This is a genomic window from Candidatus Pelagibacter sp. (assembly GCF_052049815.1).
GTDB lineage: Bacteria > Pseudomonadota > Alphaproteobacteria > Pelagibacterales > Pelagibacteraceae > Pelagibacter.
The window spans coordinates 1-53,017 of the sequence record NZ_JBNGZG010000014.1 but is presented as its reverse complement, the minus strand read 5'-3'; the positions used below and the strand labels follow the sequence as shown (position 1 = coordinate 53,017).

Below are 53,017 nucleotides of genomic sequence, written 5' to 3'. Positions count from 1 at the left end.
CCACTATTCATAGCAATTCAAAAAAATATCCTAATAATAGCTAAATTAAAAGTTAATGATTTATATATTTTTAATTAAGAGTGTATTGCTCTTTTGTCTACAGACAACGCAGCTTCTTTCACAGCTTCTGAAAAAGTTGGATGTGCATGACAAGTTCTGGCTATATCTTCAGAGCTAGCACCAAATTCCATTGCTATACCTATTTCTGCAATTAACTCACCAGCGTGTGGTCCAATTATATGAGCACCCAAAACTCTATCTGATTTTTCATCAGCTAAAATTTTTACAAAACCTTCTGCATCGTCAATGGCTTTTGCTCTAGAGTTCGCCATAAATGAAAACTTACCTATTTTATAACCAATATTATTTTCTTTTAATTGCTCTTCTGTTTTTCCAATAGAAGCGACTTCTGGTGTCGTATAAACTACTCCTGGAATTGTATCATAGTTAACATGGCCGGATTGACCTGCAATAATCTCTGCAACAGCTATACCTTCGTCTTCAGCTTTGTGAGCTAACATTGGTCCTTGTATTACGTCACCTATAGCATAAATATTGTTCATATTTGTTCGAAAGTTTTTATCAGTTTTTACTCTGTTTCTTTCATCAAGTTCTACACCTGTAACATCTAAGTTTAATCCATTAGTGTTTGCTTTTCTGCCCACAGAAATTAGAACAACATCACAATCAAAATCTTTTTTATTACCATCTTTATCTGTAGTAGAAACAACAGCGCCGCTATTATTTTTATTAATTTTTTCTACTTTATGTTGCATATGAAAAGTAATTCCTTGTTTCTTTAATATTTTCATAAATTCTTTTGAAATTTCATTATCCATCCCGGGCGTAATGTGATCTAAAAATTCTACAACATGAACTTCTGATCCAAGTCTTGACCAGACTGATCCCATCTCTAAACCAATATAACCACCACCGACTACAACCATTTTTTTTGGAACTTTATTTAATTTTAATGCACCTGTAGATGAAACAATTATACCCTCATCAAATTCTATTCCTGGAAGCGATACAGGCACAGAACCTGTAGCTATGACAGTTTTTTCAGCCTCAATTAAAGTTTCATCTCCTTTTTCGTCTTTAATTAAAATTTCATTTTGTGACTTAAAACTTCCATGACCTTTAAAGTAAGAAACTTTATTTTTTTTTAATAAGAACTCTACGCCTTTTGTAAGAACAGTTACTGCTTTATCCTTACTCTTCATCATTTTCTCTAAATTCAATTTAACTTCACCAACTTCTATACCTTTGTTTGATAAAGATTTAACTTTATGAAATTCTTCAGATAAATTTAATAAACTCTTTGAAGGAATGCATCCAACGTTAAGACATGTTCCGCCTAAAGATCCTCTAGATTCTATACATGCAGTTTTTAAACCTAATTGAGCCAATCTAATTGCACAAACATATCCACCAGGACCACCACCTATAACAACTGCTTGAAATTTTTCTGCCATTTAAATATCTAAAAATAACCTTCTTGGATCTTCTAAGTTCTCTTTTACCATTTTTAAAAAAGAGACTGATTCTTTTCCATCAATAATTCTGTGATCATAAGATAATGCTAGATACATAATTGGTCTTATTTTAATTTCTCCATCAACAACTACAGGTCTTTCTACAATATTGTGCATTCCTAGAACTCCAGATTGAGGCAAATTTAATATTGGTGTTGATAACATTGATCCATATACACCTCCATTACTGATTGTAAATGTACCGCCTTGTAAATCCTCAATCGTTAATTTTCCATCTCTAGCTTTTTCAGAAATTACTTTAATATTTTTCTCGATATCTGCAAAAGATAGTTCGTCTGCATTTCTTAAAACTGGCACTACAAGTCCTTTGTCTGTTCCAACAGCAAAACTAATATTGTAATAGTTCTTGTAAATGATTTCTTCTCCATCAATTTCTGCATTTACTGCTGGGAATGTTTTTAAAGCTGCAACACAAGCTTTTACAAAAAATGACATAAATCCTAATTTAATTCCATATCTGCTTTGAAAATCTTCTTGATTCTCTTTTCTCATTTCCATTATGCCTGTCATATCAACTTCATTAAATGTAGTTAACAATGCTGCATTTTCTTGAGCCTGCTTTAATCTCTTCGCTATAGTTAATCTTAGTCTGCTCATTTTGATTCTTTCTTCTTCACCAAATTGAGCTTTTCTTTCAGAAGGTGGCGGGTTTGCACCCATCAAGCTAATAAGGTCTCCTTTTAAAACTCTTCCATCTTTTCCAGAGCCTCTAACTCTACTTAGATCAATATTTTTTTCTTCAACCATTTTTCTCACTGCTGGAGATAAAACTTGGTTAGAATTATTTAAATTTGTTGGAGATTTTGGTTCTTTAACTTCTTTTGTTAATCTTAAAGGAGCATCTTCTTCTTTTTGTTTTTCTACCTTAACTTCTTTTTTCTTTGGTGTTTCTAAATTTACAACATTATTTTCTTTTTTAACTTCTGGTTCTTTTTTTACTTGGGGTTGTTTTGGAGATGGAGCAGATCCATTTTGACTAATAGACCCTAATAGAGCCCCAACCTCAACTGTTGATCCATCTTTTGAAACTATTTCACTTAAAACACCATCTATTGGTGAAGGCACTTCTAAATTTACTTTATCAGTTTCTAATTCTACGATAGGTTCGTCTGCTTCAACATGATCACCCTCTTTTTTTAACCATTTAGCAACAGTGGCTTCAGTAATACTTTCGCCTAAAACAGGAACGACAATTTTTTCACTCATTTAATTTTATTCAAATACTTTTTTAATAATTTCTTGTTGTTGTGCAATATGCCTTTTTGCATATCCAGTTGCAGGAGATGCATCTGGGCTTCTTCCAATATAAGAAATTTGGTTATTATTAGCCTTAATGTTGTCTAATGTCCATTGAATATAATCTCTAACTGAAAACCATGCACCCATATTTTTTGGTTCCTCTTGACACCAGTAAAATTTAGCAGAATTTGCATATGGCTTTAATTCATTTACCAATGTTTTTGCTGGGAAAGGATATAATTGTTCAATTCTGTAAATTACAACATCGTTTACTTTTAATTTTTCTCTCGCCTCTAAAAGATCAAAATAAACTTTTCCTGAACACATTATAACTTTACGCATTTTTGAAGCTTCTTTTAGTTTTATGAATCCAGTAGTTTCAGGATCTATTGCATGATCCCATAAAACTCTGTGAAAGGAATTTTTTCTAGTAAAGTCTACTAAATTCGATACACAATATTTATTTCTTAATAAAGATTTTGGCGTCATTATTATGAGCGGTTTTCTGAAATCTCTATTTATTTGTCTTCTTAATGCATGAAAATAATTTGCTGGTGTTGTGCAATTTAAAACTTGCATATTATCATTTGAACAAAGTTGTAAGTACCTTTCTAATCTTGCAGAAGAATGTTCGGGTCCTTGACCTTCATAACCGTGAGGTAATAACATTACAATACCTGATGCTCGAGACCATTTTCTCTCTCCTGACGCAATAAATTGATCAACGATTACTTGTGCTCCATTTGCAAAATCTCCAAATTGAGCCTCCCATAAAGTTAATGTATTTGGTTCTACTAATGAGTATCCATATTCAAAGCCCAAAACTGCCAATTCAGATAAAAAACTATCTACAACTTCATATTGTTTCTGATCTTTTGAAATATTATTTAGAGGTATATATCTTGAATTATCAACTTGATTTCTAAGTACAGAATGTCTTTGACTAAATGTTCCTCTTCCAGAATCTTGACCAACTAATCTGACTGGAAAACCTTCTTGCAGTAGAGAGCCAAATGCAAGGGACTCTGCGGTTGCCCAATCAATACCTATCCCTTCATCAATTGATTTTTTTCTTAGTTCAAAAATTTTTGAAATAGTTTTATGAGGATTTACTTCACTTGGTATGTCATTAATTCTATCTGAGATAGCTTTTAATTGTTCGATATGTACACCACTTATTCCACGTTTGTCTTTTCCTGGCGCAGGTTTGTATCTAGACCAGGTACCTTCAAACCAAGTTATTTTTGGATTGTAGTCTTTTGCACTTTTAAACTGATCGTCTAATAAATTTTTAAATGTATCAATTTTTTCTTTTAATTCTTGTTCTGAATACATTCCTTCACTAATTAACTGATCTCCATAAACTCTGTCACTTGATGGATGAGATCTAATTTTTTTATACATTAAAGGCTGTGTAAAAGATGGTTCATCTCCTTCGTTATGACCAAATCTTCTATAACACCAAAGATCAATAACAACATCTCGATTAAATTTTAATCTAAACTCTGTTGCAATTCGTGTTGCATAAACTACTGCCTCAGGATTATCTCCATTAACATGCAGTATTGGTGCCTCCACCATTTTGGCCACATCAGATGAATATGGTGATGAACGTGCAAACCTTGGGCTTGTAGTAAATCCAATTTGATTATTTACTATAATGTGTATTGTGCCCCCAGTGTTATGACCTGGAAGTCCTGACATCGCAAAGCACTCTGCCACAATTCCTTGACCAGCAAAAGCTGCATCCCCATGAAGTAATATTGGAATTACTTTATTTCTTTTTTTATCACCATGAAAAAATTGTTTTGCTCTAGTTTGTCCTAAAACAACTGGATTTACTGCCTCTAAGTGTGAAGGATTATCAGTCAAACTTACGTGAACTGAATTACCATCAAACTCTCTATCAGATGATGCACCTAAATGATATTTAACATCACCTGCTGACTCTTTAGATGATAAAATATCACCGGCAAATTCATTAAAAATTCTTTTATAAGATTTTTGAAGCACATTTGCCAAAACATTAAGTCTACCTCTATGAGGCATTCCAATTTTAACTTCTTTTACTCCTGATTGACCACCAATTTTAATTATTTGTTCTAGAGCTGGAATTAAACTTTCTGCTCCATCTAATCCAAATCTTTTTGTTCCAACATATTTTTTTGCTAAAAATTTTTCAAACCCTTCGGCTTGGATTAATTTATTTAGAATTGCTTCTTTACCATTTTTTGTAAAGCTTATTGGGTTTTTTTCACCCTCAATTCTTTTTCTTAACCAGATACGTTCCTCTGGATTGGAAATATGCATGTACTCATACCCTATCGGTCCACAATAAGTTTTATTAACAAATTGAAGTATTTCAGAAATATTTGAATTTTTTTTATTTGTAACACCATTTAAAAAGATGTTTCTTTTATAATCACTCTTTTTAAATCCATAAAATTCTGGATGTAATTCTTCCAAATATTCTGTTTGCTTTAATCCTAAGGGATCAAGTTTTGCTAATAAATGACCTCTTAATCTATAAGCTCTAATTAATTCAACAGCTTTAATTGAATCAATATTACTTTGTGTTTGATTTTCCGATGTAGAAGTTTTTTCTTCAGTTTGCTCATTTTTTTTTATTTGGGTATCTTGAAAATCAATTTGAATTTCTTTTCGAATAGGTGACCAAGTAGGTCCTTTAAGTTCATTTGCAACAATATTGAGTTCTTCACCTAAATCATCAAAATAGTTTTTCCAACTATCAGGTAGCTCAGGGTCATTATTTATGAATCTTAAATACATCTGCTCAATGAAAGCACTATTAGTTTTTGTTAAAAAGGATGTTTTTTCAAATTCAAGATTTTTTGTAAGTGACATTTTTTAAATTAGTATAATCCTGTTAAACTAATTTTCAATTAGACAATTTATTAAACAGTGTTTCTCCAATTTTAGATGGGGAGTTAGACATTGTAATTCCACATTCTTCCATCTTTTTAATTTTATCTTCAGCGCCACCTTTGCCACCAGAAATAATTGCACCTGCATGTCCCATTCTTCTACCAGGAGGAGCTGTTATTCCAGCTATAAATCCAACTATAGGTTTCTTAATTTTATGGTTTTTGATGAATTCTGCAGCTTCCTCTTCTGCTGTCCCACCAATCTCACCAATCATTAAAATCGATTGCGTCTCTGGGTCATTTAAAAATAAATCCAAACAGTCTATAAAGTTTGTTCCATTAATTGGGTCACCACCAATACCAATACATGTTGACTGACCTAATCCATTAACTGTCGTTTGTGCAACTGCTTCATAAGTTAAAGTACCTGATCTTGATACAATACCAACAGATCCTTTTTTATGAATATTACCTGGCATTATTCCAATTTTACATTCATCAGGGGTAATAATTCCTGGGCAGTTAGGACCTATCAGTCTACTTTTTGATTTATCTAAAATTTGTCTTACCTTTAGCATATCTTGAATTGGTATACCTTCCGTAATACAAACTATTAATTCAACTTCAGCTTCTATTGCCTCAATAATCGCTGCAGCAGCAAATTTTGCTGGAACATATATCATCGTAGCATCAGCACCTACAGAGCTTTTTGCTTCTGCAACAGAATTAAATACTGGTCTATCTAAATGTTTTTGTCCCCCTTTTTTGGGAGTAACTCCACCAACTAAATTAGTTCCATATTTAATTGCTTGCTCAGAGTGGAAAGTGCCATGTGAGCCTGTAAAACCTTGACAAATTACTTTTGTATTTTTGTTTACTAAAACTGACATTACCTAATTGCCTCTACAATTTTTTTTGCAGCATCATCAAGATCGTTTGCAGAAATAATTTTTAAGCCAGAGCTATCAAGTATTTCTTTACCTTCTTTGAAATTGGTTCCTGCTAATCTTACAACTAATGGAACAGAGATGTTTATTTCTTTTGCTGCATCTACGACTCCTTGAGCAAGAACATCACATCTCATTATTCCACCAAAAATATTTATCAAAATACCTTTAACATTTTTATCAGATAAGATTATTTTAAATGCTGCTGCCACTTTTTCTTTTGAAGCTCCACCACCCACATCTAAAAAATTTGCAGGTTCCTTACCATATAATTTAATTATATCCATTGTAGCCATCGCTAAGCCTGCGCCATTAACCATACATCCAATACTTCCATCTAATTTTATATAAGCTAGTTCGTGTTTACTTGCCTCTATTTCAGTAGGATCTTCTTCATTTAAATCTCTTAGTTCTAAAATCTCAGGATGTCTAAATAAAGCATTATCGTCAAAATTTACCTTTGCATCTAAACAAATAATTTTATTGTCTTTTGTTAAGATGAGAGGATTTATTTCAACCATGTTTGCATCTGTGTTAACAAACATTTTGTAGATAGCTTTTATTAAACTTATTCCTTGATTTTGTGCACTATCTTTTAAATTAAAGATTTTTATAATTTCTTCACAATCTTTATCTGAAATATCATCGTTAAAATCGACTTTTGTTGTAATTATTTTTTCAGGAGTTTTGCTTGCTACTTCTTCAATATCCATTCCACCTTGATCACTTGAAATAAAAGCAATTTTGGAACTTGCTCTATCTACTAAGCATGAAAGATAAAATTCTTTATCTATTTCAGAAGATTCTTCTATATATAATCTTTTTACTTCTCTTCCTTCTGGACCAGTTTGATGTGTAACCAATGTTTTTCCAAATAATTCATTGGCAGCTTTTTCAAGCTCTTGTAGGTTATCTAATATTTTAACACCGCCTGCTTTACCTCTACCACCAGCATGAATTTGTGCTTTTAATACGTATTTTTTTGTTTCAAGATTTTTTGCTTTCTCTACAGCTTCATTAACACTTAAACCAAAAACACCTTTTGGAACTGGTGCTCCATATTTTTCCAAGATTTGTTTTGCTTGATGCTCGTGAATATTCATTATTTCGCTAGATCACCATCAATTGCTGAAGCAGCTTCCCATAATTTTTTCACAGCATCTACAGAATGCATAAATTCTTTTTTTTCTTTTTCGTCTAAATCAATTTCTTCTATTTTTTCTACCCCATTTTTTCCAATAATAACTGGTACACCTGCATAAACATTACTCACTCCGTATTCACCATTCAGATGTACTGCGCACGGCAAAAGTTTCTTTTGATCGTTCAAATAGGCTTCGGCCATCTGAACTCCAGATGCAGCAGGAGCATAAAAAGCAGATCCTTTTTCTAAAAATTTCACTATTTCAGCGCCACCATCTCTAGTTCTTTGATTAATACTTTCAACTCTCTCTTCAGAAATTTTTCCTTCTTTGACTAAATCCAATAATGGTTTTCCTGAAATTTTTGTAAATCTAGGAAGAGGCACCATTGTGTCTCCATGGCCACCCATTACCATTGCTTCTATCTCTCTTACTGGAACATTAAATTCTAATGAAAGAAATAATTTAAATCTTGAGCTATCTAAAATTCCAGCCATACCAACTACTTTATTTGCTGGAAGACCTGAAAATTTTTGAAATGCCATTACCATCACGTCTAATGGATTTGTAATACAAATAACAAATGCATTTGGAGCATTATTCTTAACTCCCTCAGCTACTTGTTTTATTATTTTTAAATTAATTCCTAATAAATCATCTCTGCTCATTCCTGGTTTTCTTGGAACACCAGCAGTTATAATTACTACATCAGAGTCTTTAATATCTTTATAGTCATCTGTTCCTGACAATTTCACATTGAAACCGTCTACAGCTGATGATTGTGCAATGTCTAGAGCTTTGCCTTTGGCTATACCACTTGCAACATCAAATAAAACAACTTCATCAACTAATTCTTTTATTCCAATTAAGTGTGCTAGAGTTCCACCAATTTGTCCTGCTCCTATTAAAGATATTTTTTTCATTATTTCTACTTCCTTTTATTTCATTGTTGGCATTATAAATTCTGCATTTGACCTAATTCCTGATGGCCATCTTGATGTGACTGTCTTTAATTTTGTATAAAATTTTACACCTTCCATTCCATGCATCGCACTATCACCGAATAAAGATCTTTTCCATCCACCAAAACTATGAAATGCCATTGGTACAGGAATTGGAACATTGATACCAACCATTCCTACTTGAATCTTACTTGCAAATGTTCTTCCTGCATCTCCATCTCTTGTGTAAATACTAACGCCATTTCCATATTCATGATCATTTATCAATTGAGTTGCTTCCTCAAAAGTTTTAACTCTCACCACTGATAATACTGGACCAAATATTTCCTCTTTATAAATTCTCATATTTTTATCAACGTGATCAAATAAACAACCACCTATAAAGAACCCATTTTCATAGCCTTGAAGTTTTAAATCTCTACCATCTACAACAAGTTTTGCACCTTCTTCAACTCCAAGATCAACATAACTTTTTACTTTTGCTAAATGTTCTTTTGTAACTAAAGGTCCCATTTCAGATGTTTTATCCATTCCAGGACCAACTTTTAAAGCTTCTGCTTTTTTTGAAAGTCTTGATACAAGTTCATCTCCAATATCTCCAACTGCTACAGCAACAGATTGGGCCATACATCTTTCACCAGCTGAACCATATGCAGCTCCCATTAATCCATTAACAGCTCCATCAAGATCACAATCTGGCATCACTACTAAATGATTTTTTGCACCTCCAAGTGCTTGAACTCTTTTTTCATTTTTAGCAGAATTTTCATAGATATATTTTGCAATTGGCGTAGATCCAACAAAACTCACAGCCTTAATATCTGGGTTAGTTAAAATTGCATCTACAGACTCTTTATCACCATGTACAACATTTAAAACTCCATCAGGCAATCCAGCTTCTTTAAATAATTCTGCTAACCTTATTGAACAAGATGGATCTTTTTCTGATGGTTTTAATATAAAGGTATTTCCACATGCTATAGCTATTGGAAACATCCACATTGGGACCATTGCTGGAAAATTAAAGGGAGTGATACCAGCAACTACGCCAAGAGGTTGGCGCATTGAGTAACTGTCTACATTAGTTCCAACATTTTCTGAAAATTCACCCTTGAGTAAATGAGGTATTCCACATGCAAATTCAACTACCTCTAATCCTCTTGTTAGAGATCCCTTTGCATCCTCATAAACTTTTCCATGTTCAGCAACAATTAGTTCAGCAAGTTCATCTGAATTTTTTTCAATTAATTCTTTAAATTTAAAAATTATTCTTGCTCTTTGAAGTGCTGGTTTTAATGACCAAGATTCAAATGCTTTTTGAGCAATATTAACTGCATCATCTAGATCTGCTTTTGATGCTAATACTACTTCTTTTTCTTGTTCACCAGTTGCAGGATTAAAAACTTTCCCTTTTCTATCTGATTTACCAGAGGTCAGCTTACCGCCAACGAAATGTTCAATAATTTTCATGAATACGATCTTTTAGAGCAAAAAACTTTATTAGTCTATTACTTATATGTTAGCCGTAGCTAGCATTTTCTTAATTTCAGCAATAGCCTTAGCTGGATTTAAACCTTTTGGACAAGCGTTGGTACAGTTTAATATTGTGTGGCATCTATATAATTTTAATTCATCTGCAACTTTTTTAAGTCTTTTCTCTCTTTCTTCATCTCTACTATCAACTATCCACCTGTATGCCTGAAGTAATACTGCGGGTCCTAAGTATTTATCTCCATTCCACCAATAACTAGGGCATGAGGTAGAACAACATGCACACATAATACATTCATAAGCACCATCGAGTTTTTCTCTATCTTTTTGAGATTGAAAAATTTCTTTTGTCTCAGATTTTGAATTAGATTGTAACCACGGTTCTATAGACTGATATTGTTTATAAAGATCATCTAAATCACCAATTAAGTCTCTCTTAACTTTAAGGTGTGGCAAAGGATAAATATCAATATCACCATCAATTTCTGCATGAGGTGTTGTGCATGCTAAACCATTTTTTCCACCCATATTCATTGCACAAGAACCACAAACGCCATGAGCACATGATCTTCTGTAAGCCAATGTTGGATCAATTTCATTTTTAATCTTATTTAAAACATCTAAAACCTTTGAAGGACAGTTATCCATATCGACCTCATAAGTGTCTACTCTAGGATTCTCTCCAGTTGAGGGATCCCATCTATAAACATTTACTTTCCTTAGATTTTTAGAACCGGTTTTATCTTTAAAATATTTACCTTTTTTTACCTTTGAGTTTTCTGGTAAATTAATCTGGACCATTAATATACTCTTTCATGTGGTGGAAAATATTGTACTTCATTTGTTAAAGTTGTTTTATGAACTGGTCTATATGTAATTTTTGTATCTTTACCATCACACCAAATCAGTGTGTGCTGCATAAATTTTTCGTCATCTCTTTTAGGGTAATCTTCTCTTGCATGAGCACCTCTGCTCTCTTTTCTATTATAGGCTGAGTCAACTGTTGTGACCGCTTGTCTAATTAAATTATCAAACTCAAGTGTTTCAACTGAATCTGTATTAAATACTAATGATTTATCTTTTACTGAGATGGATCCCAAGCCATCATAAGTTTTTCTTATTTCATCAACACCCTCTTTTAAATTCTTTTCAGTTCTAAATACTGCACATTTAGACTGCATTGTTTTTTGCATTGCCAATCTTAGTTCTGCAGTACCTGTATCTCCATCTGCATTTCTTAATTTATCAAATCTATCCAAACACTTTTGTGTTTCTGACTCTGGAATTTCTTCATGAGGTGCGCCTGGCTTAACTATTTCAGCTGCTCTCTTTGCTGCTGCTCTTCCAAAAACAACCAAATCAATTAAAGAGTTTGACCCTAATCTGTTAGCACCGTGAACTGAAACACATGCCGCTTCACCAATTGCCATCAAACCTGGAACTGTTTTCTCTGAGCCATTAACAGTTAGTACTTCGCCCTTATAGTTTGTTGGTATTCCACCCATATTATAATGAACTGTTGGTACCACTGGGATTGGTTCCTTAGTTACATCAACATCTGCAAATAGTCTTGCAGCATCAGTAATTCCTGGCAGTCTACTTTCTATAATATCTTTATCTAAATGACTTAAATTTAAGTGAACATGATCTTGATCTTTACCAACACCTCTTCCCTCGTTAATTTCGATAGACATCGATCTACTTACAACATCTCTTGAAGCAAGATCTTTTGCTTTAGGAGCATATCGCTCCATAAATCTTTCACCTTTAGAATTTGTAAGGTAACCTCCTTCACCTCTTGCACCTTCTGTTATTAACGTTCCATGCCCATAAATACCTGTTGGATGAAATTGTACAAACTCCATATCTTGAAGTGGTAGACCTGCTCTTAACACCATTGCATTTCCATCTCCTGTACATGTGTGAGCTGATGTTGCAGAATAATAAACTTTTCCATATCCACCTGTTGCAATAATTACTGTATGAGCTCTAAATCTATGAATAGTTCCGTCATTTAAGTTCCATGCAATAAGTCCTTTGCATTGTCCATCTTTCATCAATAGGTCTAATGCAAAATATTCAATAAAAAATTCAGTTTTATGTTTAAGTGCTTGTCCATATAGTGTGTGCAAAATTGCGTGTCCTGTTCTATCAGCAGCCGCACATGTTCTTTGAACAATTCCATTACCATAATTTTTTGTCATTCCACCAAATGGTCTTTGATAGATTTTGCCGTCCTCTGTTCTACTAAATGGCACTCCATACTTTTCTAACTCAATCACAGCTTTTGGAGCCTCCTTACATAAGTATTCAATACTATCTTGATCACCTAACCAATCAGCGCCTTTTACAGTATCATACATATGCCATCTCCAGTCATCTTCACCCATATTTCCTAGTGCAGCAGAAATACCCCCTTGCGCTGCTGAAGTATGACTTCTTGTTGGAAACACTTTTGAAATACATGCAGTTTTAAGGCCTGCCTCGCTTAGGCCTACTGCAGCTCTTAGGCCTGAACCTCCAGCTCCTAAAACAACTACATCATATTGATGATCTTTAATTTCGTATGAACTCATATGTTATTTATTAATATAATTGTAATTAAAGGAATTACCACAGCTGACAAATATAAAAGCTTGTTTGCGACATTTTTTATTTTTTCATCTCCAATATAGTCTTCAAAAACCTCACTAATACTTATAGCTGAGAAGAAAAAAGCTATAATTATGAAAATACTAAAAATAAAACCTGAAATTCCTTTTGAAAAAAAATTAACTAATTCAAAATAACCTTGATTATAAATTGCTACAAAATTTAAAATAAACCAAATCATTAATGGAACTAAAAGTGCTCCACTGATTTTTAAAAATAACCATCTTTTTGTAGCACTAATCATTAAAAAAAATTCTTTCCAATTAAATAAAATAAAATTGTTAAAATTACTGAACCAACAATCACCACAAGACCTGTGATTTTCGTAGTTTTAAGCTCAAAACCATAACCTAAATCCATAACAAGATGTCTTATCTCACTTAATATTTGAAAACTGAATGACCAAGTAATTCCTAAGATAATAAATTTTCCAAAAAAAGAATTAAAAAATATTTCAATAATTTTGAAACTTTCTTCACCTAACATTAAAACACATGCTAAAAAACAAATTAATGTTATTGCTATGATATTTATGATGCCAGTTATTCTATGTGAAATAGAAACCAATGAAGATATATGCCATCTATAAATTTGAATATGGGGAGATAGAGGTCTTTTATTTTCCATAAAAATTATTTTTAATTAATGTCTCAGCAATTTCCACTGCATTTAAGGCCGCTCCTCTTAATAAATTGTCTGACACAACCCACATATTTAAGCAATTCTTTTTTGTTTTATCTTCACGAATTCTAGAAATAAAAGTTTCGTCTTTTCCTGCTGCTTCAAGAGGTGTTGAATATCCTCCATCTTTTCTTTCATCTATAACTTTGCAACCTTCCATATTTTCTAAACATTCTTTAATTTGATCAATAGTAAAATCTTTTTCCAATTCTAAATTTACTGCTTCAGAATGTGAAACTAATACTGGCACTCTCACACATGTTGCAGATAATTCAATATTAGGACTGTCTATTTTTTTAGTTTCATTAGTCATCTTTAGTTCTTCTTTTGTGTAGCCATCATCAGAAAATACATCAATATGAGGAATAAGATTAAATGAAATTTGTTTTGTGAAATTTTTAGAATTAATTTCTTTATTTTCTAAAGATAGTTTTGTTTGTTCAATTAATTCATCCATCGGTCCTTTGCCACCGCCAGATACAGATTGGTAAGTTGCAACAACTATTCTTTTTATCTTAAATAAGTCATGAATTGGTTTTAAAGGTAAAACCAATTGTGCTGTAGAGCAATTTGGATTAGCTATAATATTTTTTTTTATATTTTTTAAATCATCTGCATTTACTTGGGGCACTATTAAAGGAACGTCTGGATCCATTCTAAAATAGCTTGAGTTATCAATTACAAAACTATGTTCAGCAGCTTTTGGTGCATAAGTTTCTGAGATTTTACCACCGGCAGCAAAAAAAGTTATTTTAGCTTTTGAGAAATCAAAAGTTTCTAAATTTTCAACAACTATATCTTTACCTTTGAAGTTAATTTTTGAACCAGCACTTCTAGGAGAAGCAACTAAATAGATTTCTGAAAAAGGTAAGTTTTTTCTCTCAAGCACCTCAAGTACTTTTCTTCCAACATTACCCGTAGCTCCTACAATTGCAATATTCATAATAATTGAGGTTTATACTAGATGAATGGCAAATCACAAACTTTTCCAGAAACTTTTTTACCATCAATATTAAGGTAAACAGTTTGTGATGCCTTGCAAAAGGGTTCGCTAATCATAGCTATACCTATTACTTTTTTGAAATAAGGTGAAAAACATGCAGACCTTAAATCTCCAATTTTTTTTTCTTTCTCATAAATATCAAGTGATTTAGTTATTGAAAGTTTTTCTAAATCTAAGATTACACCCATTAATTTTCTTTCAATTCCTTTTGATTTAATATCCTTTAATTTTTCTTTTCCTAAGAACTCAATATTGTTATCTAGATTTACGTACTTTTCAAAACCACACTCATAAGGGTAGTCATTGTTATCAAAGTCATTTCCATAGGATAATAATCCACTTTCAATTCTTTCAATTAAATTTGGACAACCAGCTTTTACATTTAAATCTTTTCCCTGCTCAAATAGTTTGTCATACAGTTGAACTCCAGAAGAAGTGTTTTCTACATATATTTCAAAACCACCTTGTTTTGACCAGCCTGATCTTGCTATTAAATGTTTCGTTCCTTGAAAATCATAAAAATCAAATCCAAAAAATTTTAAATCTAAAATTTTCTTCCCAAAAATCTTTTCCATTAAAGCAAAAGATTTTGGACCTTGTACTGCAATAATATCTACATTGGGTTCAAAAATGTTGACATCAAATTTATGTCCATGAGCAAGACCTTTTGCAAAAAATATTACATCGGAGTCTGCTATTGATATCCAAAACCTATTTTCATCAAGTTTTAGTATTACGGGATCATTAACCATTTTCCCATTTTCATCGATTATAGGACAATAATAACAACGACCAATTTTAGATTTAGACAAATCTCTACAAGTCATTAGCTGAACTAGTTTTGCTGCATCTTTTCCAACTATTTCAACTTGTCTTTCAGCTGCAACATCCCAAACTTGAACATCTTTTTTTAAATGATCACATGATTCTTCCAATGAACCAAAAGCTGCAGGTAATAGCATATGATTATAAACTGTATAAGCTGTAACTCCTTGTTTTTCTATTCTAGAAGTATAAGGAGTGCTTCTAAGTCTTCTTGATTTTGCAATTAGGTAATTTTTCATTAATTTAAAAATTCTAGGATCTTGTCTCTCATTTCAAAGGCTTTTTCAATCATAATCATATGACCACAATTTTTCTCCACATGTGTAGAGCTATTTTTAATATGGTCAGCAAACTTATGTCCATTTTCTAGATTTACCATTTTATCTAATTTACCAAAAATCAACAAAGTTGGGTTTTGAATTTTTTTTGCAGCATTCAATCCATTTGAATAATTATTGCAGGCATTTAAATCTACAGCCAATATTTCACTTATATCTCTTGGAGATTGAATTATTCTTTCTACTGGGTTTCCACCAATAAATTTTTTTGAGCCTTCATATCCCCATTTCATCATTAACTTAACAGCATCAGAGTCTCCACTTTCTGCAAGATTGATTAAGTCAGGATGAACAGGCATTTTGTAAGAACCACCAACAAAAATAATTTTATTTAATCTCTCAGAATATTTTGAAGCATATTCTAAAATATCTAGGCATCCTTGAGAGTGTCCAATAAGATTAATTTTTTCTAATTTCAATGTTGAAAAAAAAGTTTCTAACCATTCAGCAATTTCTTCTATTGTTTTTAAGCATGGCCCTTCAGAATTTCCGTGACCAGGAAGATCAATTGATAAAACATTAAAATTTTTATTTGAAAAAAATTGTTCAGATAATGACCAGACTATATGTGATAAGCCACTTCCATGTAAAAAAACAATTGTTTCTTTGCTAGGATCTATTCCTTGACCTGCATCTGATACATGTATTTTTTTATTTTCTATTTCAAAAATCAAGAATTAACCTAAAATTTTTTTCTCAGTTCAAATTTCTGAATTTTTCCAGTCGATGTTTTTGGCAATTCACAAAATTCTATGTATTTAGGAATTTTAAATCCAGCTAATGTTTCTCTACAAAAATCCATTAATTCTTTATCAGTTACATCTTTATCTTTAACTTTTTCTATAAAGGCAGCTGGAACTTCGCCCCACTTTTCATCAGGCTTTGCAACAACTGCTGCAATTGATACTGCCGGATGCTTAGATAAAGTATTTTCAATTTCAATTGATGATATGTTTTCACCTCCTGAAATTATTATATCCTTAGATCTGTCTTGAATTTTTATATATCCATCAGGATGAGCTACAGCCAAATCTCCAGAGTGAAACCAGCCTCCATTCATTGCTTTATCAGTGGCTGCTTTATCTTTGAAATATCCCTTCATCACAACATTTCCTCTAATCATAATTTCACCCATAGTTTTTCCATCTTGTGGCACTGGTTCCATATTTTCTGGATTCATCACTTTAATATCTTCTGTATTTGGGTATCTAACACCTTGTCTTGCTTTAATTTCATTTTTTTTATCTTCGTCTAGTGAATTCCACTCATCATTCCAGGCACATTGTGAAACATGACCATATGTTTCTGTAAGACCATAAACATGCATCACCTCAAAACCCAATGCCTCCATTTTCTTAAATATTATACTTGGAGGTGGAGCTCCAGATGTAAGTACATAAACTTTGTGTTCTAATTTTTTTCGATCTTTTTCTGATGCACCTGTTATCATGTTTAACACTATTGGTGCTCCTCCAAAATGAGTAACCTTATGTTTTATAATCAATTCAAAGATTTTTTTTACATCTATGTTTCTCAGACAAACTGTTTTTCCATTTAGCATTGGAATCGTCCACGGATATCCCCAACCATTACAATGAAACATTGGAACTATTGTTAAAAAACTTAGTCTGTTTGGCATATTCCAAGCAACAGCACTTCCTGTTGACATTAAATATGATCCTCTATGATGATATACTACACCTTTTGGATTTCCGGTCGTACCTGAAGTGTAATTTAAAGAAATAGCTTGCCATTCATCTTTTGGTCTTTTCCAAATGTAATTGTCATCCCCTGTATTTAAAAAATCCTCATATTCATGTTCCCCAATTTTCTTTAATAAACTTTGATCTGCAAAATCATCTTGGATATCAATTATTATCGGCTTATTTTTTAATTGTTCCATTACTTTTGAAATTACAGAATGAAATTGCCTATCTACAATAAATACTTTTGCTTCACTGTGCTCAAGTATATATTGTACAGTCTTAGCATCTAATCTAACGTTTATTGTATTTAATATTGCACCCGTCATTGGAACAGAGTAATGAGCTTCAAAAATTTCAGGGGTATTCATAGCCATTACGGAAACGGTATCTCCTAATCCAATACCTATTTTTTCTAGAGCACTCGCAAATTTAGTGCACCTTCTATAAAGATCACTCCAAGTATAACTTCTGTTTTCGTAAACCAAGGCTTCATAATTTGGGTAAATATCTTTTGCTCTTTCTAAAAAAGTCAGAGGAGTTAAGGGAACAAAATTTGCATCATTTTTATTTAAATTTTGTTCGTAATTGTTCATATTAATTAAAGTTGAATTTCATTATATAATCACTTCCAGTCTTGACGCTTTTAAAGTGACTTTCGGCTCTTGGTAAAACTCTATTAAAATAAAACTGAGCTGTTTGAATTTTTTCTTCATGAAATTTCTTATTTTCATCGTAGTCTCTAAAAGAAACCTCAAGAACTTTAATCCAAGCGAATGCAACTGAAACATAACCTAAAGCTTTTAAATAATCATTACAAGCTGCACTAGCATCATCTTTTTGATTTTTTATTTTATCTTTTATCCAAGAAGTAAATTCTTTAAGATCAGTCAGAGAATTTTTTAAATCTTCAACAAAAGGTTTAATTTTTGTATCTGATGATGAACATTCTTCCTCAATCATTTTAAGGTAGTCATCAATAATATCTCCATTTTTATTTACTAATTTTCTAAAAACTAAATCAGCTGCCTGAACAGAATTTGTTCCTTCGTAAATTGGAGTAATCCTATTGTCTCTGTAAAGTTGCTCGATACCCTGGTCTTTTGTATAGCCATATCCACCAAATATCTGCATTGCATCATTTGTTATTTCCATTCCTAAATCGGTAAATAAAGATTTTACAACTGGTGTCATAAGTGAAACATAATTTAAGGCTTTTTGTTTAATACTCTTATCTTCGTGATACAAACTTACTTCTGTTTGTTGGGATAACCAAAAACATAAAGCTCTCTCTCCCTCGATTATCGATTTCATATTCAATAAAGATCTCCTGATATCAGCATGTTCAATAATGAAGTCTGCACCATTTGTTGATTTTGTATTATTTGTTTTTCCTTGTTTTCTTTCTTTCGCATATGCTAACGAATTTTGATAAGCAATCTCAGATATACCTAATCCTTGGATACCAACTACAATTCTTTCTAAATTCATCATAGTAAACATTGCATTTAAACCTTTGTCCTTCTGTCCAATCATATAGCCTTCGGCTTCATCAAAATTTAATACACATGTAGCAGAGCCTTTAATCCCCATTTTACTTTCAATAGATCCTGTTGAAATTCCATTTCTTTGACCAACCGAACCATCTTCTTTAACAATAAATTTTGGTACTAAAAATAAACTTATTCCTTTTGTTCCTGCTGGTGAATCACTAACTCTTGCTAAAACTAAATGAATTATATTTTCAGTTAAGTCATGATCTCCTGATGTAATAAAAATTTTTTGTCCACTTATTTTATAAGTGCCATTATCTTGTTCTACAGCTTTTGTTTTTAAAAGACCAAGATCAGTTCCACAAACTGGTTCTGTCAAACACATAGTCCCACTCCATTTACCCTCAACAATTTTTGGTAAATATTTATTTTTCATTTCATCAGACGCATGATGATTTATACAATTGTAAGCTCCAATACTTAATTCACTATAAAGTTTAAATGATAAACTTGCTGAAGATAACATTTCATCAAAAAAGGCGCTCACCGTTTTTGGCATTCCTTGGCCTCCATATTTTGGATCACAAGAAAGCGACGTCCAACCATCTTCTATATATTTTTGATAAGCTTCTTTATATCCAGGAGGTGTTCTAACTACTCCATTTTCTAATACAGTTGGATTTTCATCGCCTGCTTTTGCAAGTGGTAAAATTATATTTTGGTTGATTTTTGCTGCCTCTTCCAAAATATCTCTAACTAAATCTGAACTAACTTCTTTATATTTTTCAAGTTCATTATAATTTTTATTGTTTCTTAATTTTTCATAAAGAAACATCATATCTTCAACTGGTGCTGTATAACTTGGCATATAGAAAGTTTAAGTGAAATAAGTAATTAATTCAATTTCGAAATTATCGCGTCACCCATTTGAGAAGTAGAAACTTCCTTAGTTCCTTCAGATAAAATATCTTTAGTTCTCAATCCGTCATTTAGTACTTCTTGAACTGCATTTTCTAGGGAATCTGCTTCTTTATCTAGGTCTAGTGAATATCTTAATGCCATTGCAAAACTTAGTATTGTTGCAATTGGGTTTGCTATTCCTTTTCCAGCAATATCAGGCGCTGAACCATGAATTGGTTCGTACATAGCTCTCATTTCTCCATCTTTATTTTTTGCACCTAATGATGCTGATGGTAATAATCCTAAAGAACCTGTTAACATTGATGCTTGATCTGAAAGCATATCACCAAATAAATTATCAGTGACAATTACATCAAATTGTTTTGGGTATCTAAGTAATTGCATCGCACAATTATCTGCAAGCATATGACTAAGCTCAACATCTTTATATTCATTATCATGTAAAGTTTGAACTTCTTCTTTCCAAAGTTGTCCTGCTTCCATCACATTTGATTTTTCGCAAGATGTAACTTTATTTGATCTCTTCCTTGCTAGATCGAAGGCAATTCTTGCAACTCTTGTGATTTCGCTACTTGTGTAAGTGTGAGTATTAATTCCTTTTCTCTCTCCATTTTCTATTGGTTTAATTCCTCTTGGTTCTCCAAAGTAAATCCCACCTGTAAGTTCTCTTACAATCATGATATCTAAGCCTGAAACTATTTCTGGTTTTAAAGTTGATGCATCAACTAATTGTTTGAAACATATTGCTGGTCTTAAGTTTGCAAATAGCTTCAATTCTTTTCTTAATTTTAATAATGCTCTTTCGGGTTTTTTTGAAAACTCTACATTATCCCATTTTGGTCCACCCACAGCTCCTAACATAACTACAGCACTTTCTTGAGCTTTATAAAAAACTTCATCAGTCAAGGGAGTACCATGTTTATCATAAGAACAACCTCCTGCTAAATCTTCATCTATTTCAAAATCAAGTGACTTTTTTGAATTAAACCAATTTATAATTTTTTTTACTTCTCCAGTAACTTCAGGGCCAATTCCATCTCCAGCAAGCAGAAGAATTTTTCTTTTTTTAACTTTAATCATTAAAGATCCAAGGTTTTTGATTTTTTAAATTTTTTTCAAAAGATTCTATTTTTTCAGATTTTTTTAAAGATAGAGCAATATCATCCAAACCTTCTAATAGACATTTCTTTTTAAACGGGTCAATTTCGAATTTGATCTCACTGTTACCATAAATTATTTTTTCCTCTTCAAGATTAATCGAAATTTCTTCTTTTCTATTTGAATACTCTGATAATTCTTTAATTTTTTCTTCCTCTACAATTATTGGAAGAATTCCGTTTTTAAAACAATTGTTATAAAAGATATCAGCAAAGCTTGAACTAATTACACAAGTAATTCCAAAATCTAATAATGCCCATGGAGCGTGCTCTCTAGAAGAACCACATCCAAAGTTTTTACCAGCTATTAATATTTTTGAATTATCATGAGGATCTTTATTTAAGATAAAATCATTTATCTTTTCTCCATTTTCATCATATCTCATTTCAAAAAATAAGTTTTTACCAAGTCCTGTCCTTTTAATTGTCTTTAGGAACTGTTTTGGAATAATCATATCTGTATCAATATTTACAATTGGTAAATATGCAGGAATGCTTTTTAATTTATTAAATTTTTGCATTAGTTTTCAAACTTTCTAACATCTTCAAGATTTCCTGAAATCGCAGCAGCAGCTGCCATGCCTGGACTAACTAAATGTGTTCTTCCTCCTCTGCCTTGTCTGCCTTCAAAATTTCTATTTGAAGTAGACGCACATCTTTCTTCAGGTTTTAATTTATCTGCATTCATAGCTAAACACATTGAACAACCAGGTTCTCTCCATTCAAATCCTGAGTTTATAAAAATTTTATCCAATCCCTCTTGTTCTGCTTGCTCTTTTACCAATCCAGATCCCGGAACCACCATTGCATGAACATGACTTGCTTTTTTCTTATCTTTTAAAATTTTTGCTGCTTCTCTTAAATCCTCAATCCTTCCATTCGTACAACTTCCAATAAAAACTTTATCTATTTTAATATCTATTGCAGACATATCTGGTTTTAATCCCATGTACTTTAAAGCTCTTTCAATCGAGTTTTTCTTATCTTCATCTTTTTCGTTGCTTGGGTTTGGAATTTTTCCGTCTATTGTAATGACGTCTTGTGGTGAAGTTCCCCATGTGATCATTGGTTTAATTTCATTTGCATCAAGATTGATTTCTTTATCAAAAGATGCTCCATCATCAGATTTCAATTTTTCCCAGTTCTCAACTGCTTTATTCCAATTCTCTCCAGTTGGTGACATTGGTTTTCCATTTAAATAATCAAATATTTTTTGGTCTGGTGCAATTAAGCCAGCTCTGGCACCACCTTCGATAGTCATATTGCAAATCGTCATTCTTTGCTCAACACTCAAAGAACTTATTAAATTACCCGCATACTCAACTACACAGCCTGTCCCACCTGCTGTACCTATTTTTCCAATAATTTGTAAAATTACATCTTTAGAAGTTACTCCTAAAGGTAATTTTCCATTTACATTAATTCTAAAATTTTTTGCTTTTTTTTGAACTAAGGTTTGTGTTGCTAAAACATGCTCTACTTCTGAAGTTCCGATACCAAAAGCTAATGCACCAAATGCACCGTGTGTTGCTGTATGACTATCTCCACAAACAATTACAGTGCCTGGTTGAGTAAAACCTTGTTCAGGACCTATTATATGAACAATACCTTGTCTCTTATCATCCATACCAAATAGTTGTACTCCAAATTCTTTACAATTTTTTTCTAATGTCTCGACTTGAATTTTTGAATCTTCGTCTGCTATTCCTTTTGTCCTATCAGTTGTAGGAACATTGTGATCTGCAACAGCTAATGTTAAAGCTGGATGTCTTACTTTTCTATTTGAATTTCTTAAGCCTTCAAAAGCTTGTGGGCTTGTAACTTCATGAACTAAATGTCTATCAACAAATAATAAAGCAGTTCCATCATCTTGAATATCAACTAGATGATCTTTCCAAATCTTATCGTAAAGTGTTAAGGCCATTTAGAAAAAATTATTTTTTTTCTTCTGTGCTTTCTGTTTTTGCTTCAGGTGCTGGGCTTGCTTCTTTTGCTTCTGACTTAGCTGGAGTTTCTGCCTTTACAGTTTCAGTTGCTTCTTTTATAGGAGCTTCTGGCTCTACTGCTGGAGTAGCAACATTTTCTTCAGTAACTGTTTCTGGTTTTGTATCAACATCTATACCTATATTTTTTCTTATCTTTTCCGCAATTCTTGCTGATTTACCAGTTCTGTCTCTTAGATAATATAGTTTTGCTCTTCTTACTTTACCTGATCTAATTACTTTTATTGAATCAATTACTGGACCATATAATGGAAATGTTCTTTCTACTCCTTCACCAAAAGATATTTTTCTTACAGTGAATGAAGAATTAATGTCTCTACTTTTTTTTGCAATACAAACACCTTCGAAATACTGAATTCTTTCTTTTTTACCTTCAGTTATTCTCACACCTACTTTTACAACATCACCTGGGTAAAAAGCTGGGATTTTCTTTTCTGAAAGAATTTGTTTAACTTTGCTTTGATTTATTTCTTCAATCGTTTTCATTTTCTAATACTCGGTCTAATTTTTCTTGTTATATTTTTTCCACAAATCTGGTCTTCGGACGCGTGTTATAGCCTCAGATTGAGATAAACGCCAGTCTTTAATTTTAGCGTGATCTCCAGATAATAAGACATCTGGTACTAATTTTTCCTCCCAAATTGGTGGTTTTGTATACTGCGGATACTCGAGAAGCCCATTTTCAAAACTCTCATCATTAGTAGATTGATCATTTCCAAGAACGCCAGGCAATAATCTTAAAATACTATCTAAAACTACATACGCTGCTGTCTCGCCACCAGATAAAACAAAATCTCCAAGACTTATTTCTTCAATTTTTCTTGTTGAAAGTATCCTCTCATCTACACCTTCAAAATGTCCACATATTAAAGAAATTGATTGTTCCTTTGAAAGATCTTTAGCAAAGTTTTGATCAAATAATTTACCTTTAGGTGAAAGATAAAATATTCTTTCATTTTTAACAACGTTTTCATCTATTGATTTTGCAAGAACATCTGGCTTCATCAACATTCCAGATCCTCCTCCATAAGGAGTATCATCAACAGTTTTATGTTTGTCAGTAGCATAATCTCTAATGTTCACAACTTTAAGATCCCAAAGTTTTTTCGACATTGCTTTTCCATAAAGTCCTTTTGATAAAGGGCCTGGAAAAAACTCTGGGTAAAGAGTAAATATTTGAGCTCTCAACATAAAATACTAACTGTTTATTTTTTTTCCTCTGCTGGAGCTGCGTCTGCTTTAGGAGCTTCTTCTTTTGGAGCTTCTGCTGCTTGATCTGCGTCTGCTTTAGGAGCTTCTTCTTTTGGAGCTTCTGCTGCTGGAGCTGCGTCTGCTTTAGGAGCTTCTGCTGCTGGAGCTGCGTCTGCTTTAGGAGCTTCTGATGACTCACCTTCTTTTTTTCTTTCTTTCTTTGGAACAGCTTTTTGAGGATTATTTCCATTTGCAGGCATAGGCATTAACTCATTTTCACCTAAAATTCTTGCAACTCTAGTAGTTGGTTGAGCACCTTGTCCAAGCCAATACTTAATTCTTTCGGCCTCTAAACCAATTCTTTCTTTTTTTTCTTTTGGAAGAAGAGGATTAAAAAATCCTACTTTTTCAATAAATCTTCCATCTCTTGCGAAACGACTGTCTGCAACAACAACTTTGTAGACAGGTCTTTTTTTAGTTCCGCCTCTAGATAATCTAAGTTTTAACATTTATTCTCCTTTATTGTTTTAATTGATTAAATAGTTCTGGTGGAATACCTTTATCAGACATTCCTTTCAGATTTCCTTTAGACATCTTTTTCATCATTTCAGACATCATTTTAAATTGCTTAAGCAATTTATTGATAGTGGCAGGATCAGTTCCAGAACCATTAGCAATTCTTTTTTTTCGAGAACCATTGATAATTTTTGGATTCTCTCTTTCTTTTTTTGTCATAGACAAAATTATAGCTTCATTTTTAGTTATAATACTTTCATCTACACCAGCAGCATCCATTTGTGATTTCATTTTAGATACTCCAGGCATAAAAGACATTATTCCTTCAATACCTCCCATTTTTTTCATTTGTCTTAATTGTGATAAATAATCTTCCATTGAGAATTGGCCTTTTTTTAAATTTTCTTCAGCCTTTTTGATATTTTCTTCACCTAAATCTTGAGCAGCTTTCTCTACAAGAGAAACAATATCTCCCATGCCTAAAATTCTATTTGCTATACGATCAGGATGAAATGCTTCAAAATTATCTATCTTTTCTCCAATACCTAAAAACTTTATTGGAACCTGAGAAACGAATTTCATACTAACAGCAGCACCACCTCTTGCATCACCATCAGCTCTAGTCAATATTATTCCAGAAAGATTTACTGTATTCTTAAATTCTTTTGCCACTGAGGCTGCAACTTGACCAGTTAGTGAATCTGCAACTAAAATAGTTTCAGTTGGATTTATAATACTTTCAATTTGTTTTATCTCACTCATCATTTGAAGATCTATTTGAGTTCTTCCAGCAGTATCAAATAAAATAACTTCTGCCCCATTAAGGCTTGCTGCACTAATAGCTCTTCTGCAAATATCAGCTGGTTGTTGACCCTCAATTATTGGTAAAGTTAATATATTGTTTTGTTCTCCAAGAGTTTTCAATTGTTCTTGAGCAGCTGGTCTGTAGATATCTAAACTGACCATCATTACTTTTTTCTTCTTATTTAACTCAATAAATTTTGCTAATTTTGCTGTAGTCGTTGTTTTACCTGATCCTTGTAGACCAACTAACATCATAGGCACTGGTGGAACCGCGCTTAAATTTAAATCTTGGTTACTGTCTCCAAGAAAGCTTACCAATTCGTCATAAACAATCTTAACAACCATATCTCCAGGAGATGTAGATCTTATAATTTCTTGACCTAGTGCTTTAGGTTTGACGGTTTCTACAAATTGTTTTGCAACTTCTAAAGAAACATCAGCCTCTAATAAGGCTTGCCTAATACTTCTTAATCCTTCATCTACTTGTTTCTCATCAAGTGAAGGAGCTTTTTTAAGTGAAGAAAAAATTTCTTCAAATTTATTTGTTAAGTTTTCAAACATATTTATAACGCACAGCAGTAATCGCACTAGTGGGCGAACCCTCGCTGACTAGTGTCGATCTCTTTGTTTCCAAAGACACCGCAAATTTAACGTTTTTGCGGAAACTGCTGCAAATTATAATAGAGGTTCAAAAAGTCAATAAATAAGTTAAATAAGATATATGAACATTAAAGCTTACAAAATGGATGGTTTAGGTAATGATTTTGTAATTATAGACGCTAGATCTGAGGAAATTGAACTTTCTAATGATCAAATAACTAAAATTTGTGATCGTGATTATATTGGCTGTGATCAACTTATTATTTTAAAAAAAAATCAAAACACCGATGCATCACTAATTTTCTATAATTCAGATGGAAGTATTTCTGGAGCTTGTGGTAACGGGACAAGATGTATTGCTGAATTTTTGAATAAAGAAAATAAAAAAGAAACAATTGTTCTAACAACATCTTCAGGTGAATTAGTTTCAAAAATTTTGGGAGATCGACTTGTGAGTACTGAAATAGGTATACCTAAACTTAAATGGAATGAAATTCCCTTGTCAAAAGATATGAACAGCAAAAACTTGCAGATAAAAATATCAGATAAAAATGGAAATGATTTCATAGGCGGTACTGCGGTTAATGTTGGAAATCCACATGTAATTTTTTTTGTTGAAGATATTTCAAAATTTGAAATTAAAAAGATTGGTCCAATAATTGAAAACTCTGAACTATTTCCAGAAAAATGTAATGTTACTATTGCTCAAAAAATTAATAAAGATCATATAAAAGTTAATGTTTGGGAAAGAGGAGCAGGTCTCACTAAAGCTTGTGGTACGGCAGCTTGTGCAACCGCTTATGCTGGTAAAATAAATCAATTAACTGGAAACAATACAGATATTGAATTTGCAAGTGGAAAACTATCTATTCTTATTGATGATAAAGAAAGTATTCACATGAAAGGTCCTGTCTCAGATATTAAAGAAATAAATATTAAAATTTAATGGGTATATTTGAAAAGTTTAAAAGTGGTTTTAAAAAAAGTGCAGAAGCTTTTTCATCTGGACTAAAAGAAATAGTTATTAAAAAAGAAATTAATGACGAAACACTTAGTCAAGTTGAAGACTATTTAATTTCATCTGATGTCGGAACCGTTGCAGCATCAGAAATTAAAGAAATAATTTCAAAAAAAAAGATAGATCCTAGTAAAGAAGTAACATCTGAAATCAATTTAATTTTAAAAGAATACATTATCAACTTGATGCAACCTTTGGAAAAACAAAACTTTTTTGAAAAAAAAGATCACTTAAATGTAATTTTAATCTCAGGTGTTAATGGTGTAGGCAAAACAACTACAATTGGAAAAATAAGCAAAATTTTTAAAGAAAAAGATAATAAGGTAATATTAGCAGCATCAGATACTTTTAGAGCTGCCGCAATAGAACAATTAGATAATTGGGCAAAAAAGATCAATGTTGAAATAGTAAAATCTTCTCAGGGATCCGATCCTGCTTCAGTTGCTTATAAGGCGGTTGAGCAAGCAAAAAATAATAATTTTAATCAAATAATTATTGATACTGCAGGAAGACTTCAAAACAAAAAGAACTTAATGGAAGAATACAAAAAAATTGCAAATGTAGTTAAAAAAGTGGAAAGTGATGCTCCACATGAGGTTATCCTTGTTCTAGATGCAACTTCAGGACAAAATGTAATAAATCAAGTGGAGGAATTTAATAAAATTATTCCAGTTACAGGTTTGATAATGACAAAGTTAGATGGTACTGCAAAAGGTGGGATACTAATAGCAGTATCCAAAAAGTTTAAACTTCCAATAATTGCTTTAGGATTAGGTGAAAAAGAGGATGACCTACAAATATTTGATTCTGAAAAATTTGCTGAAGTATTTACAAATATTAAATAAATTAATTTAAGCTTTTTATAAAAATATCTAACTCATTTATTAATTTATCATCATACTCCATCATATGATTGTCTGTTTTAGTTGAATAAAATGTTTTTGGCTCGTTAGCTATTTCAAATAATTTTTTTCCCATATGAAATGGAACTATATTGTCTATTTCTCCATGCATAATTAATATCGGTGAATTTATATTCACTATTTTACTTTTATTTTCATATCTATCTTTAAGTAAAATGTTTACTGGAACATATGGATAAAATGTTTTAGCTGCATCTATCATAGAAGTAAATGGTGTTTCTAGAATTACACCTGCAAAATCCCTTTTTTGTGCAAGATGAGTTGCAATACCAGTTCCTAAAGACTCTCCATAAAGGATTATATTTCTTTCTTTAACTCCATTATTTAATAACCAATCAATTGCACTTTTGCCATCTTCATATAAACCCTTTTCATTTGGTTTTCCTTGATTTCCACTAAAACCTCTCCATGCAATTATTAGAATATTTAAATTCAACTTATCTAGTGCATTCAATTTGTAAATTCTGTTTTCTAATAACCCAGCATTTCCATGAAAAAATAATAAAGTTTTAAATTTGTTTTTGTCTTTTTCATAATACCAAGCATTAAGATCCAAATTATCTGAAGTTTTTATTTTAATTCTATCTACTTCTATTTTTAAATTATCGCCAAAATAATTATTTTCATTAGGGTGATATAATAAATTTCTTTGATAAAAATAAAGAAAAAGTAGAAGCAAAATATATACTGTTGGTATCGCAATTAAAAAATACAAGAAAATATCCTTAATTTTTTTTTTCATTTTTTCTTTTTGCTAAAAATACTCCAAAAAATACTAATATAGTTCCAATCAAATGATAAAATTCAAATTGTTCGTTAAATAAAAAATATCCATAAACAGCACCATAAACTGTAAAAATATATAACGTAAAACCAGTTATAGAAGCACCTAATCTTTTTTGAGCCATTGTGTACAAAGTAAATGCAATAATCCCTGGTGATATAGCAGCAAAAATTACCCAGGCAAAAAAATCAGAATTAAATGAGGTAGGTTCAAAAATAAATTGCTCAATTAAGTAAAATGGCATTAAACTCAAAGCGCCAAAAAAAGCTACAAGAGTGAATCTTTGAAAGATCGCTAAATCTGTTCTCCAATAAAATAAGTATATAGAATAAAGCGCCCATCCTATTGCAGCACCTAACATCCAAAGATCACCAACGGTAAATTTCAAACTTAATAAGAGATTAACATCACCTTTTATGATGATAGCAAACACACCGATTAAACATGAAACAAGCCCAACAAATTTTGTCAAATTTATTTTTTCATTAAAAAAGAAATAAGAAATTATAATTATAAAAACTGGTGATGAAGTATAAATAATCCCCATATTTGTTATTGTGGTAGTTTCACCTGCTAAAAATGGAAATGCACCACACACACCACATCCCATAGCGCCTAAAAAAAATAACTGTTTATACTCTTTTTTGATAATCTCTATGTTTTTAGCTAAAGCTGAAAATGTAAATGGAAGTAATATTAAAAATACAGTTACCCATCTCCAAAAAGCGAGTGACAAAGGAGGCACATACTCAACCCCACCTCTTGCAACAACAAGATTACTCGCCATAAAAATAGGTTGTATTAAAAGTAAGGAATAACCAAATAAATTTTTGTTTCTGTCTTTCAATTTATAGAGGTTTATTTTTTATCAAAAAAAGCTTCGTAAACCATCATAATGATGGCAACACCCATCAGAATATAAACTGGCAAAACATCTATAAAACCAATCATCATTGATCTAGTAAGCGTAGTTGCTAATCCAATTAAAAAAAATATTGCAAAAGATAATCCAATTATGGTTGTTATTTTATTCATAATTATTCTTTACACTCCTTTTCTAACCAGTTTGCTACTCCTAAAAATCGGTGATCATCATATTTATCACCAATTATTTGAACTCCTAATGGTAAGTTATTTTCTCCCTCAAGTAAAGGAAGAGATATACATGGTGTGCCCATGTAAGACCAAACTTTATTAAACTCAGCTGTCCCAGTACTCTTAAGTCCTTTGGGTGCAACACCTGGACTAGATGGTGACAAGACTCCATGATAATCTTCAAATACTTCTTGGTAAGACTCATAACTTCTCTTCATAAAATCTATAGCTTCAGCGTATTCTTTAGCAGAATGTTTATTTCCATTTGCTATTGCATCTTGCATATATTTTGAAAGTTTCTTTTTATACTTTTTATAATAAACAGAAAAATTATTTGCTAAGTCTGTTTCGTGTATTATTTGATGATATTTATGGATATCTTTAAAATAAGAAGGAGTATCAAACACCTCAATATTTTTTGGAAATGATTTAATAAAATATTCAAATGCACCTTTAGATTTTTTATCAATCAATTTCCAATATTCAGTTTTATAAAAAATAAATTTTGGTTCAAACAACGGTCCTTTTTTTGTCTCCTCTACAAAATTATCTGCAGAATAATGAATTGTTGCAGGATCATATTTGTCTTTTTTAATTAGTACCTTTGCAAGCATGGCAACATCTTCTACAGATCTTCCAAATACTCCCATATGGTCAAGATTATAAGAAGTTCTCAGTACACCATTACGTGAAATTAAACCATAAGTTGGTTTGTAACCAACGACACCACAATAAGAGGCTGGTCTAATTATTGAACCACCTGTTTGAGATCCAATTGAAACTGGCGCCATAAAAGAAGCAACGGCTGCAGCCGAGCCACTTGAAGAACCTCCTGGTGTCCTTGAATTATCATGAGGATTGGTTGTCGCTGGTGGTCCTAAAAAAGCAAGTTCTGATGTTGCAGTTTTTCCCATTACTAATGCACCTGCTGAATGTAACATATCAATTATTTCAGCATTTTGAGAATAAGACTTACCTTTTCTAATAACTGTTCCACACTCTGTAGGCATATCAATTGTTCCAACAATATCTTTTACAGCAACTGGTACTCCGTGAAGAGATCCTAAAGGTTTTCCTGATCTTCTATGTTCATCGGCTTCTTCAGCTTTTTCTAATAAAACTTTTTTGTCAAAATGAGCCCAGGCTTTTATATCTTTCTCATATTTTTCAATTCTTTCTATGAAAGCCTTACAAACATCTACTGATGATAACTGGGCATCTTTTATTTTAGTAGCTAACTGCTCTAAGCTTAAAGAAATGATCTCTGACATTTAATTTAGAATTAATTTGCAAATAAAGTTTCTGGTAACCATAAAGCAATACCTGGGAAAATATACATTAACACCATAGCAAAAATAACAATTGCTAAGAAAGGCATAATTCCTCTAAATATATCCATCAATTCAACATTTTTTGCCTGCACACCCTTTAAGTAATATGCTGACATTGCCATGGGTGGTGTTAAAAATGAAGTTTGAAGATTCAACGCAATTAACATTGCAAAGAAATATGGATTTACTCCAAAAAATTCTACTAATGGTAAAAATATAGGCACAAAAATAATTAAAATTTCTGTCCACTCTAGAGGCCATCCTAATAAAAATATAATCAACTGAGTAATAATTAAGAATTGCCAAGGCTGTAAGTTAAGAGATTTAAAGAAATGTTCAAAAACTTCATGACCTCCCAAATAAGAAAATACTGATGCAAAAGTCCAAGATCCAATAAACAGCCACATAATCATAGCTGTTGTTTTTGCTGTTAAAAATACAGACTCTTTGAAATTTTTCCATTTTAAAGTTTTATAGAAATAAGAAAGAACTAATGAACCAAATGCACCTACCGCTGCTGCTTCTGCAGGAGTTGCAATACCTGCTAAGATAGTTCCTAAAACTAATATGATTAATGAAAACAATGGTAAGAAAGAAACCAAAACTTCTTTCATAATTACTGCTGTTGGCGGTATTTCCTCAGCTTTTGGTTTTGGAGCTATTGAAGGATTAAAATAAGCTCTAGTGATTGCATATATTATATAAAGCCCAGCTAACATTAAACCTGGGAAAATAGCGGCTGCAAATAATCTTAATGGAGACAATTGAGCAATTACCGAATAAACTATTAACATAATGCTTGGTGGAATTAAAATACCAAGACATCCACCAGAGCAAATTATACCTGATGCAAATTTTTTGTCATAACCAGCTTTAACCATTGCCGGCCAAGCTAATAATCCCATTAAAGTTACTACAGCACCTATAATACCTGTGGCTGTTGAAAACAGAGCACATGTAATTAATGCTGCCACTGCCATAGAAGCAGGTAACCTGTGTGACGCTAATCTGATTGCAAAAAATAATTTTGCTACAATACCTGCACGTTCAACAAGATAACCCATAAATAAAAATAAGGGGACCGCTGTTAAAACGTTGTTATCCATAACAGTGTATGTGTTTTGAACAAAAAGTTGGAATATTCTATTATCAAATAAATGTTCCATTTTAGTTGGATCAAAATAAGCGTAATATCCAAATCCAAGACCCATAGCCATTAGTGTAAAAGCAATAGGAAAACCCAATAGAACTGCAAATAAAAACAGTCCCATCATCATGATTGCAATCTCTGGATTTGTTAAACTAAATAACATCTTCTTTGTTTCCTTCCTGAGAAGTTCTCATTAAAATTTTTTCTGTTTCTTCAGCATCACCCTGGGCATTTCTTTCTGGCCATGAACCTGTTTGAATACAGATTATGCATCTAAACACTTCGCTTACTCCTTGAATAGATAAAAGAGCGCCAGACAAAGGTATTAAAGATTTTGCCATATAAATTTGTATTTGTGCTGGGCTATTCCAGCTTGTTTCTTTTATTTTCCAAGCTAAAGCAGCGTATTCGTAACCATAAAATGCTAGAGCCAGAACACCTGGAAAAAAGAAAATAAAGTATAAAACAATATCTATCCATGCTTGTGTTCTTTGTGAAAATAATCTGTAAATCACATCTCCTCTTACATGCGCTTCTGTACAAAGTGTGTAAGCTCCAGCCATCATAAATATTGCTCCGTACATTTGAAGACTGAAATCAAAATTCCATAATGTGGGTGCATTTAAAGCATAAGCCATAAATACTTCGTAACAAGTTCCACCCATTAAAATCACAATACACCAAGAAAAAGCTTTACCCATTGAAACACTCAATCGGTCAGCAAATTTAATGTAGGATCTCATCATAAAGGACAATTAATAATGTATTGTAACTAATAATCAAATAAAAAAGGGGGGCAAAAGCCCCCCTTTAAATCATTTTAAATTAAACTAACTACAGCTTAACTTTTCCAATTGGACCAAACTCATTTTCGTACGCAAGTTTGTAATTCGGCTGATTCATTAGTAAGTATTTCATTACTCTCTTAGCGTAAGCTTTTTGTGAATCAACGATCTTCTTAAAGAATGGGTCTTTCTTATTGAAATCACCAATTACTTTATCCCAGCCTTTTAATTGCTCAGCTAGGATCTCGTCCGATGTTTGGTAAACATTTACTTTGTGCTCGTTCATTAACTTAGCTAAGTCAGCTGAGTATCTTACAAGAGCTTTAAAGTAGTTATCACTGTTTGCAGCGTAAGCAGCATTTTTCAATATTGCTTGGTGTGCAGGTGATAAACTGTTGTATGTTTTTTTGTTAACCGGTATTTCAAACATCTCTTGTGATTGGTGGAAACTTCCTAAGTGATAATGCTTAGAAACGTCTTGCATACCAAACTGAGAGTCTGAAGTTGGGTTGTTAAACTCAGCAGCTTCAATCAAACCAGTTTTCATTGCTGGTTGGATTTCACCACCTGGTAATTGTCTAACTACCATTCCCATTGCTGTAAGAACGTTAGTTGCAAGACCAACTGTTCTGTACTTCATACCTTTTACATCAGATACTTTAGTTACGTTCTTTTTGAACCAACCAAAAGGCTGAGCAGGCATTGGCATATGGAAGAAACCGATGTAATCGAAACCTACTTTTGCTAAAGTTTCATCGTACAGTTTTCTACCTCCACCGTACTCCATCCATCCCATTACTTCTTGAGATGACATTCCGTATGATGGACCTGTTCCGAATAAAGAAGCTGCTGCATTCTTTCCGTACCAGTATGCAGTCACCCAGTGACCCATATCTACTACACCTGAACTTACAGCTTGTCCGATTTCAGAAGTTTTTACAACTGCACCAACTGGTTGTAGATCGATCTGTAAAGATCCACCTGACATTTCTTTAACCATGTTACAGTAGTCCCCTGCCATTTCAAAAAAGATGTTTGCACCTGATGGCCATGCAGCTTGCATCTTTAATACTTTAGCGTGAGAACCAGCAGTTGCGATGTTTGGCATAGCAACTGTTGCTGCAGCTACAGCACCAGCTTTAGCAGCAGTCTTAAAGAACTTACGTCTTGAAGAAGTTGAATTCTTCAATGATTTTTTTTCTTTAATCATATTTCTCCTTGTTATTTTTAGTTAATTAACCAGCGGGCATCTAACCAAAATACGACTTTAGAATCAATTTAAAATAGGTGTGCAATAGTAGGTAATTGTAACTTTATTCAACTTTAAGGTGTATTTTAATTATTTTGAAATGTTAAACTTGCCCAATAGCTTATCCAATCGGAAGATAAATTTAATTCGGGCTTATCTTTTGCTTTAAAAACTAAAACTGAATTAATTAAATAAACTCTCTCTTTAAATGTAGTTAAATTAAACTTTCCTTCATTATCTGTTTTTAATTGTTCAGTTAAAATTTCGCCGTTTTTATTTTTGCTGAATATTTCAACAGGCCAATTTTTTACTAACTTACCATTATGAAAAACACCAAACTTTAGTAAGTTTTTATCAACTTTGCCCAAAAGGATTATTTCAAAATCTAAAGTAGGCTTTTCAACAAAAAAACTTGAATTATCAAAATTTAAGATTGTCTTTGCAAATCTTTTATAATGTTCGGTTGGAATTTTATTTTGGTCATAGTTTTTGATAATCGCAGTTAGATTTTGCTCTTCTAAAAAATTCTCAAAACCCTTTAAACTTCGGTATTTAAGAAGTGTAAAATTATTAACATAAGTAAAAATATTAAATTCTTTAGAAATATTAAAAGTAAAAGCTGGAAAACTACCATCTTTCTGTTCAAGATTTATCCTGCCTTCTTTATTGTTTTCTTTATACAATTTGTCTTTAAATTTTTTTTTAAAACCAAACTCTGTTCCTATGAATTCTGTACCAATTTTTATATGAATGATTGAACTATCAGAGCCTGTATTAAAATTTTCAGGTTCTAGCCAAAATTCATGAGCATTAGCATTTAAAGAAAATGATAAAAATAAAAAACTTTTGATGATAATAATTATTCTAAATAAGTTTTTCATCTTCATATACACAACATTTTTCTGCTGGAATATAAAGATTTACCTCATCATTTGAAATAGGTTTTTCTCTTTCAATTTTAGATTTTATTGTAAAATTTTTCATTGTGGCGGTAAGTAATTTAAAATTACCAAAATCTTCAACCTTTTGTACTTTAGCCTTAACAGTATTATTTCCTTCTTTGTCTGCTAAATCAATAAATTCTGATCTAATTCCTAATTTTATATTTTTGTTTTTTACTTTTGATAAATTTGTATTTGTTTTTATTTTTATATCACCTACTTTTACCTCAGTTTCTGATGCAACCTCCGACTCGAATAAATTCATTGCAGGTGATCCAATAAAATAACCTACAAAAGTAGTGTTTGGTCTTTCAAATAAATCTTTAGGGGAACCTGTTTGTACAACCTCACCTTCGCTCATTACAATTATATTATCTGCAAAAGTCATAGCCTCATTTTGATCATGAGTTACATAAACTAAAGTTGTTTTGTACTGTTCATTAATCTCTTTTAAATTTCTTCTTAATCTAAATTTCAAATCAGGATCAATTACTGTTAAAGGTTCATCCATCAAAACTGCAGCAACATCCTCTCGCACAAGGCCTCTACCTAAAGATATTAATTGTTTTTGATCAGCTGTTAATTTTCTTGCTGGTAAATCTAAATAAGAATTTAAATTCAAAGTTTCTGCAACTGAGTTTACTCTTTCATCTATTTTAGATTTTGCAAAATCTCTGCATTTTAAAGGAAATGCCAAATTTTCAAAAACTGTCATCGTGCTGTAAATAACTGGGAACTGAAATACTTGTGCTATATTTCTGTCTTCTGTTTTTAAATCTGTAACATCTTTGTTATCAAATAATATTTTTCCTGCTGATGGACGTACAAGACCAGAAACAATATTGAGCATAGTTGTTTTACCACATCCAGATGGTCCTAAAATTGCATATCTATTTCCATCTTCCCACGTCATTGAAAAAGGATTTAATGCGTAAATCGGATTAGGATCGTTTGGATTATAAGAGTGAGAAATATTACTTAAATCTATTTTAGCCATTTTTACTCCTAAATGGTGAAGAAGCTAAATCTCCGTTTGAATTAAACGCATAAGCTTTTTCAATTTTAAAATTTATTTTTACTTTGTCATGAATTTTAAAATTCATTACTTCTTCAATCGACATGATTAGTTTTGTGTTACCTTTTTTTAAATGAAGAAGAGTTTCCGAACCACTTATTTCAGCTAACTCAACTTCAAACTCATATCCTTTTTCGTTTAATATAATATCTGAAGATCTAAGCCCAATTTTAAAACTTTTATTATTTATATTATTAAAATGTTTTGGCGCACTAATTGATATACCCTCAAAACCTACTTCACTTTCTAAAATTTCAGCATCAATAATATTCATAGGCGGATCATTTGAAATTTCAGCCACCTTTAAAGAGTTAGGATTTTCAAAAATTTCTTTTGCTGGACCTACTTGCAAAACTTTTCCTTCATCTAATACAATCACCTCTCCATTTAACTCCATAGTTTCTCTTGGGTCTGTTGTAGAATAAATCAGAATAGTTTCATCTGATAATCCCTTTGAAAATAGGTTTTTGAATTCTTCTCTTAATTGTTCTCTTAATTTGTAATCTAAATTTACTAGCGGTTCGTCTAATAATAAAATTTTTGCATTCTTTACTAATGATCTAGCTAGTGAAACTCTCTGTTGTTGTCCTCCCGAAAGTTCTTGAATTTTTCTATTCTCATAACCAGACAGTCCTACAGATTTAAGAGCATCTGTAACCTTTTCATTTATTACATTTGTTTCCATTTTTCTTTGTTTCAAAGGAAATGCAACATTTTCAAAAACATTTAAATGAGGATAATTTATAAACTGCTGGTAAACCATAGCTACATTTCTTTCCCATACAGGCGTTTTAAGAAAATCTTTTCCATCAAAATCTATTTCTCCACTATCTGGTGTTAGTAGACCAGCTATCGTTTTAAGTAATGTTGTTTTACCGGATAAAGTTCTGCCTAAAATTGTATAAAGATTTCCATTTTTAAAATTAAAAGATACATCATTTAAATGAAACTGATCTGTTGGTTTATAGGATAAATTTTTAGCAACCAGATCCATTATTTAATAGCTCCTGATAAATTTCCTTTTGACAAATACCTTTCAACTATAAATGCAACGATGATTAAAGGTGCAACAGATACTAATGCTGATGCAGATAAACTCCACCAAGGAGTTACTGATGAATTTAAAGCCACAATTTTAACTGGTAATAACTGAACTTCTGTAAATGTTAAAATAAATGCAAAGAAAAAATCAATCCAACCAAAAATAATACAAAACATACCAGCAACTATTAAGCCTGGTATTGAATTTGGTAGAACTACTTTTAAAAATGCTTGATAAGGATTACATCCATCTATTAATGCAGTTTCATCTATTTCTTTTGGAACCTTATTAAAGAAATCAACCATGATCCAGACAGCTATTGGCATTAATAAGACTATGTAAACAACAATTAATCCTGAAAGACTATCAAGCAAATCTATGGAACTTAAAAATAAAAAGAATGGGATCGATAAAACAATAGGAGGCATAATTCTTTGAGATATAAAGAAGAATGTAATGTCATTATTTTTTACAAACCCAGCTTTAAATGTATATCTTGATAATGCATAAGCTGACAAAGTTCCAAGAATAATACTAATTAAACTTGCTGTACATGTAACGAACAAACTATTGAAATATGGTTCTACAATGTCCACACCTCCTTTAGCTGGAGATTTTATTAAAACTTTCCAACCTTCTAAATTTGGTTCAAAGTCAACCCAAGGAATATAAGTTACTCCCGCATTAACAGATTGAAAATCTTTAAATGATGTTGTTAACGCCCAAAGAAATGGTGCTACTACAAATATTGTCCAAAAAACTATAAAGAAATATTTTAAAAATATATAAAGTTTATTCATCGTTTATTCTTTTAATAGCAGTTTTGTTAAAACTTTAGCAATGATTGTTAAGCTTATGATCATTATAATCAAATATGTAAATGACATTGAAGCTGCATAACCCATTTGAAATTCCCTTAATCCTTTAATGAAAATATAAAAGCTTGAAGTCTCTGTTGAAGTTCCAGGACCACCTGAAGTTAAAACATAAACTGTATCCATAATTTTAGACGCTTCAATTAATCTAATAATAATTGCGCCTATTGATATTGGAGCCATTAAAGGAAATGTTACATAAATAAATTTTCTCACTGGACTAGCACCGTCAATAGCAGCAGCTAAAAAAGGTTCTTTTGGTAGTGATAATAATCCTGCTAACAATAATAAAAACATAAATGGAGTCCACTGCCAAACTTCAACGATGATTACCGTAAACTTTGCGATAACTGGATCTGTAAGCCATTTAGGTGATACACCAAAATTAGACAAAATATCATTTACTGGTCCAAGCGACTCGTGAAAGAAAGTTCTCCATATTACAGTCATGATGACTGGTGTGGTCATCATCGGAATTAAAAACAAAACTCTAAAAAATCTTTTAAATTTTATATCTTTCCAAACCATATGTGCTAAAGCAAAACCAATCACATATTGAAGAATTACAGTTGTTACTGATAAAAAACTTAATCTAAAAAATGATTCCCAAAATCTAGGATCATCTGTAAATAATCTTATATAATTTTCTAAACCAATAAAATCTAATCCAGGATTATAACTATTCCATCCTGATAAACTTAACCTTACTACAAATATTATTGGAAAAATTAAAATTCCTATAAGCACAAATAAACCAGGAAACAAAAAAAAGTATTTATGCTTAAAGTTCATGTGTAAAATTGGATTATATAATTTTTGTTTAATGTGGCCATTAATTTTAATGGCCACATAAAGTTAGTTAACTATAGTTCGTTGTCTTCCATTTTGACACCAACAGCATAGGCTTTTTGTACTGCTTTTTTACCTACTCTGCTTACAATTGCTTCCCACTCTTTAGCAACTTCATCTAATGCAGCTTGAGGAGACAATTGTCCTGCAAGAGCTTTTGAAGTTCCTGTAGCTACAGCACTTGTAAATTCAAATACACCTGGAACTCTTAGAGGGAAAACTCTGTTGTTACTTTTTTCCATATCTAAAAGTGTTTTAGTGTAACTGTTAGCGATCTCTGAATCCCAACCCATGCTATTAATATAAATGTTAGGGTCAAAGTCTGAGTTCTTAAATGGGTTAACACCAAATCTACCAATTGCTAAATCAGCTTGGTGGTTTGCACCATTAGAAAAGAAGCATAGATAATCAAAAGCCATATCTTTTACTTTGCTTTTCTTCGCAACACCTACTGCCCAACCCCAAACGATGTATGGAGCTTGGTTAAATTGGTTTTCCCAGCTATTAGAAACTCTGTTCCAAACTCTGTCTGAACCTGGAAGTGGAGCCGCACCTACTTTATTTTTAATAGGACTATCATCTTGCATTGCAGCGATGAAAGCATCATCCCATGAAAAACTAAATAAAGTTTGTCCACCACCAAATGATCCAATTTCATCACCTAGACCAAAGTTAGTTCCTCCTGGAGGAACGTATTTAGTAGCTTCAACCCAATCAGTTAATGCTTCAACAAATCCTGGATTATTGATATTTGGTTTCATAGTTTCTAAATCAAAAAAGAAACCACCTGGAGTTCTAGGGTTTTTAGCATATGCAACTGATCTGCTGAAAAAAGCGGCAAACATTAAGTCATCTTTTTTCATAACTTCAGCTGAACCATATTCTTTTTCACCGTCTCCATCCCAATCCCAATCATTGAAATATTTAGCCATTTCACCATACTCTTTCCAAGTTCTAGGTACTCTTAGTTCTTTACCAGTGTCAGCTTTATATTTTTTCTGCATTTCAGGATTATCGATGACATCTTTTCTATATTTTAAATAGTGTCTGTCACCATCAACTGGATATTGATACATTGTACCATCCCATGAAGACACACCCATATGAGATTTAGTTACATCTTTCATCTCAGGTGAATTCATGTACTTTTTGGGTACTGGTGCTAAGTATCTTTTCCAATCATTAATGAAATTAGAAAATCCAAACACAATATCGTAAGGTGCTTGTCCAGCTTGAAATGGAACCATTGCTTTAGAGTACAAATCACCTGCAGGTGTATGTGTAACTTCAACTTTAGCACCAGTTAATTTTTCAAACTGTTCAGCATGTAGAGCTGTTGGCTCTCCCATTACTGGAATTGCGTGTGTATTGATTTTTAGAGTTTTCCCACTGTAGTCCTTTTTAGACATTTCTTCGTAAGAACACATTCCAGGAATATCTCCAGTCGCTTTGATATGTGGAAATTGATCACTCCACTTATCAGCGTACGCAACAGGACTGAATACCATTAATCCTGATAAAAGAGCTGTTGCGAATGTTTTTATTGTCTTCATCTCTTCTCCTTTTTATTATTATGGAACTAAGACTGCACGACCTTTAACTTTACCTTCGTTTAAGTCATGAAGTGCTTTGTTAGCATCATCTAATTTATATTCTTGCATAGAAAGCTTAACTTTTCCTCTGTCAGCTAATTCCATCAATTCATATAACTCAGACCACGTTCCTACTAAATTACCTACAATTGTTTTCTCAGAAATAATTAAATCAACTGCTAGAGATTTAATTTCTTCCCCATATCCAACAATGTAATAAAAACCACCATTAGAAGTCATTTGAATTCCCATGGCTGTAGATCCTTTTTCACCAACAAAATCGATTACAGCTTCAGAACCTTTTCCTTTTGTAAGTTCTTTTACTTTTTCGATTTCATTACCATCAATTAAAACTCCGTGATCGCCACCAAGTTCCATTGCATGTTTCAATGCTTTTTCAGATTTTTCTACAATAATAATATCTGCAGCACACATTGCTTTTAAACATTGAATTGCAATATGTCCTAAACCACCAGCTCCAATTATCGTACAGCTTTGACCTGGCAACAAATGTCTTGTAGCTTTCTTTACTACTCTGTAAGCAGTTAAGCCAGCATCTGAAAAAGGCGCAACATCTTTTGGTGCTAAAACTTTTGGAAGTTTGATTAAATTTCTAACACTTGTTTTTAATAATTCAGAATATCCACCTTCTTTAATACTTAAACCTGGAAATGCACCTCCAGCAGCATGCATATCATTACCTCTTCTGCAGTCTAAACATGTGCCATCTGTTCCCGATATTAATGGGTGAAGAATCACTGGATCACCTTTTTTAAAATCAGTAACGTCTTTACCAACATCTTCAACCCAACCTGCATTTTCATGACCCATTACACATGGTAATAATTCGCCATCAGGATCTTGAATATGTTTCCAAACTCCTTCAATAATATGTAGATCAGTTCTGCAAACACCTGCAGCACCAATTTTTACAATTACATCAGAAGCCTTTTCAATTTTTGGATCAGGCATTTCTTTATTAGTTACCCAGGTCTGTTCTTTCATCTCTGGGTCATATTTATGTAAAACTTGAGCTTTCATATATTTTATCTCCCTCTAGTAGGAAGACTATTAAATTTAGAGAATTTAAAGGAGTCAAACTGATTGAAAGATGTTCAGAAAATTAACATATACAACCTACGGTTGGTTGTTTAAATTATTAAAAAAATTTAATGTTGGGCATGCCAAATTTATCAACGGTAGAAAAAGAGTTTAAGACAATCTTAAAAAAAAGAGAAATGTTAACCGCTAACATGAACTCTGAAATTTCAGACAGCTGGGCAAGATGTATTTCTAACGGTTTAGATCCATTTAAACGACCAAAGAGAAGTGTAATATCATTTCAAGAATTAGAAGAAATTAGACAAAAAAAAGAGAGCATAAGAAAAATTATTATTCCAGAATTAGAACTTTTATATTCTCAAGTTGCTGGCACGAATTTTATGGTAGCCTTCTCTGATAATGAAGGCTTAGTTTTAGATACAATTTACGACAAAACATGTTTAGATGGGGATGTAGGAAAAGCAGTAATACCTGGATCTATATGGTCAGAAAAAGTTTGTGGAACAAATGGTCTTGGTCTAGCAGTTGCGTTACAGAAACCAACTATAGTTTCTGGCAAAGAACATTTTTTTACTAATCATGAAAAAATTTCATGCTTTGCAAGTCCCATAATCAATCATGAAGGAAAAACAGTTGGAATAATTGATGCATCAACTGATGCAAGGTCAAGAGAACAACATACTTTGGCATTAGTAAATCTTGCAACAAGAAGTATTGAAACAAAATTATTTATTGAGCAATTTAAAAGTGAATTAATTCTAAATTTCCATCCAAGACAAGAATACTTATCCACTACCAGCGTAGGCTTGTTAGCAATTAATGGTGACGGAATAATAGTAGGATCAAACTCTAATGCGAAAATTATGTTACATGGTTTAATGGATATTAGGAATCAAGATTTTAATAATATCTTTACGGAGTCATTTTCATCGATAGCTAGCAATATACTGAACAATAAAATTATTAAAGTTACTGACTATTTAGGTTCATCAGTATTTGTTGTCAAAAATCAGAATTATAATGGTGAGAATAAAAAACAGATCATTCAAAATATAAAAACATATGCTTGTGAAGATTGCAAAGATGCAAAGATGAAAAGAGAAAAATGCATATTAATAAAATCTACTTTTGCACAAACTCAAAGTATATCTAAAACTGCTAGAAGGCTAGGTATATCTAGAACAACTGTTTATAAACACTTGAATTAATTTTTGCTTTTAAACAAAAAGAACAGATAAGAAAAAAACGATGTCAATAATACAAACGACATTGCAATTTTAAATGAATTTTCCTCAGAAATATTTATTTTCATACCTAAATCAATAATCAAACCTATTACCCATTGTAAAACAAAAGCTCCAACAAAAAGAAGCAAATTAAATGATGTTAATGCCTTACCAGCATTATTTAATGGAAATGCCATTCCAACAGCTGGCTGAGTTAAAGATAAAAATATTGAACTAATACCAAAAATTGCCCAATGAATTGCTCCTGCTTTAGAACCTAATAAAATTATTACAACTAAAACAATTAAATTTAATGGAGCTCCCCATCTTAAAAGTTTTACTGCATCAGAAATATTTTTAGAAAACCTTGGTATGTAATAACCCCAAAGTAAAAAAGAAAATAACAAACTAGAATAAAGTAAAAATAAACCCCTAGCACTTTCCTCAGGTGTATATCCTGAAACTCTTGTTAACCATGGTCCAGCCCATAATGTTTGAATAGCAAAAAGACTACCATAATTAAAAAAGCCCATAGGAACCAAGCTCTTGAAAAAATCGTTATTCCAAATATCACTCAACTTCCCTTGCTTTGAGTTTTGATCAAAATTTGAATTTTCCCATTTTGGAATAAATAAAACGATCAAAACAATACAAATAAATGTTATTATTGCTAAATTTGTAAAAACACCTCTCCATCCAATACTTGGTAATAAATACTGTACAGGTAAACTAGAAGATAACATACCGATTGCCCCTACCATCAACATCCACGAATTTGATCTTTGTTGTGTCTCGTCTTGAAACCAAACTCGATAGGCAGTCAGTGGGCCCATCAAACATGCTCCTACTCCGATCCCAATTAATAGTCTTGATAACAACAATATTTGAAAGTTTTTTGCATTAGCAAATAATATTATTCCTACTATTGTTAATAATAAAAAATAAGAAACAATTTTTTTAGGACCTTTAGAGTCTAATAAGTATCCTAATGGAATTTGAACACTAGCGAAACCTAAAAAATATGCTCCACTTAATAATCCTAAATCTCCTGCAGATAAATTAAACTCTGAGACTAATTCTGGTGAAATTGTTGCATTAATTGCTCTAAGTAACGTAGAAATGAAATAACCAAGAGCAAAAACTAAAAAAATTATTATAGCTTTTGATTTTGTTAAAACTGGTTTTGGCATTCCAGTTTAATTTACTTTATTTTTGCAATTTCCTGTCTTGAAAAATTCATCAAGGTTGTCTATCGCTAAGTTACCCATTGCTATTCTTGTATCCTTAGTGGCACTTCCTAGATGAGGTAAAATAAATACAGATTTAATTTTATTATATCCTGGATTTAAATTGGGTTCGTTTTTATAAACATCTAAACCTGCTGCATAAATTTTTCTTCTATTTAAAGCATCAATTAATGCCTCATCATCTACTATATCACCTCTTGCAACGTTAGTAATAACTGCACCTTTTGGAAAATATTCTACTGTTTCTTTATTAATCATATTTTCAGTTTCTTTAGTAGCTGGACAACAAATAGAAAGAACATCAGATACAGAAAACAAACTCTTGATATTGTCGTGGTAAACAGCGCCTTGCTCTTTATCCTCACTCAACTTTGATCTATTATGGTAATGAATCACCATACCTAAAGACCTTGCAATGTTTGCAATTTTTTGACCTATTCGACCCATGCCTAAAATTCCTAAACGTGTACCTGTAAGCTGTTTACCAATTAAATAATCTGCAGACCATTTCCAGCCACCTTCTCTAGCAGATTCTATTCCTTCGGAAGCTCTTCTGCATGCTCCTAAAATAAGTAATATTCCAATTTCAGCTGTTGCATCAGATAAAACCTCTGGAGTATTTGTTACAGCTATTCCTCTTTTTTTAGCAGCTTCTAAATCTATGTTTCCAAAACCAACTGCAAAATTTGAAATTATTTTTATTGAGTCTGGAAGTTTATTTATTGTATCAGCATCCATCTTTTCAGTTAATGATGACAGAATTCCATCACAACCTTCACTCATTTCAATTATTTTTGATTGTGAATATAGTTCGTCGTTAGTATTAAATTTTGCATCAAATAATTTTGCAGCTTTATCTTCGCTTTCTCTAATTAATTTTCTTGTAACTAAAATTTTTTTCATAGCTCTCCTATTTTAAAACCTCTGGTTTTGGACCACCTGTATACCAATCTAAAACTTCAATTGTATGCAAAATTGGAACTTTAGTACCATGAGATATTTGTGTAATACAACCTATATTTCCTGTTGAAATAAAATCTGGATTTAAACTCTCTATATTATTAACTTTTTTCTTTAATAGTTGTTTGGCAATTTTTGATTGTAAAATATTATATGTTCCAGCTGACCCACAACAAATATGACCCTCTGGAATTTCCATAATCTCATTATTAGTCTTTTCTAGTAATGAAATTGGTTGAGCATGAACTTTTTGACCATGTTGCATTGAGCAAGCAGAATGATAGGCAACTTTATATTTTTTATCTTTAATTATAATATCAAGTTTTAAACTTTCGAAAAGATACTCAGAAACATCTTTGGTTAGCGATGATATTAATTTTGCTTTTTTGCTTAATTCTTTATCATCTCTAAAAATAAATCCATAATCTTTCATAGTTGTTCCACACCCTGAAGTATTAGATAAAATTGCATCTAAATTGCCTCTCTTGTGTTCTTCATACCAAGTATTTATATTATTTTTAAAGTCTTGATGCGCATCATCTTCTTTGCCCAAATGATGATTTAACGAACCACAGCATCTTATTTGTTTTGGCACAATAACCTCAACCCCGTGTCTGTTTAATAATCTTATTGTTGCTTCGTTAATTTGTGGAGAAATTTCTTTTTGCACACAACCGGTTAATAAAGCAACTCTAGCAATTTTATTTTTTCCTTTCGCTTTATAAATTTCTTGAACCGGTAAAGTTTTTTTTGGAAATGATGTTGGCATTAACTCAATCATATCTTTAATTTTTGTGGGAAATAAAAATTTAAATGGCTTGATAAGTTTCACACCATAACTTGATAATTTAAAAATTTTTACATTTGGAAGAGTAATAGATAAGAAATATCTTATAAGTCTATCAAACAAAGGTCTTTTGTAATTTTTTTCAATATATTTTTTTCCATGATCTATTACGTGCATATAATTAACACCTGCTGGACATGTAGTCATGCAACTGTAACAAGATAGACATCTATCAATATGCTTAACCACTTTCTCATTGGGTTGCTTATTATTTTCAAGCATGTCTTTAATCAAATAAATTCTACCTCTTGGACCATCTAATTCATCACCTAACAATTGATGTGTAGGACATGTTGCATTACACATTCCGCAGTGAACACATTTTTTAAATATTTTTTCTGTAGATTTATTATCAGAGTCTTTTAATTGTGGTTCTGTAAAATTTGTTTGCATTATACTCCTCTATACATCTTGCCTGGATTAAATACCCTCTTAGGATCAAAACTTTGTTTTATTTTTTCTGAAATGATCAATCTTGTTTTATCTATTGTAAAAATAGTTTCTTCATAATCATAATCTTGAGCTGGCTTAATAATAGTAAAATATCCGCCAAGTTTTATAGCTAATTCTTTCATCTCTTTAATTTTGTTATTTTTTTTTGATGGAACCTCAATCCAAAATAAAGCACCACACCAATCAATATAATATTTAAACTTGCTTCCCAAATGTTTCATCATTTCAATACCTGACGCAGGTTCTATAACTAAACGTATAAGATTATTTTTTGTTTTAGAAAATAATTCTAAGTTATTAACTTTTTTCCAAAATGGAGCTGATTGATAACTTTCTAAAATTACACTTTTAAATTTATCTAATTCTAACTCTTCACTTATACTTTTTATTTTTTCTCCTACTGAAATTTTATCTCCTTCAACTCTCAACGCTAAAAATGAATTCTTAACTTCTAAATCATTAAATTTAAAAACTTCATTCTTATTTTTTTCAATATCTGTATCTTCTGGTTCACTTGGAATAAAAATGGCACCAGAAACTTCGCTACTAGAATCTGATATTTTATCAAATATATCATAAACTTTGCTTGGATCATCAACATCAATAACAATTGTATTTGATATCTTTTTTTTTGGTAAAACCTTAAGGGTTATTTCTGTAAGAGCAACCAAAGTGCCGAACGATCCAGCAACTAGCTTTGATAAATCATAACCCGTAACATTTTTCACTACTGTTCCACCTGATTTAATTATTTCTCCTTTTCCATTCACTCCTCTAAAACCAAGTACATGATCTCTAACACTTCCTACTTTAAATCTTCTTGAACCAGCATAATTACAGGCAAGATAACCACCAATTGTCCCTTTATTTGATTTACCATTTTCAATAAATCCAAAATCAATTAATTCAAATGCTAATTCTTGTTCATTTTTCTCTAATTCTCTTTCAATATCTTCTATCAAAGTGTTTGCTTTAACTTTGATATACAGTTCTTCTGGATAATATTCGATAATTCCAGATAGTTTTGATAATGAAATTTTATTCGCTGCTTGTGTTTTGTTTCCAATAAACTTTTTTGAATTTGATCCTATTAATTCTGCTGAAGAATTTTTATCAAAAATATCCTTTACAAGAATAGAAACTTCATTCTCATCATTTGGAAAATAGGTATTATTAGAATCTTGGAAGATCTGGGAATTTGTTCTTACTTGTGTGGACATGAACCCTTCCTTCCTCTGCACATTTTCTTAGAATTGGATAAACCTTTCCAGGGTTTAATAAATTTTTTTCATCTAAAGATTTTTTAATATCGAGTTGTTGCTGAATATCTATATTATTAAACATTTCACACATTAGTTCTCTTTTTTCTATTCCAACTCCATGTTCTCCAGTAATAACTCCACCTAATTTTACGCAAGTTTTTAAAATTTCAGCTCCAAATTCCTCTGTTTTTCTTAACTGTTTTTTGTCACTGCCATCAAACATAATTAATGGGTGTAAGTTTCCATCGCCTGCATGAAAACAGTTTGCAACGGGTAAATCATATTTTTCAGAAAGTTTTTTTATTTCGAGAAGAGCTTCTGCAAGTTTTCCTCTTGGTATAACTCCATCCATACAATAATAGTCTGGAGCCATTGCTCCACATGCTGGAAACGCTGCTTTTCTACCAGTCCAAAATTTTAATCTTTCTTGTTCATTTTTACTAAGTTTTAAACTTGAGCAATTATTTTTCTTAGAAATTTCACTTACTTTTTTTAATAACTCATTTACTTCAGACTCTGTTCCATCAAGCTCTACAATTAAAAGTAGTTCTGCATCTCTTGGATATCCTGCTTTACTAAAGTTGTCAGTTGCTTCAATTAATGCTCTATCCATAATTTCCATACCTGCCGGAACAATTCCGCTTGAAATTATTTCTGATGCTGCATCACCACCTTCTTTAATTGAAGGAAAACCAATCAATGCAGCTTTAACTACTTGTGGTTTTTTTAATATCTTTACTGTTACCTCTGTAACAACTCCTAATAAACCCTCGGATCCACAAATTAATCCCATCAAATCATAACCTTCTTGATCTAATGCTTTTCCACCAAATCTACAGATGGTTCCATCCATCATTACCATTTCAACACCAAGAATGTTATTTGTAGTTGTTCCATATTTAAGTGAGTGTACTCCACCTGAATTTTCAGCAACATTACCTCCAATAGAGCAAGCTAATTGACTAGAAGGATCTGGTGCATAATAGAAGCCTTTGTGTTGAACAGCATGCGTTATTCCTAAATTTGTTACACCTGGTTGTGTAACGACACATTTATTTGGAAAATCTATATTTAAAATTTTATTAAATTTTCCCAAACCAAGAATTACTGCATCTTGTAATGGTAATGCTCCTCCAGATAATCCTGTGCCAGCACCTCTTGGAATTACTTTAATATTTTCTTTATGACAATATTTTAAGATTTCACTTACTTCATTAGTATTTTCAGGTAGCACAACTGCTAAAGGTGTTTGAGTGTATGCAGCTAGCGCATCCGTCTCGTATGGTTTGATTTCATCTGCATGACTTAAAACATTTTCTGGATTTGTCAGCTTACATAAATTTTTAACAATAGAACTTTTGTTATCTATCGTTTTTTGATCAATTTTTGGTAAAGCTAACTCCATTTATTTATCCAAGCATTTTTTTAATATTATCAATTGCTTGAGAAATATTATCTTGTGATGCAGCAAAACTAAATCTGACATAATCGCCCGAAGTTTTACCAAAAGCAGTTCCTGGTACTATTGCTACACCTGCTTCATGCATTGCTTTATGACAAAATTCCTCACCATTCATACCTGTTCCAATTACCTTAGGAAATGCATAAAAAGCACCGCCAGGCAAACTACACTCGACACCTGGAAGACTGTTTAAACCTTCGTGAATTAGTTTTCTTCTTTGAGTAAATTTTTCCATCATGTGATGAATTGAGTCATCTGGACCATCTAATGCAGCAATACCAGCAAACTGGGCAGCAGCATTTACACAAGAAACACTGTTTATTAAAAGTTTATTAACATGTTCAACTAAATGCTCAGGCCAAAAACTCCATCCTAATCTCCAACCTGTCATTGAATAAGCTTTACTCCATCCTTCTAGGACAATTAGTCTATCTCTTAATTCTGGGTAATTAAAAAAAGTTGGCATTTCTTTACCATCAAAAATTTGTCTGCTGTAAATTTCATCACTAAGAATTGTTACATGTGGATGCTTCTTTAATCCCTCTGCTAACTTATCAATTTCTGACTTTTCTACGAAACTTCCAGTAGGATTATTTGGGTTAATTAAAATCAACAATCTTGTTTTGTCAGTGATTAATGAAAGAATTTTATCTGCACTAAATTTTAAATCTTTGTCTTCAGTTAAATCATAAGGAACAGCAGTAGATCCAGTATAATTAATCATCGACTCATAAATAGGAAACGCTGGAGTTGGATGAATAATCTCAACACCTGGTTCACCAAAACATTGGATTGCATAATGCATAGTAGGTTTTCCACCGGGCATGATAATTATTCTTTCTGGATCTATGTCTTGATTATAAAGACTCTTAATTTTTCTTGTTACGGATTGACGACACTCTAAAATACCGTTTGATAATACGTATCCATGATGACCATCATCTAAAGCTTTTTTTGCAGCTTCAACAATATGCTTAGGAGTTTTAAAATCAGGTTGCCCTAACCCTAAATGGATCATGGGTTTGCCTTGTGCTTCAAGTTTTTTTGCTCTGGCCAAAACGCTAAATGCAGTTTCAGTGCCTAATCTATTTAAACTTTCAGCTAATTTCATAATTTATCTCCTATATATTATTTTTGTTCTATTTAATTCACTCAAATTTTTACAACCCATTAAAACCATATTTCTATTTATTTCATCGTGCATATTTTGAAGTAACTTTTCTACTCCTGGCTGACCAGCTGCTCCCAAGGCAAATAAAAACATCCGACCAAAACTACACGCTTTTGCCCCAGCTGCAAGTGCTTTTAACACATGAGTGCCACGCCTAATTCCACCATCTAATATGATTTCTAACTTATCTCCTACTGCATCTGATATTTCTTTTACTTGATCAAAGGGAGATCTTGATCCATCAAGTTGTCTTCCACCATGATTAGAAATCATGATTGCTGTGCATCCAATGTCTATTGCTCTTTTAGCATCTTCAACTGACATAACTCCCTTAAGTGCAAAAGGCTTACCCCATTTTTTCACACAGTATTCAGCATCTTTCCAGCTCATTGCTGGATCATATTGTTCATTGATATATTCAATCACAGACTTAGCAATATTTGTTCCCTTATCTGTTTTTGTTGCAACATTTGCTAATGAAAATTTTTCATGAGTTAAATAATTAAAAACCCATTTAGGGTGCATTGCAAAACTCATTAAACTCTGCAATGTAAGTTTGGGAGGTGTTGTAAAACCTGTTCTATGATCTTTCTCTCTATTACCTGCTACTAATGTATCAACAGTTAAACACATTCCATCAAAATTTGCTCTCTTACATCTCTCGATAAGATCATCTGTAATTCCAGTATCTTTATGTACATACAATTGAAATAACTTTGGACCGCTAGATACATTTGCAATTTCTTCTATTGTTGTGTTTGCCATTGTTGACATACTATAAAAAGTCCCAAATTTTTCTGCAGCTCTCGCAGAAGCTTTATCTCCCTCATGGTGGTATAATCTTTGCATAGCTGTCGGTGATAAAAATATTGGCATATCAATTTTTTTTCCAAAAACAGTTGTAGATAAATCTGGCTTTCCAACACTAGCCAAAACATTTGGTACTAAATCACAGTCGTTAAATGCATCAGTATTCCTTCTTAAAGTTACTTCATCGTCTGAGCCACCATCTATGTAATGAAAAATTGGTGATGGAAGATTTTTTTTTGCTAATTTTCTAAAATCTGTAAAATTGTGACAATCTTTTAAATTCATTTCTTAAACTAAAATTTTTTAAGAAAATTAAACATATAACTATTTGCACCTGGATTTTTGTCTCCTAAACTTGCATTAGATAGATGATTATATGAAAAACCCACAAAACTTTCTTTTGGTAAGTTCATAGATAATTGTAATTCAGTTTTAAATTCTAGCGCATGTCCTAAATCTTTGCCATCTCCTTCATTATAATAACCAGGAGCAAAACTGGGATTAAAATTTAAATTGCCGAGATTGTACTGGGCCTGAACTCCTGTATAAAAATAACTAGCACTATCTGCTGTCATCATTGCGCCAGTAATTGGAGATAAATTTCCTAAAAATGTATCTCTATTTAAATCCTCGTTTTGATGTTGAACACCAAATAATTCTGACTTCTTTCCATCATCACTAAAATCAAACATTCCGGTATAGAAATTTAACTTAGTTGAATCGGTCTCAATTTTACTATCGTCTGCGCTAACAATATTAATTAAACCAAAGCACGCACAGATAGAAATTGTCATTACTTTTTTTTTCATCACAGCTAATATGCTCATAAATTTCTAGTTTTCAATTTTTTAAATATTATGACACCACCTATAAAAAATAACAATAAAGGTAAAATCCACAAGATATATGTATTTTTTGTTAATTCAGGATCATACAATATCCAGTTTCCATATTTTTTTTTTAAAAAAATGTAGATTTCCTCTTCTTCCATTCCTTCTTTCAATTTGTCTTCAACAACTAACTTCAGGCTATTAGCAAATTCAGAGTCAGAATCATAAACAGACTGTCCCTGACAAATTAAACATCTAAGATTTTTTGTGATCTCAATTTTTAGCTTATCGTTTTGTATTTCCCCATGTGCAGTTGAAATATTTATTAATAATAAAAAAATTAAAATTTTTTTCATTGGCTTAAAATTTTTTTAATTTCCTGAACATTGATTTCATTTATTGGTCCTGTATATTTTTTAACAATCTTATTATTAAAAACTATAAAAGTTTCTGGTACTCCATAAGCACCCCAATTTATTGATAATTTTCCATTGTCATCATTAAGAATTAAATCATAAGGGTTGCCTAAATCATCAAGAAAATTTTCAGCATTTAATTTTAGATCTTTATAATTTATTCCAATCATTTTAAGTGAATTGATATCATTTAATTCTAACAAATATTTATGCTCTAATTGACATGGTGCACACCATGATGCCCATATATTAATTAAATAATATTCATTAAGCATAAAATCTTTACTTGAAAAATTTTCATTTGATTTAAAAATTTTTGCCTCAAATTCTGGAATGTTTTTATTCAAATTTACGTTTGGCGTATAAATATTTGTTTGATTAAGACTTTTGTAAAAAACAAAAAAAATAAATATTAAAAAGAAGAAAACTAAAAATGGAACAATATTATTTTTC

At 31.7% G+C, this 53,017-nt stretch carries 50 protein-coding genes; 3 read left to right on the top strand and 47 right to left on the bottom strand.

Going from position 1 to position 53,017, the window contains the following annotated elements; genetic code table 11:
• Positions 1–74: 74 nt before the first annotated feature.
• Genes lpdA through ffh form a run of 23 tightly spaced genes read right to left on the bottom strand, consistent with a single transcriptional unit; the run spans position 75 to position 26,070 of the window.
• Positions 75–1,475, bottom strand: a complete 1,401-nt coding sequence (gene lpdA, locus ACTT9D_RS04125) for a dihydrolipoyl dehydrogenase (RefSeq protein WP_440930341.1) — start codon at positions 1,473–1,475, stop codon at positions 75–77.
• On the bottom strand, positions 1,476–2,762 hold the full coding sequence (gene odhB / locus ACTT9D_RS04120; protein ID WP_440930340.1) for a 2-oxoglutarate dehydrogenase complex dihydrolipoyllysine-residue succinyltransferase: 1,287 nt from the start codon (positions 2,760–2,762) through the stop codon (positions 1,476–1,478).
• A 6-nt stretch (positions 2,763–2,768) separates the two neighbouring features.
• Positions 2,769–5,660: a 2-oxoglutarate dehydrogenase E1 component gene (locus ACTT9D_RS04115; protein WP_440930554.1), complete on the bottom strand. Its 2,892-nt coding sequence runs from the start codon at positions 5,658–5,660 to the stop codon at positions 2,769–2,771.
• A gap of 34 nt (positions 5,661–5,694) precedes the next feature.
• Positions 5,695–6,570 carry a succinate--CoA ligase subunit alpha gene (gene sucD / locus ACTT9D_RS04110; RefSeq protein ID WP_440930338.1) on the bottom strand — a complete coding sequence of 292 codons (876 nt, stop codon included), beginning with the start codon at positions 6,568–6,570 and terminating at the stop codon, positions 5,695–5,697.
• On the bottom strand, positions 6,570–7,730 hold the full coding sequence (gene sucC, locus ACTT9D_RS04105) for an ADP-forming succinate--CoA ligase subunit beta (RefSeq protein WP_440930337.1): 1,161 nt from the start codon (positions 7,728–7,730) through the stop codon (positions 6,570–6,572). Before sucC ends, sucD begins: the two co-directional genes overlap by 1 nt.
• On the bottom strand, positions 7,730–8,692 hold the full coding sequence (mdh, locus tag ACTT9D_RS04100) for a malate dehydrogenase (RefSeq protein ID WP_440930336.1): 963 nt from the start codon (positions 8,690–8,692) through the stop codon (positions 7,730–7,732). Before mdh ends, sucC begins: the two co-directional genes overlap by 1 nt.
• Before the next feature lie 15 nt (positions 8,693–8,707).
• On the bottom strand, positions 8,708–10,201 hold the full coding sequence (locus ACTT9D_RS04095; protein WP_440930335.1) for a CoA-acylating methylmalonate-semialdehyde dehydrogenase: 1,494 nt from the start codon (positions 10,199–10,201) through the stop codon (positions 8,708–8,710).
• A 42-nt stretch (positions 10,202–10,243) separates the two neighbouring features.
• On the bottom strand, positions 10,244–11,023 hold the full coding sequence (locus tag ACTT9D_RS04090) for a succinate dehydrogenase iron-sulfur subunit (RefSeq protein WP_014952620.1): 780 nt from the start codon (positions 11,021–11,023) through the stop codon (positions 10,244–10,246).
• On the bottom strand, positions 11,023–12,798 hold the full coding sequence (gene sdhA, locus ACTT9D_RS04085) for a succinate dehydrogenase flavoprotein subunit (RefSeq protein WP_440930553.1): 1,776 nt from the start codon (positions 12,796–12,798) through the stop codon (positions 11,023–11,025). The genes ACTT9D_RS04090 and sdhA overlap by 1 nt, the downstream gene beginning before the upstream one ends.
• Positions 12,795–13,118: a succinate dehydrogenase, hydrophobic membrane anchor protein gene (gene sdhD, locus ACTT9D_RS04080; RefSeq protein ID WP_440930333.1), complete on the bottom strand. Its 324-nt coding sequence runs from the start codon at positions 13,116–13,118 to the stop codon at positions 12,795–12,797. The genes sdhA and sdhD overlap by 4 nt, the downstream gene beginning before the upstream one ends.
• Positions 13,118–13,501: a succinate dehydrogenase, cytochrome b556 subunit gene (gene sdhC / locus ACTT9D_RS04075; protein WP_440930332.1), complete on the bottom strand. Its 384-nt coding sequence runs from the start codon at positions 13,499–13,501 to the stop codon at positions 13,118–13,120. Before sdhC ends, sdhD begins: the two co-directional genes overlap by 1 nt.
• Positions 13,491–14,498, bottom strand: coding sequence for an aspartate-semialdehyde dehydrogenase (locus tag ACTT9D_RS04070; RefSeq protein WP_440930552.1), 1,008 nt, complete (start codon positions 14,496–14,498; stop codon positions 13,491–13,493). The genes sdhC and ACTT9D_RS04070 overlap by 11 nt, the downstream gene beginning before the upstream one ends.
• A gap of 17 nt (positions 14,499–14,515) precedes the next feature.
• Positions 14,516–15,622 carry a dimethylsulfoniopropionate demethylase gene (locus ACTT9D_RS04065; RefSeq protein WP_440930551.1) on the bottom strand — a complete coding sequence of 369 codons (1,107 nt, stop codon included), beginning with the start codon at positions 15,620–15,622 and terminating at the stop codon, positions 14,516–14,518.
• Positions 15,622–16,395 carry an alpha/beta fold hydrolase gene (locus tag ACTT9D_RS04060; protein WP_440930550.1) on the bottom strand — a complete coding sequence of 258 codons (774 nt, stop codon included), beginning with the start codon at positions 16,393–16,395 and terminating at the stop codon, positions 15,622–15,624. Before ACTT9D_RS04060 ends, ACTT9D_RS04065 begins: the two co-directional genes overlap by 1 nt.
• 8 nt (positions 16,396–16,403) lie before the next feature.
• Complete coding sequence (locus ACTT9D_RS04055) at positions 16,404–18,020, bottom strand: long-chain-fatty-acid--CoA ligase (protein ID WP_440930549.1); 1,617 nt, start codon at positions 18,018–18,020, stop codon at positions 16,404–16,406.
• 1 nt (position 18,021) lies between these two features.
• Positions 18,022–19,785 (bottom strand): acyl-CoA dehydrogenase C-terminal domain-containing protein, encoded by a 1,764-nt coding sequence (locus tag ACTT9D_RS04050; RefSeq protein ID WP_440930327.1) that lies wholly within the window; start codon positions 19,783–19,785, stop codon positions 18,022–18,024.
• Positions 19,786–19,811: 26 nt separating this feature from the next.
• Positions 19,812–20,918 carry a 3-isopropylmalate dehydrogenase gene (gene leuB, locus ACTT9D_RS04045; RefSeq protein WP_014952611.1) on the bottom strand — a complete coding sequence of 369 codons (1,107 nt, stop codon included), beginning with the start codon at positions 20,916–20,918 and terminating at the stop codon, positions 19,812–19,814.
• Positions 20,911–21,516 (bottom strand): 3-isopropylmalate dehydratase small subunit, encoded by a 606-nt coding sequence (gene leuD / locus ACTT9D_RS04040; protein ID WP_440930326.1) that lies wholly within the window; start codon positions 21,514–21,516, stop codon positions 20,911–20,913. The genes leuB and leuD overlap by 8 nt, the downstream gene beginning before the upstream one ends.
• Complete coding sequence (leuC, locus tag ACTT9D_RS04035; protein ID WP_440930325.1) at positions 21,516–22,919, bottom strand: 3-isopropylmalate dehydratase large subunit; 1,404 nt, start codon at positions 22,917–22,919, stop codon at positions 21,516–21,518. Before leuC ends, leuD begins: the two co-directional genes overlap by 1 nt.
• Before the next feature lie 10 nt (positions 22,920–22,929).
• Positions 22,930–23,484, bottom strand: coding sequence for a 50S ribosomal protein L19 (gene rplS / locus ACTT9D_RS04030; RefSeq protein ID WP_440930324.1), 555 nt, complete (start codon positions 23,482–23,484; stop codon positions 22,930–22,932).
• A gap of 15 nt (positions 23,485–23,499) precedes the next feature.
• Entirely contained in the window at positions 23,500–24,189 is a 690-nt protein-coding gene (gene trmD / locus ACTT9D_RS04025; protein ID WP_440930323.1) for a tRNA (guanosine(37)-N1)-methyltransferase TrmD, read from the bottom strand.
• A gap of 14 nt (positions 24,190–24,203) precedes the next feature.
• Complete coding sequence (rpsP, locus tag ACTT9D_RS04020; protein ID WP_440930548.1) at positions 24,204–24,698, bottom strand: 30S ribosomal protein S16; 495 nt, start codon at positions 24,696–24,698, stop codon at positions 24,204–24,206.
• A gap of 10 nt (positions 24,699–24,708) precedes the next feature.
• The gene (gene ffh, locus ACTT9D_RS04015) at positions 24,709–26,070 is read right to left on the bottom strand and encodes a signal recognition particle protein (protein ID WP_440930547.1); all 1,362 of its coding nucleotides are present in this window, start codon (positions 26,068–26,070) and stop codon (positions 24,709–24,711) included.
• A gap of 160 nt (positions 26,071–26,230) precedes the next feature.
• On the opposite strand from ffh, the gene dapF reads away from it, so the two are divergent.
• Entirely contained in the window at positions 26,231–27,055 is an 825-nt protein-coding gene (dapF, locus tag ACTT9D_RS04010) for a diaminopimelate epimerase (protein ID WP_440930320.1), read from the top strand.
• A complete protein-coding gene (gene ftsY, locus ACTT9D_RS04005; protein WP_440930319.1) occupies positions 27,055–27,972 on the top strand; it encodes a signal recognition particle-docking protein FtsY in 918 nt (305 codons plus the stop codon). The genes dapF and ftsY overlap by 1 nt, the downstream gene beginning before the upstream one ends.
• 1 nt (position 27,973) lies before the next feature.
• Here ftsY and ACTT9D_RS04000 read toward each other — a convergent pair whose 3' ends face one another.
• From ACTT9D_RS04000 to ACTT9D_RS03935, 14 genes are all read right to left on the bottom strand, one after another.
• Positions 27,974–28,792 carry an alpha/beta hydrolase gene (locus ACTT9D_RS04000; RefSeq protein ID WP_440930318.1) on the bottom strand — a complete coding sequence of 273 codons (819 nt, stop codon included), beginning with the start codon at positions 28,790–28,792 and terminating at the stop codon, positions 27,974–27,976.
• Positions 28,776–29,681 carry a DMT family transporter gene (locus ACTT9D_RS03995; RefSeq protein WP_440930546.1) on the bottom strand — a complete coding sequence of 302 codons (906 nt, stop codon included), beginning with the start codon at positions 29,679–29,681 and terminating at the stop codon, positions 28,776–28,778. The genes ACTT9D_RS04000 and ACTT9D_RS03995 overlap by 17 nt, the downstream gene beginning before the upstream one ends.
• 11 nt (positions 29,682–29,692) lie before the next feature.
• On the bottom strand, positions 29,693–29,869 hold the full coding sequence (locus tag ACTT9D_RS03990; RefSeq protein ID WP_440930316.1) for a hypothetical protein: 177 nt from the start codon (positions 29,867–29,869) through the stop codon (positions 29,693–29,695).
• Positions 29,870–29,871: 2 nt separating this feature from the next.
• The gene (locus ACTT9D_RS03985) at positions 29,872–31,200 is read right to left on the bottom strand and encodes an amidase (RefSeq protein WP_440930315.1); all 1,329 of its coding nucleotides are present in this window, start codon (positions 31,198–31,200) and stop codon (positions 29,872–29,874) included.
• Positions 31,201–31,211: 11 nt separating this feature from the next.
• Entirely contained in the window at positions 31,212–32,573 is a 1,362-nt protein-coding gene (locus tag ACTT9D_RS03980; RefSeq protein WP_440930545.1) for a TRAP transporter large permease, read from the bottom strand.
• Complete coding sequence (locus ACTT9D_RS03975; RefSeq protein ID WP_157720915.1) at positions 32,563–33,153, bottom strand: TRAP transporter small permease subunit; 591 nt, start codon at positions 33,151–33,153, stop codon at positions 32,563–32,565. Before ACTT9D_RS03975 ends, ACTT9D_RS03980 begins: the two co-directional genes overlap by 11 nt.
• A gap of 91 nt (positions 33,154–33,244) precedes the next feature.
• Positions 33,245–34,405: a TRAP transporter substrate-binding protein gene (locus ACTT9D_RS03970; protein ID WP_014954025.1), complete on the bottom strand. Its 1,161-nt coding sequence runs from the start codon at positions 34,403–34,405 to the stop codon at positions 33,245–33,247.
• Positions 34,406–34,530: 125 nt separating this feature from the next.
• Positions 34,531–35,325: a DUF4198 domain-containing protein gene (locus ACTT9D_RS03965; RefSeq protein ID WP_440930313.1), complete on the bottom strand. Its 795-nt coding sequence runs from the start codon at positions 35,323–35,325 to the stop codon at positions 34,531–34,533.
• A complete protein-coding gene (locus ACTT9D_RS03960; RefSeq protein WP_440930312.1) occupies positions 35,309–36,382 on the bottom strand; it encodes an ABC transporter ATP-binding protein in 1,074 nt (357 codons plus the stop codon). Before ACTT9D_RS03960 ends, ACTT9D_RS03965 begins: the two co-directional genes overlap by 17 nt.
• Positions 36,375–37,454 (bottom strand): ABC transporter ATP-binding protein, encoded by a 1,080-nt coding sequence (locus ACTT9D_RS03955; protein WP_440930311.1) that lies wholly within the window; start codon positions 37,452–37,454, stop codon positions 36,375–36,377. Before ACTT9D_RS03955 ends, ACTT9D_RS03960 begins: the two co-directional genes overlap by 8 nt.
• Positions 37,454–38,302: a carbohydrate ABC transporter permease gene (locus ACTT9D_RS03950; RefSeq protein ID WP_014954021.1), complete on the bottom strand. Its 849-nt coding sequence runs from the start codon at positions 38,300–38,302 to the stop codon at positions 37,454–37,456. The genes ACTT9D_RS03955 and ACTT9D_RS03950 overlap by 1 nt, the downstream gene beginning before the upstream one ends.
• Positions 38,303–38,305: 3 nt before the next feature.
• Positions 38,306–39,169, bottom strand: a complete 864-nt coding sequence (locus ACTT9D_RS03945) for a carbohydrate ABC transporter permease (RefSeq protein WP_041487695.1) — start codon at positions 39,167–39,169, stop codon at positions 38,306–38,308.
• Between the two features lie 71 nt (positions 39,170–39,240).
• The gene (locus ACTT9D_RS03940) at positions 39,241–40,779 is read right to left on the bottom strand and encodes an extracellular solute-binding protein (RefSeq protein ID WP_440930309.1); all 1,539 of its coding nucleotides are present in this window, start codon (positions 40,777–40,779) and stop codon (positions 39,241–39,243) included.
• A gap of 18 nt (positions 40,780–40,797) precedes the next feature.
• Positions 40,798–41,859 (bottom strand): NAD(P)-dependent alcohol dehydrogenase, encoded by a 1,062-nt coding sequence (locus ACTT9D_RS03935; RefSeq protein ID WP_440930308.1) that lies wholly within the window; start codon positions 41,857–41,859, stop codon positions 40,798–40,800.
• A 140-nt stretch (positions 41,860–41,999) separates the two neighbouring features.
• Between ACTT9D_RS03935 and ACTT9D_RS03930 the strand changes: the two genes are divergently transcribed.
• Positions 42,000–43,088 (top strand): GAF domain-containing protein, encoded by a 1,089-nt coding sequence (locus tag ACTT9D_RS03930; protein WP_440930307.1) that lies wholly within the window; start codon positions 42,000–42,002, stop codon positions 43,086–43,088.
• Here ACTT9D_RS03930 and ACTT9D_RS03925 read toward each other — a convergent pair.
• From ACTT9D_RS03925 to ACTT9D_RS03880, 10 genes are all read right to left on the bottom strand, one after another.
• The gene (locus ACTT9D_RS03925) at positions 43,085–44,296 is read right to left on the bottom strand and encodes an MFS transporter (protein WP_440930306.1); all 1,212 of its coding nucleotides are present in this window, start codon (positions 44,294–44,296) and stop codon (positions 43,085–43,087) included. The genes ACTT9D_RS03930 and ACTT9D_RS03925 overlap by 4 nt on opposite strands.
• 6 nt (positions 44,297–44,302) lie before the next feature.
• Positions 44,303–45,256, bottom strand: a complete 954-nt coding sequence (locus tag ACTT9D_RS03920; RefSeq protein WP_440930305.1) for a 2-hydroxyacid dehydrogenase — start codon at positions 45,254–45,256, stop codon at positions 44,303–44,305.
• Positions 45,257–45,263: 7 nt separating this feature from the next.
• The gene (gene glcF / locus ACTT9D_RS03915; RefSeq protein ID WP_440930544.1) at positions 45,264–46,553 is read right to left on the bottom strand and encodes a glycolate oxidase subunit GlcF; all 1,290 of its coding nucleotides are present in this window, start codon (positions 46,551–46,553) and stop codon (positions 45,264–45,266) included.
• Positions 46,553–47,833, bottom strand: coding sequence for an FAD-binding protein (locus ACTT9D_RS03910; RefSeq protein WP_440930304.1), 1,281 nt, complete (start codon positions 47,831–47,833; stop codon positions 46,553–46,555). Before ACTT9D_RS03910 ends, glcF begins: the two co-directional genes overlap by 1 nt.
• Complete coding sequence (locus ACTT9D_RS03905; RefSeq protein ID WP_440930303.1) at positions 47,787–49,280, bottom strand: FAD-linked oxidase C-terminal domain-containing protein; 1,494 nt, start codon at positions 49,278–49,280, stop codon at positions 47,787–47,789. The genes ACTT9D_RS03910 and ACTT9D_RS03905 overlap by 47 nt, the downstream gene beginning before the upstream one ends.
• A gap of 4 nt (positions 49,281–49,284) precedes the next feature.
• Positions 49,285–50,448, bottom strand: a complete 1,164-nt coding sequence (locus tag ACTT9D_RS03900; protein ID WP_440930302.1) for a pyridoxal phosphate-dependent aminotransferase — start codon at positions 50,446–50,448, stop codon at positions 49,285–49,287.
• 3 nt (positions 50,449–50,451) lie between these two features.
• Positions 50,452–51,603, bottom strand: coding sequence for an alpha-hydroxy acid oxidase (locus ACTT9D_RS03895; protein ID WP_440930301.1), 1,152 nt, complete (start codon positions 51,601–51,603; stop codon positions 50,452–50,454).
• 8 nt (positions 51,604–51,611) lie between these two features.
• Positions 51,612–52,145, bottom strand: coding sequence for an acyloxyacyl hydrolase (locus ACTT9D_RS03890; RefSeq protein ID WP_440930300.1), 534 nt, complete (start codon positions 52,143–52,145; stop codon positions 51,612–51,614).
• Entirely contained in the window at positions 52,142–52,504 is a 363-nt protein-coding gene (locus tag ACTT9D_RS03885; protein ID WP_440930299.1) for a cytochrome c-type biogenesis protein, read from the bottom strand. Before ACTT9D_RS03885 ends, ACTT9D_RS03890 begins: the two co-directional genes overlap by 4 nt.
• Positions 52,501–53,017 (bottom strand): DsbE family thiol:disulfide interchange protein (locus ACTT9D_RS03880; protein ID WP_440930298.1); only part of this gene is annotated, 517 nt, incomplete at its 5' end. The genes ACTT9D_RS03880 and ACTT9D_RS03885, both read right to left, overlap by 4 nt.

Coding starts and splice junctions, on each gene's coding strand:
- lpdA (WP_440930341.1), bottom strand. CDS start 1,475: ATGGCAGAAAAATTTCAAGCAGTTGTTATAGGTGGTGGTCCTGGTGGA.
- odhB (WP_440930340.1), bottom strand. CDS start 2,762: ATGAGTGAAAAAATTGTCGTTCCTGTTTTAGGCGAAAGTATTACTGAA.
- ACTT9D_RS04115 (WP_440930554.1), bottom strand. CDS start 5,660: ATGTCACTTACAAAAAATCTTGAATTTGAAAAAACATCCTTTTTAACA.
- sucD (WP_440930338.1), bottom strand. CDS start 6,570: ATGTCAGTTTTAGTAAACAAAAATACAAAAGTAATTTGTCAAGGTTTT.
- sucC (WP_440930337.1), bottom strand. CDS start 7,730: ATGAATATTCACGAGCATCAAGCAAAACAAATCTTGGAAAAATATGGA.
- mdh (WP_440930336.1), bottom strand. CDS start 8,692: ATGAAAAAAATATCTTTAATAGGAGCAGGACAAATTGGTGGAACTCTA.
- ACTT9D_RS04095 (WP_440930335.1), bottom strand. CDS start 10,201: ATGAAAATTATTGAACATTTCGTTGGCGGTAAGCTGACCTCTGGTAAA.
- ACTT9D_RS04090 (WP_014952620.1), bottom strand. CDS start 11,023: ATGGTCCAGATTAATTTACCAGAAAACTCAAAGGTAAAAAAAGGTAAA.
- sdhA (WP_440930553.1), bottom strand. CDS start 12,798: ATGAGTTCATACGAAATTAAAGATCATCAATATGATGTAGTTGTTTTA.
- sdhD (WP_440930333.1), bottom strand. CDS start 13,118: ATGATTAGTGCTACAAAAAGATGGTTATTTTTAAAAATCAGTGGAGCA.
- sdhC (WP_440930332.1), bottom strand. CDS start 13,501: ATGGAAAATAAAAGACCTCTATCTCCCCATATTCAAATTTATAGATGG.
- ACTT9D_RS04070 (WP_440930552.1), bottom strand. CDS start 14,498: ATGAATATTGCAATTGTAGGAGCTACGGGTAATGTTGGAAGAAAAGTA.
- ACTT9D_RS04065 (WP_440930551.1), bottom strand. CDS start 15,622: ATGAAAAATTACCTAATTGCAAAATCAAGAAGACTTAGAAGCACTCCT.
- ACTT9D_RS04055 (WP_440930549.1), bottom strand. CDS start 18,020: ATGAACAATTACGAACAAAATTTAAATAAAAATGATGCAAATTTTGTT.
- ACTT9D_RS04050 (WP_440930327.1), bottom strand. CDS start 19,785: ATGCCAAGTTATACAGCACCAGTTGAAGATATGATGTTTCTTTATGAA.
- leuB (WP_014952611.1), bottom strand. CDS start 20,918: ATGATTAAAGTTAAAAAAAGAAAAATTCTTCTGCTTGCTGGAGATGGA.
- leuD (WP_440930326.1), bottom strand. CDS start 21,516: ATGCAAAAATTTAATAAATTAAAAAGCATTCCTGCATATTTACCAATT.
- leuC (WP_440930325.1), bottom strand. CDS start 22,919: ATGGCCTTAACACTTTACGATAAGATTTGGAAAGATCATCTAGTTGAT.
- rplS (WP_440930324.1), bottom strand. CDS start 23,484: ATGAAAACGATTGAAGAAATAAATCAAAGCAAAGTTAAACAAATTCTT.
- trmD (WP_440930323.1), bottom strand. CDS start 24,189: ATGTTGAGAGCTCAAATATTTACTCTTTACCCAGAGTTTTTTCCAGGC.
- rpsP (WP_440930548.1), bottom strand. CDS start 24,698: ATGTTAAAACTTAGATTATCTAGAGGCGGAACTAAAAAAAGACCTGTC.
- ffh (WP_440930547.1), bottom strand. CDS start 26,070: ATGTTTGAAAACTTAACAAATAAATTTGAAGAAATTTTTTCTTCACTT.
- dapF (WP_440930320.1), top strand. CDS start 26,231: ATGAACATTAAAGCTTACAAAATGGATGGTTTAGGTAATGATTTTGTA.
- ftsY (WP_440930319.1), top strand. CDS start 27,055: ATGGGTATATTTGAAAAGTTTAAAAGTGGTTTTAAAAAAAGTGCAGAA.
- ACTT9D_RS04000 (WP_440930318.1), bottom strand. CDS start 28,792: ATGAAAAAAAAAATTAAGGATATTTTCTTGTATTTTTTAATTGCGATA.
- ACTT9D_RS03990 (WP_440930316.1), bottom strand. CDS start 29,869: ATGAATAAAATAACAACCATAATTGGATTATCTTTTGCAATATTTTTT.
- ACTT9D_RS03985 (WP_440930315.1), bottom strand. CDS start 31,200: ATGTCAGAGATCATTTCTTTAAGCTTAGAGCAGTTAGCTACTAAAATA.
- ACTT9D_RS03980 (WP_440930545.1), bottom strand. CDS start 32,573: ATGTTATTTAGTTTAACAAATCCAGAGATTGCAATCATGATGATGGGA.
- ACTT9D_RS03975 (WP_157720915.1), bottom strand. CDS start 33,153: ATGAGATCCTACATTAAATTTGCTGACCGATTGAGTGTTTCAATGGGT.
- ACTT9D_RS03970 (WP_014954025.1), bottom strand. CDS start 34,405: ATGATTAAAGAAAAAAAATCATTGAAGAATTCAACTTCTTCAAGACGT.
- ACTT9D_RS03965 (WP_440930313.1), bottom strand. CDS start 35,325: ATGAAAAACTTATTTAGAATAATTATTATCATCAAAAGTTTTTTATTT.
- ACTT9D_RS03960 (WP_440930312.1), bottom strand. CDS start 36,382: ATGGCTAAAATAGATTTAAGTAATATTTCTCACTCTTATAATCCAAAC.
- ACTT9D_RS03955 (WP_440930311.1), bottom strand. CDS start 37,454: ATGGATCTGGTTGCTAAAAATTTATCCTATAAACCAACAGATCAGTTT.
- ACTT9D_RS03950 (WP_014954021.1), bottom strand. CDS start 38,302: ATGAATAAACTTTATATATTTTTAAAATATTTCTTTATAGTTTTTTGG.
- ACTT9D_RS03945 (WP_041487695.1), bottom strand. CDS start 39,169: ATGAACTTTAAGCATAAATACTTTTTTTTGTTTCCTGGTTTATTTGTG.
- ACTT9D_RS03940 (WP_440930309.1), bottom strand. CDS start 40,779: ATGAAGACAATAAAAACATTCGCAACAGCTCTTTTATCAGGATTAATG.
- ACTT9D_RS03935 (WP_440930308.1), bottom strand. CDS start 41,859: ATGAAAGCTCAAGTTTTACATAAATATGACCCAGAGATGAAAGAACAG.
- ACTT9D_RS03930 (WP_440930307.1), top strand. CDS start 42,000: ATGCCAAATTTATCAACGGTAGAAAAAGAGTTTAAGACAATCTTAAAA.
- ACTT9D_RS03925 (WP_440930306.1), bottom strand. CDS start 44,296: ATGCCAAAACCAGTTTTAACAAAATCAAAAGCTATAATAATTTTTTTA.
- ACTT9D_RS03920 (WP_440930305.1), bottom strand. CDS start 45,256: ATGAAAAAAATTTTAGTTACAAGAAAATTAATTAGAGAAAGCGAAGAT.
- glcF (WP_440930544.1), bottom strand. CDS start 46,553: ATGCAAACAAATTTTACAGAACCACAATTAAAAGACTCTGATAATAAA.
- ACTT9D_RS03910 (WP_440930304.1), bottom strand. CDS start 47,833: ATGTCCACACAAGTAAGAACAAATTCCCAGATCTTCCAAGATTCTAAT.
- ACTT9D_RS03905 (WP_440930303.1), bottom strand. CDS start 49,280: ATGGAGTTAGCTTTACCAAAAATTGATCAAAAAACGATAGATAACAAA.
- ACTT9D_RS03900 (WP_440930302.1), bottom strand. CDS start 50,448: ATGAAATTAGCTGAAAGTTTAAATAGATTAGGCACTGAAACTGCATTT.
- ACTT9D_RS03895 (WP_440930301.1), bottom strand. CDS start 51,603: ATGAATTTAAAAGATTGTCACAATTTTACAGATTTTAGAAAATTAGCA.
- ACTT9D_RS03890 (WP_440930300.1), bottom strand. CDS start 52,145: ATGAGCATATTAGCTGTGATGAAAAAAAAAGTAATGACAATTTCTATC.
- ACTT9D_RS03885 (WP_440930299.1), bottom strand. CDS start 52,504: ATGAAAAAAATTTTAATTTTTTTATTATTAATAAATATTTCAACTGCA.